We start from the raw sequence: 57,671 nt of genomic DNA on the forward strand, positions 1-57,671 counted from the left end.
TGCTGGAATTGGGTATTCGGTAGGATGGTAGAGACGCATACTTGCGTCTCGGCGTTAAACGGGGGCGCCAGACGCATTCAAACGGCGCGAATGAGGAGACGCAAAATATTGCGTCTCTACTCCCGTTCGTCAAAACAAGGAATTAGCTGAATTAAAAGGAGCGTTATTGTGCAAAAGGGAAAGCTGAGTGTGCGGTTGATAATAAGTGTGTTTTTGGTGCTGCTGGCGTGGCGGGTAGGGGGGCAGGAGGCCGATTCTTCGGACCACGACCACAGCCTGACCGAGCTGCTGAATGCCGGGCGGCCCACCGTGGCGCCGGGGTATTTTCAGTTTCCGATTGCGCCGGGCCAGCCCAATTTCCTGGCCGGGAGCATGGGTGAATTGCGCCCCAACCACTTCCACGGCGGCCTCGACATCAAGACCGGCGGCGGGGTGAACCAGCCCGTGTACGCCGCCGCCGATGGCTACGTGTCGCGCCTCAAGCAGTCGTCGTTCGGCTACGGCAACGTGCTCTACATCACGCACCCCAATGGGCTGACGACGGTGTATGGGCACCTGAACGAGTTCAAAGGCGCGTTTGCGGCAGAGCTACTGCATCGGCAGTATGATAAGCAGAGCTACGAACTGGAATGCTTCTTCGACAAAGACCGGTTTCCGGTGAAGAAGGGCGAACTGGTGGCCCTGAGCGGTAACACCGGCGGCTCGGCCGGCCCGCACCTGCACTGGGAAGTGCGCGATGCCCAGGACCGGCAGTACAACCCGCTGCAGTGGGGCGGCTTCCCCGAGATTCAGGACCACGTGGCGCCCACCTTGCAGGCCTTCGCGCTGGAGCCGCTGGGCATTGAGGCGCGGGTGAAAAATGTGTTTGCCAAGGCGCTGTTTGTGCCTAAGGTGCAGCCCGGGCCGGGCGTGGCCACCACCTGGGCCGATACCATCAGCGCCTTTGGCACGGTGGGGCTGCTCATTCAGGGCTTCGATAGGTTTGACAATGCCTGGAACAAGAATGGCATCCAACGCGTGGCGGTGAAGGTGAACGGGCAGCCGTTTTACCAGCACAACATCGACGCGATTCCCTTCCCGACGGGTACCCGGCAGGTGGGCAACTTCGTCGATTTCCTGTACCAGAACACCCAGGGCCGCACCCTGCAAAAGCTGTGGGTAGACGACGGCAACGACCTGCTGATGTACGCCACCACCAGCCCCGGCAAGGGCCGCCTGACCGTGGAGGCCGGCAAAATCTACAACGTCGACATCACCCTGGCCGACTCCTACAACAACCAGACGCCCCTGCACCTGGTGCTGCGCGGCGAACAGCCCGAATACTTCAAAACCCGCTCCGGCACGGTGAAGAAGTCGGCCCTGCGCTTCGAGGTGACGCGCAACCTGCTCAAAGCCGTGGCCGCCGACCCCGGCACGGATTCCGTGGGGGCCAACCTGGTGCTGCTGCGCGGCAACCGCCGCCTCGAAATCAAGCCGAGCTACACGCAGAACAGCGAAAACGTGTACCTCTACGACCTGCGCGCCGGCCTGCCCGACTCCCTGCGCTTCGGCACCATCACCAAGAAATTCGACCGGCAGGTAATGATTCCGGCCGGCAAGGAAACCAACTACGCCACGGCCAAACTCAACGTGCTGTTTGGCAAGGAAACGCTGTTTGGTAACATCTACCTGGGCACCAGCTACAAACCCGAGCCCACCGGCAGCGGCTTCTGGACGGTGGGCTCGCCGCTGCTACCGCTCTACCACACGGCCGTGCTCACCCTCAAGCCCGCCGCCCCGCCCGCCGACCCGCAGCGCACCGCCATCTACGCGGCCACGGCGGCTGGCGGCAAAGCCTACCTCGGCGGCAAGTGGGACGAGCAGGGCAACATTACGGCCACCATCCGCCAGTTTGGCTCCTACCGCATCCTCACCGATACCAAAGCGCCGGAAGGCAGCCTCGTGGGCCGCGCCGGCGGGCAACTGTCGTTTCGCGTCGGCGATGACATGTCGGGGCTGGCCAGCTACCGGCTGCTCGTGGGCGGCCAGTTTCGTCTGCTGCGCTTCGAGCACAAAAAGGCCCTGCTCTTCACCGTATCCACCGACACCCTCGGGCCGCGCCTGCACGGCCCCGCAGAGTTGCGCCTGACGGACCAGGCGGGGAATGAGCGGGTGATTCCGCTGAGCTTATAGCTATTGCAGGATGATAAAGGCGATGATAAATCAGCTTTTCGTCTTCCTATCCTATGGGATTGTCAGAGGTATAGGCATGCGGGCTAGAACACGGTTGTTCTTCTCGTTTTTCGTTTATCTCTCTTTTGTAATAGTTCTTTTTTTACTGTTTAAGCTACTTGCCATTTCTAGAGAAACCGGTGCCGTTTCTCTGATGCTCTCCTTGGGAGTGTATTTTTTTATTTACCGAATAATTAACGCCTATACCGATAGTACCTGGCAAATATTCAGCTATGTATGGCCCGCAAAAGTGCGGTACTGGTGGGCTCGCAGGGCTGGGGTTTGGCTGCTGATGCTCTCGATAATAGTCGGATTTGGATTTTCAGGCTACTTGTGGGCTAAATCCTTACCATAATTTCTCATCAACTGTTTTTTTATGCCTCTCGAACCCGGCCAACCCGCCCCCGATTTCACCGCCCAGGACCAGGACGGCAACACCGTCAGCCTGCACGCGCTGCGCGGCCAGAAAGTCGCCCTTTACTTTTACCCCAAAGACGATACCCCCGGCTGCACCGCCCAGGCCTGCAACCTGCGCGACCACCAGGAAGAGCTCAAAGCCCACAACATCCAGGTTATCGGCGTGAGCATTGATGGCGAGGCCGCGCACAAGAAATTCGCCCTCAAGTACGACCTGCCCTTCCCGCTGCTCGTCGATACCGACAAGACCATCGTGCAGGCCTATGGCGTGTGGCAGGAAAAGAAAAACTACGGCAAGACCTACATGGGCACCGTCCGCACCACTTTCCTGATTGACGAAAACGGCCTGATTGAAAAGATTATCAAGAAAGTCGACACCAAAGAGCACGCCGCCCAACTGCTGAAGTAGCCCTGATAAGTGGCAGTGCTTCGCCTCGGAACGGGGCGGTTAGCCCATCCCGCCATTTACTACCTTTACCCACCGAACCCAACTATTCCCACATGGCCGATACCACCACCACCAAAACCGTTGAGCAGCCCGAGAAATCGAACGAAGAGCTGAAGGAAATTGCCACCCAAGTGCGCCGCGACATCGTGCGCATGGTGCACGCCGTGAACTCGGGCCACCCCGGCGGCTCGCTCGGCTGCACCGATTTGTTTGTGGCCCTCTTCTTCAAGGTGATGAAGCACCACCCCGAGCCCTTCGACATGGACGGCAAGGACCAGGATATTTTCTTCCTGTCCAACGGCCACATTTCGGCCACTTGGTACTCGGTGCTGGCTCGCTCTGGCTACTTCCCCATCAGCGAGCTAAGCACGTTCCGCAAACTCAACTCGCGCCTGCAGGGCCATCCCACCACCCACGAAGGTTTGCCGGGCATCCGGGTGGCCTCCGGCTCGCTGGGCCAGGGCCTGAGCGTGGCCTGCGGCGCGGCCCAGGCCAAAAAGATGAACGGCGACAAGCAGCGCGTGTTCGTGCTCATGGGCGACGGCGAGCTTGAGGAAGGCCAGAACTGGGAGGCCGCCCTCTACGCCAGCCACCACAAAATCGACAACCTGGTGGCCATCGTGGACCGCAACGGCCAGCAGATTGACGGCTCGACCGACGAAATCGGCGGCCTCGGCGATGTGGCCGAGAAGTTCAAAGCCTTCGGCTGGCACGTCATTGAAGGCGACGGCAACCACTTCGAAGCCCTCATCCCCCTCCTCGAAAACTGCGTGGCCGCCACCGGAAAGGCCAAGCCCGTCATGTTCGTAATGGACACGAAAATGGGCTTCGGCGTCGATTTCATGATGGATGGCCACAAGTGGCACGGCGTGGCTCCGAACGATGCCCAGCTGGCTACGGCGCTCGATGAGCTGAAAGTAGGCACCGAAGGCGACTACTAGGTCGCGGCTGTTGTTCATGCTGCCGCGCTTGCTCCGGGCCTTGTGTTTCCTGTTGCTGGCAGCCCCGCTGGGGCTGCCAGTACAGGACGCGCGTGCCCAAAACGCCCCGCCCGAAAAGCCCAAGGTCACCCGTATTCTGTTCCTGCTCGATGCCTCGGGCTCGATGATGGCGCCCTGGGAGGGCCAGCCCCGCTGGGAAGTGGCCAAGCGCATGCTCAGCAAAATGGTCGACTCGCTTAACGCCTATCCCAACCTGGAGCTGGGCCTGCGCGTGTACGGCCACCAGTTCCCGAATGCCGAGAAAAACTGCCAGGACTCGAAGCTGGAAGTGGCCTTCGCGCCCCGCAACGCCGCCGCTATCAAGAAGAAGCTGACCACGCTCAAGGCCCAGGGCAACACGCCCATCACGTACTCGCTGGAGCAGTCGGCCAACGATTTCCCCACCGATAAGCAGTCCCGCAACGTGCTGCTGCTGATAACCGACGGCCTCGAATCGTGCAACCGCGACCCCTGCGCGGCCTCCCTGGCCCTGCAGCGCAAGCACGTTTTCCTGAAGCCCTTCGTCATCGGCATCGGGGCCGAGCGCGACTTTGGCAAGCAGCTCGAATGCCTCGGCCAGTATTACAACGCCGCCGAGGTGAAGACCTTCCGCACGGTGATGAACGACGTCATCGCCAAAACACTGAGCAAAACCACCGTCAGCGTCAACCTCACCGACGCCAACGGCAAGCCCGTGGAAACGAACGTCAACATGACTTTCGTGAACAACGTGACCGAGCAGCCCGAGTACAACTACGTGCACTACCGCGACGCCCAGGGCAAGGCCGACGTGCTCGACATCGACGCCCTGCAGAGCTACGACCTCGTGATAAACACCGTGCCGCCCGTGCGCCAGGCCAACATTCCCATCGTCCCCGGTAAGGCCAACGTGCTCACCTACAAAACCCCGCAGGGCACCCTCTGGCTGCAAAACCCGCCGCTCACGCCCAATCCCTATGGCACCATCCGGGCCGTTGTGCGCAACCCTGCCGGGGCTACCATCACGGCCGGCACCTTCGGCACCCGCCAGAAGCTGCTGGCCGGCAACTACGAAGTCGAAGCCCTGACCCTGCCGCGCACCGTGCGCCGCCTCACCATCAAGCAGGGCCAGGAATACACCTTCACCTACGATGCCCCCGGCACCCTCAACATCACCTCCGACCTGAAAGGCTACGGCAGCATCTACCAGCTGAATGACGACGAGTCGCAAACCTGGATTTACGACCTGCCGCAGGGTGGCAGCAGCAAAATCAACCTTCCCATGCAGCCCGGCGCTTACCGCTTGGTATTCCGCACCGGTACCAGCAATGGCAGCAAATACACGGACGTGCGCAACTTCAGCATCCGCAGCGGGCAGACAACTTCAGTAGCCATTTTTGGAAAGTAGCTATGGAAGTAAGAGTTGAAAGCAAGAGCTTCTTATACGATGTGCTACTGCCTAAGCTGGAACCGGCTTCTTGGGTATTAGCCATTTGGGGGTTTATAGCAAGTTGGAATCAGCTGGCAGGCGGAGATGTTTTTTTGATTATTGGGTTAGCTAATCTTGCGCTCGTATACTATCTGAGTGCTTACAAACCCAGGAGTCTAACGAATACTCATGGACCAAACTTCGAGTCTGTTGCTAGTCAGCAGCAAATTTTGAATACATCGCAGGATACCTCTTTTCTGCTAGACACTCTTGCACCCAAGCTTATTGGGATAAGTGGTGCAGTTGTCCTTATCGGAACATTATTTAAACTTCTGTTTTGGAGTGGTAGCGCCATCATGCTAACTGTTGGCACTGCAACCATGGTGCTGGTCGTTTTGCTGATGGCATTGAATCAGCGCTTGAATAGGCGGGCAGTTGTGTTGGCGGCAATTGGAATTATAATGCTTACTGTTTCATCTGAAACTCTGATGCGCCAATTGCACCGCGACGACCCGCAACTAGTAGAATTGATGGTTTACCAGATACACCATCCTCATGACCGCGCCGCCGCAGATGCGGTCCGAATCCATATAAACCGAAAACGCATTCAGCGTTAAACTCATTGCAACGTCAAGCCGCTCACGGCTCCAAATCAATTCCCAATGAAAGACTTCCCCTACACCGAATCGAAAGATACCCGCAGCGGCTTCGGCGCTGGCCTGGCCGAGTTGGGCGCCAGCAACCCCAATGTAGTAGCCCTCTGCGCCGACCTCACCGGCTCGCTCAAGATGGACGCCTTCAAAAAGGCCTTCCCCGAGCGGTTCTTCCAGGTCGGCATTGCCGAGGCCAACATGATGGGCGTAGCCGCCGGCATGACCATTGGCGGCAAAATCCCCTTCACGGGCACCTTTGCCAACTTCAGCACCGGCCGCGTCTACGACCAGATTCGCCAGAGCATTGCTTACTCGGGCAAAAACGTGAAAATCTGCGCCTCCCACGCCGGCCTCACGCTGGGCGAAGACGGCGCCACCCATCAGATTCTGGAAGACCTCGGCATGATGAAAATGCTGCCCGGCATGACCGTCATCAACCCCTGCGACTACAACCAGACCAAAGCCGCCACCATCGCCATTGCCGACCACGAAGGCCCCGTGTACCTGCGCTTCGGTCGCCCCGTAGTGCCCAATTTCACGCCCGCCGACCAGAAATTTGAAATCGGCAAAGCCTGGACCCTGAACGAAGGCACCGACGTGAGCATCTTTGCCACCGGCCACCTCGTGTGGAAGGCCGTGTTGGCCGGCAAGCTCCTGGCCGAGAAAGGCATCAACGCCGAAATCATCAACATCCACACCATCAAGCCGCTCGACGCCGAAGCCATCCTCGCCTCGGCCCGCAAAACAGGCTGCGTGGTAACGGCCGAAGAACACCAGATGAACGGCGGCCTCGGCGACAGTATCGCCCAGCTGCTGGCCCGCGAAGAGCCCCTGCCCCTGGAAATGGTGGCCGTGCACGACAGCTTCGGCGAAAGCGGCACCCCCGACCAGCTGATGGAGAAATACCACCTCAACGAAGCCGCCATCGTGGAAGCCGTGGAAGCGGTGATGAAGCGGAGGAAGTAGGTATCGACTGGCCATCAAAATGCCCCGCAACAGCACTGCTATTGCGGGGCATTTGCATTTTTGCCGGGCTGTGAAAATTGATTTTATTTGTGCTTCCCGATTATCAAAAAATGCACGCTGGTAAATGAAAAAGCTGATGCTAGCCGCCGGATTTGGTGGGGTAATTCTTTTTAACGCATCTACCTCGGCACTGGCCCAGGCCGGGCACGCCTCCGAGCTAAAATATGGCAAATACGGTTGCACGGCCAGCAAATACAGAGGCGGTTTTTACGAATACACGCCCCGGGGTTCATTCACAATTAATAAGAATGGTACCTACACATATCAAGGCTTTGAAAAGCCGAGTGCAGGAAAATTCAGCGTTGACAAAACCGGAAATCTGCTGTTTTCGGGCGGCTATTTAGATAAGGGCAAGGCCGAAAAAATAGACCGGCCTAATAAGTTTTTTCTGGTCTTTCCGACCAATCCGGATAATCGGTGGACTTGTTCCTGCACCGATAAATGATGTCAGGTCATTCATAAAATGCCCGTTGAACCATAGTGCAGAATAGGTGCTGTGAGTGCCAAAAGCTCGATTTGTAGCAGGCTGACAGGGTACGCGTTGCGAACAAGTTGGCCGGCGGCTGGTAATTTATCCGGGTTCGGGTTAAACATTGCCGCCCCTGCGCCATCCAACAGGCCATTTCCGCAAGTATCGCGCGTTTGGAAGACCACGAAATTCTCCTCAAGTTCCAGGACCCCGCCAGCCGCAACCTGGCGTTCAACCAGCTCGTGCGCAAGTACCAGAGCAAGGTGTACTGGCACGTGCGCAAGATGGTGGTGGACCACGACGACGCCGACGACCTCACCCAGGACGTGTTTGTGAAGGTGTGGAAACACCTCTCAACCTTCCGGCAGGATGCCCAGCTTTTCACCTGGATTTACCGCATTGCCACCAACGAGTGCCTGAATTTCCTGAGCAGCAAGCGCCGTAAGTTCCTGTTGCCGCTTACGGACGTAGGGGCCGAGCTGGCCGCCAAAATCGAAGCCGACCCCGCCATTGCCGGCGATGAAATTGAGCTAAAGCTCCAAAAAGCCATTCTGCGCCTGCCCGATAAGCAGCGCCTCGTCTTCAACCTGCGCTACTACGACGAGATGCCCTACGAGCAAATGGCCGAAGTAACGGGCACCAGCGTGGGCGCGTTGAAAGCCAGTTACCACCACGCCGTGAAGAAAGTGGAAGAGTACGTGACCCGCACCACCGACGACTAACCCCGCCCCGCACAATTTTTTACTGGCGGAATTAAACGCTGCCCCCGCCTTTTCATCCAACCATCATGAAAACTGCTTTTAAGCTCGACGCGCACCCTCGGCGGCCCCGCCCGCTGCTGAGTGAGCCGCCCGCGGGCTACTTCGATAAACTGCCGACCCAAATAATGGCCCGGCTGCCCCAGGCCGATGCCCGTGAAACTGCGCTGGGCTGGGGCTGGCTCAGCTTCCTGTCGCCGGCGCTGCGTACCGGCTTGGCCTCGGTGGCCGTGCTGGGCGGGTTTGCTGCCTCGTTTTATATGAGCGGCAGTGCGCCGCTGGTGCCTGCCACAGCCGCCACCGCCTCGCTCGATGCCGTGCCGCGTACCGAGCTGGTGGGCTACCTGCTCACGAGCGGGGCCCGCGTCGAAAACTCCGACCTGGCCGTGCTCACCGCCGCCCATCCGGCTATCACCAAGGGCTTCCTGCACGCCTCAGAAGAGGAGCTGAACGACGCGCTGGACGCGCAACCTTCCGACGAATCAACGTACCTCTAATTTCTGTATTCCTACCTTGCTATCATGTCCGTTTTATCATCCATGTTTCGTTTGCTGAGCCTTGCGGCTTTGCTGCTGGTGCTGGCACCTGCCGCGCACGCCCAGGGCGGGCTGGGCGGTGGAGGCCGCAAAGGCCAGCGCCTCGGCCAGCTCGAAAACGCCAAAATTGCCTTCATCACTACCCGCGTTTCGCTCACCCAGGACCAGGCCCAGAAGTTCTGGCCGCTCTACAATGAATTCTCCGACCGCCGCCGCGAACTCAACCGCAGCGGCCGCCTGCTGCGCCGCGACATCACCGAAGGCATGACCGACCAGCAAATCCGCGACAACCTCACGCAGTCCTTCGCCCTGCGTCAGCAGGAGCTGAACCTGGAGAAGGAGTATTTTGATAAGTTTCAGAAAGTCATTTCCCTACGCCAGGTCGCCCAGCTGTTTCAGGCCGAGCGTGACTTCACCAAGGAGGTTATCAAGCGCGTAGCTGGAACTGGTGCACAATCCGCTATTGACACCAACTGAGTCTGTTTCTTGCTGAGCTATGCCGAGAGGCCGCTGTCCCCGCAGCGGCCTCTTTATTTTTGCAGGATAATCGAAAGCATAGTCTTAGCTGTTTGTGCTCAATTGTGCATCGTTGCCAAAATCCGATAAATCCGTCAAATCCGTGGTCCTTACCCCCCGCCAACTATTTCTGCGCCACCAAGCCCAAACCTCCGATTTTCCGCTGCTGCTGGAAATTGAGCGGGCCGAAGGCGTGTACATGTACGGCCCCGATGGCCGCCGCTACCTCGACCTGATTTCGGGCATCGGCGTGAGCAACGTGGGCCACCGCCACCCGCGCGTGCTGGCCGGCATTCAGGCCCAGCTCGATAAGTACCTGCACCTGATGGTGTACGGCGAGCTGGTGCAGGCCGTGCCCGCGCAGCTGGCCGAGGCCATCCACCAGACCTTGCCCGCGCAGCTTGATTCGGTGTTTTTCACCAACTCCGGCACTGAGGCAATTGAGGGCGCGCTGAAGCTAGCCAAGCGCCACACCGGCCGCACCGAGCTCATTTCCTGCCTCAACGCCTACCACGGCTCCACGCACGGCGCGCTGTCCATCACGGGCTCCGAGGGCTTCAAAAACAGCTTCCGCCCGCTGCTGCCCGACGTGCGCCACATCCGCCACAACGAGCTGGCCGACCTTGCACTCATCACCGAGCGCACGGCCGCCGTGGTCATCGAAACCGTGCAGGGCGAGGCCGGCGTGCGCGTGCCCAGCCCCGGTTACCTGCCCGCCCTGCGCGCCCGCTGCTCCGAAGTAGGCGCGCTGCTTATTCTTGACGAAATTCAGTGCGGCTACGGGCGCACCGGCACCATGTGGGCCTTCGAGCAGTTCGGCATCGAGCCCGACATTCTGGTGTGTGCCAAGGGCATGGGCGGCGGCATGCCCATCGGCGCCTTCATTTCGAGCACCGAAATAATGTCGGGCTTCAAGACCAACCCCATTCTAGGACACTGCACCACTTTCGGCGGGCACCCGGTGAGCTGCGCGGCGGCCCTGGCTACGCTGCAGGTGATGCAGGATGAGCGGCTGGCGGAAGGCGTGGCCGCCAAAGCGGAGCGGTTTCGGGCGCAACTGCGGCACCCGGCCATCCGGGCGGTACGTGGCCGTGGCCTGATGATGGCCGTAGAATTTGACTCTTTCGCTGTGCTCAAACCCATCATCGACCACGCCCTGGAGCGCGAAGGCATTCTCACCGACTGGTTCCTGTTCTGCGACAACTCCCTGCGCCTAGCCCCACCGCTCACCATCAGCGAGGCCGAGATTGACGAAGCCTGCGCCGCGCTGCTGCGGGCTATCGAGCACATTACCCGTGGGGGTGGGGGGATATCCGACAGGGCCGGTCAGACTAATTAAGCACCAGCAGCCGGCACGTAGCATCAAAAAACGGCCCTTTGGCAATCCAACTTCGGATTGCCAAAGGGCCGCTGCTGTTTCGGGGCACCCAATGAAAAGATTATTCCAATACCACGTTGGGCCGCGGCAACTCGTTGTAGTTCAGGAATGAGGTGCTTTCTTCCTTGATGCGGTCCTTGGGCAGGCCGTCTTTCACGCCCTGCGAAATCTTGCGCACCAGCACGCCCACAATGGCTTTGCGGAAGCCCAGCTTCTCGGCCATCATGATGCAGAAGTCCATCTCGGTTTCGTCTACGATGCCGTCAGCCAGCATCATGTCCACGAGGTCGAAAATCTGGTCGAACCGCTCCGAGTCGGTGGTGGGCAGGTCATTGCTGCTGCCTTTCGAGCCCGACACCAGCGCCTGCACTTCAGAGCTGCTGATGCCGTTCTTCTTGCCCACCGCAAGGATGAAATTCATCTCCCGGGCGTCGATGTGGCCGTCGGCTTTAGCCAGCGCCGCGAGGTTCAACAGGTGGCTTTTGATTTTTTTAGCCTGCTCATTTTCGAAAAAACCGAACATAAACGTGGGAATTAAGAAGTGGGAGATGATTTTAGGTGCGAAACCGCGATTTTCGGGGTAAGATACACGAAAAATCGACTTTTTGTTAGCAAATTATTATTCTGCTAAGAGAAATACAAACGTTTCCATTAACGGCAATTTCTTGGCCTGGGTTGAGGGTTTGCATTCATTTCGCCAACTTTGCGAGGTTTGGACGCCATTTGCGCGCTCCGTCGCATTATTGATAGGCAAGATGAAGAGAATAGCGGTTTTTACGAGTGGAGGCGATTCGCCGGGCATGAATGCTGCCATCCGGGCGGTGGTACGGACGGCCACCTACCACGGCATTGAGGTTTACGGCATTATGCGGGGCTACAGTGGCATGATTAAGGGCGAGTTTGTGCGCCTCGATTCGGCTTCCGTATCCAATACGGTGCAGAAGGGGGGCACCATTCTGAAATCGGCACGCAGCCAGAAGTTCATGACCAAGGAAGGCCGCCAGCAGGCCTTCGACCAACTGGTAAACAACGGCATTGAAGGCCTCGTGGCCATTGGCGGCAACGGCACCTTCACCGGAGCCATGATTTTTGAAGAAGAGTTCGGCATCCCAACGGTGGGCGCGCCGGGTACGATTGACAACGACCTCTACGGCACGGACTACACCATTGGCTACGACACGGCCGTGAACACGGCCCTGGAGTGCATCGACAAAATCCGGGACACGGCCGACTCGCACGACCGCTGCTTCTTCGTGGAGGTGATGGGCCGCGACTCGGGCTACATCGCCATTCCGTGCGCCATTGGGGGAGGGGCCGAAATCGTAATGATTCCGGAAACGCAAATGAGTGTGGATGTGGTGATTGATACCCTGCAATCGGGCTGGCAGCGTTCCAAAACCTCGTTCATTGTCATCGTGGCCGAGGGCGAGGAAGAGGGCAACGCCACCAATACGGCCGCCCGCGTGAAGGAGGCCATTCCGCAACTCGACACCCGCGTCACGGTTATCGGCCACATTCAGCGCGGCGGCTCGCCCACGGCGGCCGACCGCCTGCTGGGCTCCCAAATCGGCATCGCCGCCGTAGAAGGCCTTATGAACGGCATGCGCAACGTAATGGCCGGCATCGTGGATAAGAAGCTGGTGTACACGCCATTTACCGATACCATCAACAAGAAGAAACTCATCAACCAGAGCTTCATGCGGATGGTGGAGATTCTGAGCGTGTAGCTTTTAGGGTAAGAGGGTGTGGGGGTAGGCGGGCAAGAGTTAGAACCAGTATTTAACTCTTACCCGCCTTCCCCCACACCCTCTTACCCTAACTCCACCCACTGATAGGCCGGGTCGCGGCGCAGCCAGGTCATTTGGCGCTTGGCGTAGCGGCGGGTGTTGCGCTGAAGCAGGCGCACGGCTTCGGCCCAGTCGTATTCGCCATCCAGAAAGCCGAAAATTTCCTGGTAGCCCACAGTTTGCAAGGCGTGGTGGTGGCGGTAGGGCAGAACGGATTTGACTTCATCGAGCAGGCCAGCTTCCAGCATGTGCTCCACGCGGAGGTTGATGCGCTGGTACAATGCTTCCCGCTCGCGGGTGAGGGCCACTTTCACGTTGCGGAACAATGGGTTTTCGGGCGGCGGGCCTTCGGTGTGGAAGCTGGAAAACGGCCGGCCGGTGGCGCGGGTAATTTCCAGGGCGCGCACCACGCGCTGGGGGTTTTGCTGGTCGATGCGGCCGTGGGCCACGGGGTCGGTTTCGGCCAACTCGGCCACGAGGTGGGGGAGGCCGTGGGCGGCCAGCTCGGCGTGGAGCCGGGCCCGGACTTCGGGCGGCACGCTGGGCAGCTCGTCCAGCCCATCGGTTACGGCCTGCACGTAGAGGCCCGAGCCGCCGGTGAGAATAATCAGCGGGTGCTTCTGGAATAACTCGGTGAGGACGGCCAGGCAATCGGTAGCGAAGCGGCCGGCGCTATAATCCTCCGTGATGCTGTGGCTATCGATGAAATGGTGGGGTACGCCCTGCATCTCGGCGGGCGTAGGCTTGGCGGTGCCAATGCTGAGCTCGCGGAAAAACTGGCGCGAGTCGGCCGAGACAATTTCGGTGTGGAATTGCTGCGCCAACTGCACGCACAGGGCCGTTTTGCCCACGGCCGTAGGACCGGCGATGGTGAGCAGCACGGGGCGCGGGTCGGCGGCGGTGGGGGCCAGCTGGGCGAGAATTTCGGGAGGAAGTGCGGACACGGCGGAAATAATGCGCGGCCAAAACCGGCAGCGCGGGCCACAAAGTTCGCGCCGCCCGCGCTATTGCAGCCCCACGATGCGGAATTCGACGCGGCGGTTGAGGCGACGAGTCGCTTCCTGGTCGTTGCTGGCAATGGGCTCGGCCCCGCCCAGGCCCAGGCCGGTGATGCGACTGCCGGCCACGCCGTGGTCGGCCAGGTAGGCCTTCACGGCAGCCACACGTTGCTGGCTGAGCACCACGTTTTTTTCGGGCGGGCCCACGTTGTCGGTGTGGCCGCGCAGCTCGATGGTTAGGCCGGGGTTATCAATCATCAGGCGCACCAGCTTGTTGAGGGCGGCGGCCGACGAGGGCAGCATGGCGGCTTTGCCCTGCTCAAACTGCACGTTAGCGAGCTGCTGGGTGGCCCCCACGGCCAGCGGCCGAAGCAATATGTCACGCACCAGCGGGCCGGGCGCGGCAGCCCAGGTGCTATCGGTAGAGAAGTAGCCGGGGTGCTGGGCATGGTATTGATAAGCAATGCCCGGCTTCGAGGCATAAGTGAAATTGCCCCGCACCGACAGCAACACCGCCGTGCCCACCTCATCGTGGTCGAGGCGCAGCTGGGCCTGCGGCAGGGGCAGTGAGGTGGTGGCGTCGAGCACGCGGCCTTCCCAGGTGGCGGTGGTGGGCGTGGGGGGCGGCGAGGGCGGGGCCGGTTGTACTACCCCAAATAGGTTGCAGCCGGCCAGGTCGGTGTAGGTGCCGCCGCGCACGCGGGTGGCCTTGCGGCGGGCCAAATCGACCTGATAAAGTCCGTGCGGGCCAGCCAGATACATGCGGCGGCGGCCAGCAGCATCGTTCTGCATCAGCAGGTCGCTGTAGCCGCCGCGCACGGGCAAGCCGTCGAGCGGAATGCGCTCGGGGGCGGGCTGTTTGGTGTTCAGGTTTATTTTCAATAAGGAGCCGTCGGTGCTGTACACCATGTACATCGTGTTGGCATCGTCGAGGCAAAAATTGCCGTGCGTGCCCGCGCCGTCAAATCCGATAATGGGGTAATACGGGGCTTTGCGGATGGGGTCGGTGGCCCACACCACGCTCACGCGGCCCTCGTGGGGGCTCACGCGCACCAGCAGGTTGGCGTCGGAAGTCATGAAATACAGGTCGCCGTGGTCGTCGGTGGCGGCGGATATCCAGACGTTTTCGGGGCCTTGGGCGGGGAGCTGCCAGTCGGTGTAGGCCCCGCGCCGGGCGGCGGGGTCGTAGCGGTACACGCGCTCGGGGGCATTAGTGGGGGCTTTTGTGACGGAATACAGACAATTGTCGAACCCCTTGGCCAGGGCGTAGGACTGGAAGGGCAGCACCCGGCGGTGGGCGCGGGGCTTGGCCGTGGGGTCAGAATTTGAAAACTCGTAGATGGTGCGGCAGTCGTCTTCCCACTGCCCGTCGTGGTAGCGCAGGGCCGCAATGCCATACATTTTGCCATCGCAAATCTGGTCGGCGTAGCGGCGGCTGGGCCAGGGCGCGTTGGTGAAGGCGAAGGACTCTACCAGCTGCCGGCCCTCGGTAAGGTAGCGGCCGTCTTGCTCAGTGCCGGCCCGGTATTCTACCCGAAACTCGTAGCCGCCGCGCCAGAGCTGCCGGCCCAGCACATGCGTGCGCGGGGCTGGGGCGGGCGGGGCGTAGGTGTATTCGTAATCAATCTCATCAGTCGGACCGTTGCTGTGCTGGTCGAGGCGCAGCACCTGCACGCGGGGCAGCCGCTGGATGCGCTGGTACACCGAATCGGGCCGACCCGCGCCCAGCAAGCGCAGGTCGCGCCGGTCATCGGGCAGGGGCTGCTGGCTGACTTTCACCATCGCGACGATGGCGGGCGCGCCGGCCGTGAACGTGGCCACCGGCCCGCCCGCTGTCCGGGGCGGCACCCAGCCCGGCGCATACGCCAGCTGGTAGCGGGCTTGCGCGTCGGTGTACTGGATGGCCGGTGGCGTGGACTGCGCACTCAGCCCCAGCCGACAAACCAACAAGACCAGCGTCAGAAAAATCCTCATAGGCCGGAGCAACGGGAAACAATGGTAAGCAGCCACAAAACAATAATTTCGGCGTGTAGTGCCATCCATTGGGCCGGCAAGATAACGCTGATGGTTGCCTTACAGGTGTAAAACTGCCGTCAGGGCCGCGCAAATGAATCAGTGGTTGCATTCGCTGGCGCACTATTCAAGCAGAAGTCAGGCTACGCAAATAAGCCCGCAAACAGCTTCACGAGTACCTGTTCTTCGTGCTGCCAGCTGAGCTGGGGGGCAGCGCGGCGGCAGTTTTCGGCCAGGTGCTGGTAGCGGGCGGGCTCGTCGCGCAGCAGGCGGTTGAGGGCGGCGGCCAGGGTGGCGGGGGCCAGGTCGGTCACCAGCTCGGCCACGTCGAACTGGTCGTTGAGGGCGCGGTATTCGGGGAAGTCGATGAGCACCTGCGGGATGCCGGCATGCACGTAATCGAAGAATTTGTTGGCCAGTGAGTAGTAATAGCTCAGGCCGATATTCTCCAGCAGCATGATGCCCACGGCGGCGTGCCGCGTTACTTCGCGCAGCGCTTCGGGCAGCACGAAGCCCCGGAATTCAACCTTGCCGGAAGCCAGTAAACCCAGCCGCTCCGCCCGCTCGCGCAGCGCCGCCGAGAGGTCGCCTTCGCCGCAAATCACCAGCCGGCCTGCTACCTGCGGCATGGCATCAATCAGGCCTTCCAGGCCCCGGCCCATATTCAACGCGCCCTGATAAAGGATATACCCGGAGGCTGGGGCAGCGGTGGGGGGCAGCAGCATCTCGTCGGTGCGCAAGCGGCTCACGTTGCGCACCACCGCAAAGGGCCGGCCGTAGCGCTGCTCAAACACCTGCGCCAGGGCTGGGCCCACGGTGTAGGCCAGCCGGGCGCGCGGCACAATAAAGCCTTCTACCCAGCGCCAGATGCGCTGCACCGCCGGCCGGGCCACCACCTCGGGCACTTCCGTGAAAAGCTCGTGGGCATCGTACACAAAGGGCTGCCCGCCGAGCCTGGCGCGCAGCCACACGGGCAGGGCGGTGTCGAGGTCGCAGGCGCACCAGGCGGCGGCGCGCTGGCCCAGCAGGTAGATGAACAGCCGCAGGTTGTACTCCAGGTAAAACAGCTTGCCCTTCTGAAACCAGCCGCGCAGCCGGTGCTGCTGGTAGGGCTGCGCGGTGAGCGGGGGCGACGTGGGCCGCTGCCAGCCCACCAGCTGCACCCGGTAGCCGGCGGCAGCCAGGCTCCCGCAGATGCGCTGCATCCGCTGGTCGAAGCACAAATCGGTGGTGACGGTGAAAAGCAGCGGCTTGGATGGGAGCGGCAATGGCAGGGAGCGAGGGAGGCCGTGCGGGGAGGGCCGGGAGTCATTATATTTTGCCAAATTTACACCGCCGCCTCGCAGCGCGCTGGCTTATCTTAGCCGGAAATATCAACTGGTAGTTCGTGTCGTTTATGGCTCCTTTCTCGGCTACTTCCACTGCCCGCCCCGTGGCGCCGCCCCTGGCCGCGCTGCTCGACCAGCTTGGCCAGGTGTACATGCTGGCCGATTTGAAGGGTTCCATTGTTGAGGTCAACGAGGCCCTGCTGGCCCTCACCGGCTACACCCGGGACAAGGTGCTGGGCCAGCATTGCTACCAGCTGTTTGCCCCGCCCGCCGAGCGCGAGGCACGGCGGCGCGAGTTTCTGGAAATTATTGAACATCAGAATGTGGCGCCCAGCTACGAGCGGTCGATTATTACGCGAACGGGCCAGCTGCGCTACCTGAACTGGCAGGCCGGTTTCACGCACGATGCTGCCGGGAGTGTCACGGGCCTGTGGATGGCCGGGCAGGAAATCGCCAGCAATAGTGTGGTAAGCCCGGCCCTGGCCGGCGACAGCACTCACCTCCAGGACTTTCTCGACAACGCACAGGACCTGGTGCAGCACCTCGGGGCCGACAACGGCTTCTTGTTTGTGAACAAGGCCTGGAAGGAAAAGCTGGGCTATACCGATGCCGAGCTGGCCACCCGCACCCTCGCCGACGTGGTGCACCCCTACTACAAGGCCAAGCTGCTCTACCAGCTGCGCAACCTCTACGACGGCGAGCCGGTGAACAAGGTCGAAACTGTGTTTTTGACCAGCCAGGGCAAGCCCGTGCACCTCATAGGGAGCATGAACGTGGTGCGCGAGGAGGGCCAGCCGGTGAGCAGCCGCGCCATTCTGCACGACATCACGGACCGCATCAAGGCCGAGCGGCTCCAGAAAGTCTACTACAGCATCGCCAACCTGGCCATCTCGGCCAAGGACTTGCCCAGCCTCTACGGGGCCATTCACCGCGAGCTGAGCAAGATTATTGAGACGAGTAACCTGTTCATCGCGCTTTGCGACGATGCCCGCACGCAGCTGCAGTTCGTGTACCACGTCGACCAGCACCCGCAGGCCCGGCCGCAGGGCACGCGGCCGTTTTCGGCGGGCGTGTCGGAGTACATCATTGCCGGCGGGCAGCCGCGCTACCTCACCCACACCGACTACCAGCAGCTGGTGCGCAGCGGGGCCGTCACGGCTTTCGGGCAGGCCCCAGAGGTGATGCTGGCCTCGCCGCTCAGCATCGGCGACCGCATCATCGGGGTGCTGGCGGTGCAGGACTACAGCCGCGCCGACGCCTACACGCCCGGCGACCTCGACGTGCTGCACTTCATCTCGAACCAGGTGGCGCTGGCTATCGAACGCAAGCGCAACGAGGAGCAGATTGGCAAGCAAACGGCCCGCCTCAACGCCATTTTCGAGAGCGGCTCGCACGTGATGTGGACCGTGGACACCCGCGCCAACCTCATGAACTTCAACCGCAACTACGCGGCCCTGTTCCTGCGGCGCAACGGCACCTACCCGGTACGCGGCCTCAACCTGTGGAAGGCCGACCTGGCCAACATGCCCGCCCACGAGCGCGACACCTTTGTGGAGCATTACGACGCGGCCGCCAAAGGCCAGGCCCAGCGCTTCGAGATGCGCCTGCGCGATTCCCGCGGCCACGACGTGTGGACCGATATTTACCTGAACCCGATTTACCTGGGCGATGGCTCGTTTGAGGAGATTTCGGCCATTGCCCACGACATCACCGAGCAAAAGCGCGCCCAACTGGCCCTGGAAGGGCAGGAGGAGAAGTTTCGCTCCATCTTTGAGTCGTTTCAGGACATCTATTATCGCACCGATGAGGAAAGCATCCTCACCATCGTCAGTCCTTCGGTGCGCGATGTGCTGGGCTACGAGCCCGAGGAAGTAATAGGCCGGCCAATTGTAGAGTTTTACGTGGAACCCGGCGACCGGCCTCGGGCCACCGAGGAGGTGGAGCGCAGCGGCGGCCTGCGCAACTTTGAAACCCAGCTCTGGCACAAGGACGGCTACCCGGTGAGCGTGCTAGTGAATGCGCGCATCGTGGGCGGCGGCGATGCCGGAACCCAGGGCATTGCCCGCGACGTGACCGAAATCAAGCAGATGCAGGACGACCTGCGCCTGGCCAAGGACGATGCTGAAGCCGCCCTGGAGGCCAAAACGCAGTTCCTGGCCAACATGAGCCACGAGCTGCGCACACCCATGAACGGCATCATCGGCATGATTGACCTGCTCGACCAGACCGTAGAAACCGACGAGCAGCTCGACTACGTGGACACGCTGCGCAAGAGCTCCGACGCCCTGCTCACCATCCTGAACGACATCCTGGATTTGTCAAAAATCCAAGCCGGCAAGCTCCAGATTCACGAAACGCCCATCGAGCTGCAGGCCGTGATGGAGCGCATCCGTGCCCTGTTCATCTACCGGGCCGAGCAGAAGCACATCCGCTTCACCTACCACATCACGCCCCACACGCCGCGCTACGTGATAACCGACGAGGTGCGCCTGCTCCAAATTCTGAGCAACTTGGTGGCCAACGCCATCAAGTTCACTAACGAAGGCACCGTGGGCATTGTGGTGAGCAGCGTGAGCACCGACGGCGAGCTGCACACCCTGCGCTTCGCGGTGCAGGACTCGGGCATCGGCATTTCGAGCGACAACGCCAGCTTGCTCTTCACCAATTTCACCCAGCTCGACACCACGCCCAGCAAGGCCTACGGCGGTACGGGTCTGGGCCTGAGCATCAGCCGGCAGCTGGCCGAGCTGCTGGGCGGTGAAATCGGCGTGCTTTCCGATGAAGGCGAAGGCTCGGTGTTCTGGTTCACCATCAGCGCCCGTGAGGCCCAGCACGTCGACCTGCCCGCGATGGCCCCACTGCGCGAGGCGGCGTTTCAGCCCTTCGAAGCGGCCCCGAAGGTCCTTCTGGTCGATGACAATGCCATCAACCAGAAGGTGGGGCAGCGCCTGCTCACCAAGCTGGGCTGCGATGTGACCATTGCCGGTGGCGGCCCCGAAGCCATTGCCCTGGTGAGCAAGCCGGGGGTCAGCTACAACATTATTTTCATGGACATCCAGATGCCGGACATGGACGGGGTGGCCGCCACCGCCGAAATCCGGCGCTTGCTGGGCAGCGCCTGCCCGCCCGTGGTGGCCATGACGGCCTATTCCATGCAGGAAGACGCGGGCCGCTTCATGAGCCAGGGCCTCGACGACTACGTGGGCAAGCCCGTGAAAAGCCGCCACCTCTACGAAGTTCTCCATCGCTGGCTCCGGCCGCGCAGCACTCCCGCCGCGTCTCCTGCCGCGGCCGCCGGGGCCAATGGCACTGCCCCGGCCACGCCGTCTGCGCCAACCCCGGCCGAAACGCACGAACCCACGCTCGATGTGAACATCATGCATCAGCTGATAGAGCTGGGCGGGGCCGAATTCACGTCTGACCTCTACAAGGAATTTGAGCAGGAGGCCGGCGACTTGCTGCGCGAGGCGGCCCCCGTGGTGGCCGACGCCAACTTCCGCGAACTGCTGCCCATGCTGCACCAGCTCAAGGGCACGGCTGCTACACTGGGCGGGGTGGCGCTGGCCGCGCAGGCCCGGCACCTTGAGCACCAGTTCAAAGAAGGCCGGTTGGATGAAGGTTCCGTGGGTTTTCAACTTCTGGAACATTACTTTGCGCAGTTCGTTGCCGAATACCCCGGCGCAGTGGAGCGCGCCGCTGACCCTTCGGCCGCTTGAGTGCGGCAAATTTCCTACTGCTCTACCCTATGAATCCAACCCAAACCTCTTCGCCAATGTCCGCCGACCCTTCAACCAAAACCATTCTGATTGCCGAAGACAGCTCGGTAATTCTCAATCTTACCCGCAAAATCCTGGAATTGCAGAAGTATAAAATCGTGCTGGCTAAAAACGGCGGCGAGGTGCTGAAGCAATTGGAAAGCAACCCAGTGGATTGCGTGCTGATGGACATCAACATCCCCGTGAAAGACGGCATGCAGTGCACCCGCGAAATCCGCGCCCACGCCGACCCCAAAATCAACAAGCTGCCCATCATCGCCATCACCGGCAACGCTAACAACTACTCGATGGACCAGTTCCGCGAGGCTGGCGTGACCGACTACCTGCCCAAGCCGCTCGATTTCGACGCCCTGGTGCGCGTAGTAAAGCAGTACGTGGGCTAAAAACAATGAGTGAATGAGCGAATGGGTGAATGAGTGAATGCACCGTTCATTCACTCATTCACCCATTCGCTCATTCACTCATTGTCCATGACCGTAACGTTCTTAGGTACGGGCACGTCTTCGGGCGTGCCGATGATTGGCTGCACCTGCCTGGTGTGCCGCTCGCTCGACCACCGCGACCACCGCCTGCGCGTGTCCGTACACCTGGCAGTGGACGGCCGCAGCTTCGTGGTCGATTCCGGCCCCGATTTTCGCCAGCAGATGCTGCGCGCCCGCGTCACCCACCTCGACGCCCTGCTCTTCACCCACGAGCACAAAGACCACACCGCCGGCCTCGACGACATCCGGGCCTTCAATTTCCGGCAGCAGACCGACATGCCGGTTTTTGCCGAGCCCCGCGTGCTCCAGCAGCTCCGCCAGGAGTTCGCCTACATTTTTGCTGAGCACAAGTACCCCGGCGTGCCCCGCGTGGTGCTGCACCCCATCGAGCGGGACGACGTGCCGTTTGACGTGCTGGGCGTGCCCGTGTTGCCGCTCCGGGCCATGCACCACCGCCTGCCGGTGCTGGGCTTTCGCATCGGCGGCTTCTGCTACCTCACCGATGCCAACCACCTCGGCCCCGAAACCCGCGCTCAGCTCCGCGACGCCGACGTCATCGTGCTCAACGCCCTGCGCCGCGAGGAGCACATCTCGCACTTCACCCTGGCCCAGGCCGTGGCCGTGCTCGAAGAAGCCGCGCCCAAACGCGCCTACCTCACCCACATCAGCCACCAGCTGGGCCTGCACCGCGAGGTTGAGGCCGAACTGCCCAGCTGGATTCGGCTGGCGTATGACGGGCTGAAGGTGGAGGTGTAGGATGTTGGGTTATCCTTCTATAGTCGAGGAGTTTTATTCTCCCATGTCTCCGGCTGAACTGATTAGTCGCTTGCAGGCTATAACTGCGCCTAAATTCACTTGGAGAGACCTTTTCAAAAGCAGGCCAGCAAAGCTTTTTCGAGGAGAGATAGATAATGAGTCATTTGCTATTCGCCGAATCATCAATTACAAAAATTCTATGCTGCCGCAAATTGCGGGTCATATTGCCCTGGATTCTAGCGGAGTAGGGAGCTTATTACGGCTTGAACATAAACAATCTACTTCCACAATAATATTCGCAGTTATCTGGTTAGGCTTTGTTGCGGTGCAATTATGGAACGCAATTGCGGATAGCATCAACTATAATTATATCAATTCGAGTTTGGCTCCGCTTACTGGCATGTTTGTGTTCGGATTCGCCTTCTTCACTATTCCATTCTGGTTAGAAGTTCGAAAATCACGAACACTGTTGATGGAGTTACTGGTACTACGGAAAGAAACCGTCGATTAGCTTCATCATCTGCTTTGCTTCGACATCCATGCACACCAACTACTATTTCCTGCGCCAGTTGGCCCCCGCGCTCACCGAGCGGCTGCGGGGCTACCGTGTGGCCGTGTGCTTCACGCAGGAAAAGGACGAGCTGGTCATCGGCCTCACCAACGGCACGGCCGAATTCTGGCTGAAAGCACAGCTGGGGGCCAATTTTCCGGCTCTGGCGCTGCCCGAAACTTTCCAGCGCGCCCGCGCCAATTCTGTGGATTTATTCCCGGATATGCTGGGCCAGCAGGTTGAAACCGTGGTTGCCTGGCCCCAGGACCGGGTGCTACAAGTGAATTTCCGCAGCGGTGCCCGCCTCGTGTTCAAGCTCTACGGCCCGCGCCCAAACGCTATTTTCCGCACATCGCCCGATGGAAAAGCTGGGCTTTTCCATCAAAAGCTGCTGGCCGATGCCGACCTGCGCCCACAAGCCGCTTCAACTTCAGCCGAAACCCCAGCCTCGTCCGAATCTGCGCAATCTGTCAAATCCGTTAAATCTGCGGTCCAGAAACTTGCCCCGCCGCTGGCCGACCTGCCCCTGCGGTACCTGCGCCAGCATGGCTACGACGAAGCCACGCCCGAAGCCAAAACCCGCCAGCTAAACCAAGTGCTGGCTCAGCTCGAAAAGCCGGCCCACTACTACCTCATCCAACTCGACGGCCGCACGCGCCTGAGCCTGCTGCCGATGGGAGAGGTGCTCGAAACCTTCGCCGGCGACGACCCCGTGACCGCCCTGCGCCGCTTCGTGCCCATGGCCCTGGGGCGCCGCGCCCTCGAAATGGAAACCAAGCAGCTGCGCCAGCTGCTGGAGCGTCGCGCCGACGAAGCCGGAACCGCCGCCGCTCATGCCCGCCAGCGCCTCCACGCTCTGGCCCACGAAGCCGGTTACCGCCACACCGCCGACCTCATCATGGCGCATCTGCACGAGATTCCGGCCGGGGCTACCCAAATCGAGGTACTGGATTTCTACACCAACCAGCCCAAAACCATCAAGCTGAAGCGCACCGAAAAGCCCCAGCTCACCGCCGAAAACCTCTATCGCAAAGGCAAAAACCAGCAAATCGAAGAACGCCAGCTCAGTGAGCGCATTGCCCGCCGCGAAGCCGAAGCCCTCACGGCCCTGGAGCGCCTCGAAGAAATGGACACCCTGCCCGCCCTGGCCGAACTGCGCGGCCTGCGCACCTGGCGCAAGCAGCATGGCCTCGACCCTACGCCCACGGCCGCCAAAGTAGCTACGGAACTGCCCTTCAAGGTTTTTGAGGACCGGGGCTTCACCATCCTGGTGGGCCGCAACGCGGTGAATAACGACCTGCTCACCCAGAAATACGCGCACAAAGACGACCTCTGGCTGCACGCCAAGGACGTGACGGGCTCACACGTTGTTATTCGGCACAAGGCGGGCCAGACCATCCCGGAGCCCGTGGTAGAGCACGCTGCCATGCTGGCCGGCTGGTACTCGCGCCGCCAGCACGACACGCTGTGTCCGGTCACGGTCACGCCCAAGAAATACGTGCGCAAGCCCAAGGGCGCCCTGCCCGGTCAGGTGGTAGTGGAGCGCGAGCGGGTGGTGCTGGTGAAGCCCGGCAACCCGTTTGAGCGGGAGTAGCAGCAGTACGGCGCTGCTACAACGAAAAATCCCGCTGCAAGCAATTGCAGCGGGATTTTTGTTTGCGTGCGCGCGGGGAGATTCGAACTCCCACACCCGAAGGCACCACCCCCTCAAGATGGCGTGTCTACCAGTTTCACCACGTGCGCAAATAGAGCAACTAAACCGGGTATTCGGCCGGAGCCGGCGTCGCTGAGGTGGCGAAGCGGGTGCAAAGATAGCCGAAGGATTTGGGCCGTACAATCTTTTATCACCCTTTTTCATCAAGCGTCCACCATTGAACTGGTTATCTTGTGGTTTCGTAATAGCATTAGGGTGCTTTTCGTCCTTTTTTTAGAAAATACGCCATGAATACCTCCCCATTGCCCACCAAAAATTCCTTTTTCGGCCGGATGGCCGAGAGCATTACCAAGTTTTCGGGCTCTACGGCGGCCTTTGTGAGTGCGGCGGGCATTGTGCTGGTCTGGGGCGTTACGGGGCCGCTGTTTCATTATTCCGAAACCTGGCAGCTGGTCATCAACACGGGCACCACCATCATCACCTTTCTGATGGTATTTCTCATTCAGCGAGCGCAAAACAAGGATTCGCTGGTGCTGCACCTCAAGCTGAACGAACTGATTGCGGCCCAACAAGGGGCCAGCAACCGCCTCATCAATGCCCAGGATTTCTCGGAAGAAGAAATCAAGACCCTGCATGACTTCTATTGCCTGCTGGCCGAGCTGGCTAAAAAGGATAACGACCTGGGCAAAACTCATTCGATAGAAGAAGCCGAAGACAATCACAGCGAAAAGCTGGCCGCGCACGTTGATTAGCGGCTTGAACCGAATAAAAAAGGCTGCCGCATCATCTGCGGCAGCCTTTTTTGGCGATTTATCCTAAACCGACTATTCGGCGCGGGTGAGGGGCGAGTCGACTACGTGCTCCGAGACGAACCATACCTGCATTTCGTTGGTGCGCATGAGGTCGCTCACGATGAGGTCGTTGGTGCCGTCGTCGCCGCTGTCATCGGCTTTCTTGGCGTAGTCGTGGCAGTTTTTGAGGATGGACTGGTGGGCGCTCAGCAGGCGCGAGACCTGGATGGGGGCCTCCTCGCGGTCGCGCGGGATGCGGGGCAGGCTGGTGAGCTCGGCCACGTCGTGGGCCATGGCTACGGCCACGCCGCCCAGAATCTGGATGCGCTCGGCAATGGTGTCGACCAGGGTGGCTTGCTCCTCGTAGTGCTTGTCGTAGAGCAAGTGCAGCTGGTAGAAAGTAGGGCCTACCACCTGCCAGTGGTGCTTTTTGTACATGTCGCGCAGCGTGATGGTGTCGGCCAGGAGCTGGTTGAGCATGGTCACGCTTTTCTGGCGGGTGGCTTCGTCGAGGCCGATGGGCAGGCGCTGGCTCACGGTGCCGTAGCGCTGGGTGGGCGCGGGGGCGTGGTTCTGCTGGTTGAGAATGGGCTGAATATCGACGGCGGCGTTGGTGCCGGCGCCTTTGCCGGTGCTGGCAGTGGCCGCTTTGGCGGAGGCTTTTGGGGCAGGTGCTTTTTTGGGCGCAGCTTTGGGCGCAGCAGTTTTGGCGGGAGCAGCCATAATGATAAAAACGAGTGAGGTGAGAGAGGAAGCCGAAATATTCCGGCAGCGAAAATTCTATTTCTGCGTACGTAAAGCACCCTGCCGGGTTCAGGCCGCATTCTTAAATTCCCCTTTATGACCGAGCCAAAAACGACAACTCAGCCGCCCCATGATGTGCACCCCGAAGACCATCTCACCAGCTCGGCCATGCTGCAGGATGTGGTGATTGGCTTATCCGATGGCCTGACGGTGCCCTTTGCCCTGGCGGCGGGGCTAAGCGGAGCCGTATCCTCGTCGGGCCTGGTCATTACGGCGGGGCTGGCCGAGATTGTGGCCGGCAGCATTGCCATGGGCCTGGGCGGCTACCTGGCCGGCCGCACCGAGGTAGAGCACTACGCCTCGGAGCTGGGCCGCGAGCACCGCGAGGTGCAGGAAGTGCCCGACAAGGAGCGCGCCGAAGTCGACGAGCTGCTGGCCGACATGGGCCTCTCGGAAGCCACTCGCCGCCAGGCCGTGGCTGAGCTCACCGCCGACCCCGAACAGTGGGTGAAATTCATGATGAAGTACGAACTGGGCCTGGAGGAGCCCGACCCCAAACAGGCCCCCAAAAGCGCCGCCACCATCAGCGTGGCCTACGCCGTAGGCGGGCTGATTCCACTCAGTGCCTATTTCGTCACCGATTCGCCGCAGCAGGGGCTGGCGTGGTCGGCGGCCATCACGCTGGTGTGCCTGTTCATATTTGGCTACTTTAAGAGTCGCATGACCGGGCAGCCGCCTGTGGCCGGTGCCGTGAAAATGGCCGTGGTGGGCGCGCTGGCTGCCGCAGCGGCCTTCGGCATTGCGCGGCTGGTGGGTGGGGCCTAAACATCATTATCCAATATTTCCATGAAATTCAAGCTCCCCGAAACCCCCGCCGTTGTCGTTACCAGCAAGTCATTTCGTCTGGCCGATGTGGACCCGGCCGACATCACGCCCTTCAAGCACCAGCCCGACGACAAGCAGGAGGCCAGCCCGCGCCTGCTCAAGCTGCGCCAGCGCCTGAGCGAGCTGCAGGAGCTGCTCTACGCCGAGCACTCGCGCAACCTGCTCATCGTGCTGCAGGCCATGGACACGGGCGGCAAGGACGGGGCCATCCAGAACCTGCTCACGGGGGTGAACCCAGCTGGCGTGCAGGTGGCCACTTTCAAAGCCCCCACGTCGGAGGAGCTGAAGCATGATTTCCTGTGGCGCGTTCACGCCCAGACGCCCAAAAAAGGCCACATCGGCGTGTTCAACCGCTCGCACTACGAAGACGTGCTCATCACCCGCGTGCACGGGATGATTGACGAAAAAACCTGCGAGCAGCATTATGCCGACATCAACAACTTCGAACAGCTGCTGCTGAACAACGGCACGCGCATCCTCAAGTTCTTCCTGCACATTAGCAAGGAGGAGCAAGCCCGGCGTCTGCAGGCCCGCCTCGACGACCCCACCAAAAACTGGAAATTCGACCCCAACGACCTCAAAGAGCGCGCCTACTGGGACGATTACCAGGCTGCCTACCAGGAGGCCCTGCGCCGGTGCTCGCCGCCCGATGCGCCATGGTTCGTCATCCCCGCCAACCACAAATGGGGCCGCGACCTGGCCATCACCGAAATTGTAGTGGCCGCCCTGGAGGACATGAACCCCCAGCCGCCACAGCCCGATTTCGATGTGAAGGCGCAGGTGATTAAATAAAGCCGACAGTCATTGCAAGGCCGCAGGCCGTGGCAATCCGTCCTGTAAAAGCCAGACATTTTCTTTTGCCAAAAAGCCCCAACACTAAGTAAGTATTGGGGCTTTTTGGTGTTGAAAAGATTTGTTACATCTCAGGGCTGGTCGCTAAGAGAGGACGGATTGCCACGGCCTGCGGCCTCGCAATGACAGGCGAACCTAAACCACCACGGCGCTGGTGGCCTCGGCCTCCTTGCGCTCGCCAATCTGCTGGCGCCACATGGCGTAGTAGAGGCCTTTTTGGGCCAGCAGTTCAGCGTGGCCGCCCTGCTCGGCGATGTGGCCGCGCTCGAGCACGAAGATGCGGTCGGCGTGCAGGATGGTGCTCAGGCGATGGGCAATGAGGATGGTCATGTGCTGGCGCGAGCCCGACAGCTCCCGCACCGTCTTGCCAATTTCTTCTTCGGTAAGTGAGTCAAGGGCCGACGTGGCTTCGTCGAACACCATGAGCGTGGGCTTGCGCAGCAGGGCGCGGGCAATGCTGAGGCGCTGCTTTTCACCGCCGCTCACCTTCACGCCGCCCTCGCCGATGACGGTGTCGAGGCCGAGCGGGGCGCGGGCCAGCAGCGTATCGGCCGCGGCCTGGCGCAGGGCCAGCAGGCATTCTTCGTCGGTGGCATTGGGGGCAACGAAGCGCAGGTTTTCGCGGATGGTACCGGCGAAGAGCTGCGTATCCTGCGTCACGAAGCCGATTTGCTCGCGCAGTTCATCGAGGTCAATTTCCGAGCCGGGGATTCCGTTGTAGCGAATCTCGCCCGCCAGGGGCGGGTAGAGGCCCACCAGCAGCTTCACCAGCGTGGTTTTGCCCGAGCCCGAGGGCCCCACGAAGGCGATGGTTTCGCCGAGCTTCACGCCAAAGGAAATATTGGTGAGCGCCTGGCCCTTGGCCGTGAGGTGCTGGAAGCTGACGTGGTCGAAGGCCAAGTTGTCGATGTGGGCCACCGACTTGGGGTGGGCCGGTTTCACGTCCTTCGGCGTGTCGAGAATCGTCTGGAAGTTGCCCAGCGAAATCTCCGTTTCGCGATACACCCCAATGATGGCGCCAAGTTCCTGCAACGGCCCGAAGATGGAGAACGAGTAGATAAAGAACGAGAAAAACTGCCCCAGGCTGATGTGGCGCTGCACCAGCAAGTAAAGCAGCAGCAGCACAATCACGTTGCGCAGTAAATTCACGAAGGTGCCCTGCACAAAGCTCAGCGAACGTAGGTAGCGCACCTTGCGCAGCTCCAGCTTCAGAATTTTGCTGGTGGTGCCGTTCAGACGCTCGGTTTCCTGTTGGGCCAAGCCCAGGCTTTTGATGAGCTCGATGTTGCGCAGGCTCTCGGTGGTGGAACCCGCCAGGGCAGTCGTCTCGGCCACAATAGTTTTTTGAATGACCTTGATGCGCTTGCTCAGGATGTAGCTCAGAATGCCCAGCAGCGGAATGGTGAGAAAGTACCCCAGCGCAATGGGCCAGTACACCGTGATGGCGTACCACATGACGAACACAATGCCCACCAGCGCCGTGAACAGCACGTTCACGAAGCTCTGAATGAGTTTTTCCACGTCAATACGTACTTTCTGGAGCTTGCCCAGCGTCTCGCCCGAGCGCTGGTCCTCAAACACTTGGTAGGGCAGCTCCAGCGAGTGGCGCAGGCCGTCGGAATACATCTTCGCCCCCAGCCGCTGGGTAATGACGTTGACGTAATAATCCTGGAAGTTTTTGGCAATGCGCGACACCATGGCCGCGCCCAGCATCAGCCCGATGTAGGGCAGCGCCTCGCGCAGAAACGGCCCAAACGGCACCAGATGCACCGCGCCCAAATCGCCGCCCTTGGGCGCAAAATGGTCGATGAGCTTGCGGAAGAAATACGGGTCGAGCAGCGAAAACACTTGGTTGATGGCGGCCAGCCCGAGGGCCAGCACCAGCAGCGGCCAGTAGTTGCGCAGGTAGCTATAAAGGATTTTCATGAAGAGGAGAGGGGAACACACAAATAGCCCGGCCGGGCCGGCCAGAAGGCAAGCAACCCGGCCGGGCGGCAATGGTTTGGGATTGAGGCAAGGCCAAGTCTGTCATTCCGACGCCGGAAGAATCTGAGGACCGCACATTGCCGGGCTTACTTAGATTCCTCCGGCGTCGGAATGACAGACCCATTAGCCGGTTCAGACGGTGCGGGCCTCGGTGCGGCTGCGCAGCATCAGCACCACCACTAGCAGCACCAGCGCCACAATGGCCGGCACGCCCTTGGCTAGTCCGCCGGGAATTTTGGTGGCGTGCATGTACACCGCCCCCAGCATGATAATGATGAGGCCCATGGCCGCCGGGCGCACCGTGCGCGGCACCAGCAGCCCAATGCCGCCCAGCACCTCGGCCCCCCCGATGAGGACGGCAAACCAGCCCGGCAGGCCCAGGCCTTCAAACATTTTCATGGTGCCGGGCAGGTCCATCAGTTTGTGGCCGCCCGAGAAAATGAACATGGCGGCCAGCAGGGCCTGCAAAATCCAGGCAATGACGTTACGTACAGAAGGGCTCATCGTGAAGCGAGAAAAAGGTGAAAAAGAAGTTGACAAAAGGTTTTTTGGCGGCCACTGCTTCATGCCGCGCCCGCCGCGCGGCCAATGTCGGCACAATGCCGCGATTTTGGTAAGCCGTGCGGAGACAGGAAGGAGTTTTCATGCGCTGCAATTGTATTAAAATAAATATATGTTTAACTTTATTTTCGCTGGGTCGCCCGCTTTTGCGCAGCGCACCGGGCCGCAGTCGGATAATTGAATTTATCCCGATAAGAGTTTAAGTAGTTATACATAGTGAAAACCGTATTTATAGCTTAGCATCTTTTTAGATTTCCGGCGAAATTTGTATCAACATTATCGGATAGGTCGCCGCGTGGTATCGAAATATCCTGTCTGTGCGCGTCGGAGTACCACTTAAATGCTGTTGGTTATGCACGTTATATACCACGAACTGTTGCCGGAGAGCTACCTGCTCATCCTGGCGCCCGGCCGGCAGGCCAAATCGGAAGCGGTGCTGGCGCGCTGGCTGCGCCGGGCGCAGCGCAGCGGCAAGCATTCGGTATGGGTCGATTGCGGCATGTTGGAATCGTTGTCGGCCGAAGCTGCCCGGCTGCTGTGGAACTCGCACTTTCAGCTTCAGGAGCAGCACGCGCAACTGGTGCTGGTGCACGTGCCCGAGCGCGTGAAACGCGAGTTGCTGGAACAGGAACTGGGCCCCGCGCCCTGCATGGTGCCCACGCTGCTGGACGCCGCCCGCCAGGCCAACTGGCACGACTGGAGCCTGGAAGCCTGAGAAGCCGTTACGGCACCGCGGCGTAGAGACGCGACACTTCGCGTCTCATTGTTGAGCGGCAACTGTGATAAACGATGCCAACGCCGAGACGCGAAGTGTCGCGTCTCTACGCTTTTCTGACGCCTCAAAAAGATAAGCCGTTAGTCTTCGGGCGTGGCCACGGTGCTGGGGTTGCTGCCGGCCAGCAGGAACTCGCGTAGGCGGTTGATGTGCTTTTTTATGTCGCCCAGCTTCTCTTGCTGCTGCGCACTGTAGGCAGCTGTGCCGCGCGTGGCCATGCCGGTGAGCAGGTTTTTGCGCTCTTCCATCATGCGCAGGGCAACCCAGAGGGTTTCTTCGAGGTGCTGCTGGGAATTGTGCAGCAGGCTGTCGGCGGTGTAGGCGTGCCCCGTGTGGCAGCGGTAGCGCAGCACGTTGCCCTCGTTCACTTCCCAGAGGTTGCCGCCACAGTCGGGGCAGGTGAGGGGCACCAAGTGGGCGATGCGCTCAACGGAGTTGGTATCGCCCACCACTCTTTCGGCAATGGCGGCTTCCTGCCGGAGGTCGTCGGGGATGAGGGGCTGGGGCGGGGGCGCGGGGCTGTGGGTGATTTCGGCGAGCAGGGCCGCCATCTGGTGCAGGGGCACCACGTAGTCCACGTCTACGTTTTGCAGGGCCGTTTCGGGCATGCTGGGGAATTCGGCTTCGCCGGGGTCCTGCACGATGGTCACGCCGCCGCAGCGCTTGATAAATTCCAGGCCGGCGGTGCCGTCGTACAGCATCCCTGTGAGCACCACGCCCACGGTGCGCGCGCCATAGGCCACGGCCGCCGAACGAAACAGGGTATCGGCGGCGGGGCGGTAGTGGTTTTCGCGCGGGCCTTTGGTCACCAGCAGGTGGGGCACGCTGCCGTCCTTGGCCAGCAGGTGGCGGTCGGGCGGGGCCAGGTAGAGGGTGCTGGCCTTTAGAGGCTCGCCGTCGGCAGGCAGGCGGCACGGCAGGGCGGTGTGGCGGGCCAGCCGGTCCACGAGGTGCTGGCCGTCAAAATCGGGGGCGAAGTGCTGAACTACCAGGATGGCGGCGGGAATGGCAGCCGGGAGGTGGGCCACAAATTCGACCAGGGCGGGCATGCCGCCGGCCGAAGCGCCCACCACAATAAGATAAGTCGGAGCTGCCATGAGGAGTGGGGAAAATAGAATTTACTACGGCAAAAGCCTGAGCGTGGCGAAGGCCCGGGGGTTTTTACGGTAAATTTGTTTTGGCCCAGCTCCAAAGGGAGCAGGGGCTTTCACGCCCGCTGTTTTATGAATCCCACCCCTTCGGCATCCGCGCCCGACGAACCCGGCATCCACATCACCCCGCCCGGCGAAATGCCCCGAGACGGCGACGAGCCCATTGCCGGCGCCCTGGCCCGGCACCCCGAACACGCAACCGAAAAGTTTCCTCTGGTGGCACTGGGCGGCTCGGCGGGGTCGTTGGCAGCGTTTGAAGGTTTTTTTCGGGCCATGCCGGCCGATAGCGGGATGGCCTTTATGGTGGTGACGCACCTGCTGCCCGACCAGCCCTCGGAGCTGGCGCAGGTGCTCCAGCACTTCACCAAAATGCCGGTGTGTGAGGCCAGCGATGGCCAGCGGGTGCGCCCCAACCAGGTGTACGTGATTCCGCCCGGCCGCGACATGAGCATTCTGCACGGCATGCTGCTGCTGTTTGCGCCCACGCAGCCGGCGGGCTACCGGCTGCCCATAGACTTCTTTTTCCAGAGCCTGGCCAAGGACGCGCGCGACCGGGCGGTGTGCATCATCTGCTCGGGGCTGGGTTCGGATGGCACGCTGGGCCTGAAAATGGTGATGGAAAACTTTGGGATGGTGATGGTGCAGGCCCCCGAAACGGCCGAATTCGACTCGATGCCGCGCTCGGCGCTGGCCACCGAGTTTGTGGATTTTGTGCTGCCCGCTGAGCAACTGCCGGCCAGGCTGCTGGATTACGTGCGCCACCCCGACACCCGCCCCCGTCGCGAGGAAGCAGACAGCAGCAGCCGCCCGGCCCACGCCCTGCAAAAGATTTTTCACCTCATCCGGGCCAAAACCGGGCACGACTTCAGCTTTTACAAGCGCAACACGGTGTTTCGGCGCATCGACCGGCGCATGAACTCGCACCAGATTCGGGCGTTTACCCAGTACGTACGCTACCTCCAGCAGAACCCGGCCGAGGTGGATGCCCTGTTCAGGGAGCTGCTCATCGGCGTGACCAAGTTTTTCCGCGACCGCGAGGCGTTTGAACAGCTGAAGGCGCGCCTGCTGCCACTGCTGCGCAGCAAGTCTGCCGACAGCACCGTGCGGGTGTGGGCACCCGGCTGCTCTACGGGCGAGGAGGCCTATAGCCTGGCCATCACTCTGCTCGAAGGCTTGGGCGAAATGATGCCGACCAGCTACCTCAAGCTCCAGATTTTTGCCACCGACATCAACCCCGACGCCATCGACTTTGCCCGCGTGGGGCTGTACCCCGAAAACGTGACGGCCGACGTGAGCCCCGAGCGGCTGCGGCGCTTCTTCACCAAAACCGAGGACGGCTACCGCATCAAAAAGGAAGTGCGCGACGTGGTGGTGTTTGCCGTGCACGACCTGAACAAGGACGCGCCCTTCACCAAACTCGACCTGCTGGTGTGCCGCAACCTGCTCATCTACCTCAGCGCCGAGCTCCAGAAAAACCTCATTCCCATCTTCCATTACGCCCTGAACGCGGGCGGGCTGTTGTTTCTGGGGCCGAGCGAAAACCTCGCCGGCTTCCAAGACCTGTTTATGCCGCTGGACGTGAAGTGGAAAATCTCGCGCCGCTCCGATGTGCCGTCGTCGCTCACACGGCTGGCCAACTTTCCTTTTGCGCTGGCCCGGCAGCATGCCCAGGCCGCGCCCGTTTCTACCACTGGTCCCATGACTTCCAACAACGCCCGCAAAGAAGCGCCGTTTGCCGCACTGGTCCAGCGCGTGCTGCTGCGCCAATACACCCCGCCCGCCGTGGTCATCAACCCCAAGGGCGAAATCCTGTACGTGAACGGCCGCACCGGCCGCTACCTGGAGCCCGCCCCCGGCCTGGGGGCCATGAATGTGTTCGATATGGCCCGCGAAGAGCTCAACTACGAGCTGAGCGAGGCCGTGCACCGGGCCGTGGCTACCCGGCAGGACGTGGTGGCCGAGGGCGTGAAGCTGCGCCTCGACGCCGGCGTACAGCTGCTGCGCCTTACGGTGAAGGTGCTGGAAGAAGGCGAGCCCCTGGCCGGCCTGCTGCTGGTAGTGTTTGAGGAGCAGCCCACGCCCCGCCGGCTGCGCCTGGGCAAGGCCACCCTGGCCCCCGACCACGACGCCCAGGTACAAACCCTGGAAAAGGAGCTGCACTACACCAAGCACCGCCTCCAGACCACCATCGAGGAGATGGAAAGCAGCGTGGAAGAGCTCAAGAGCACCAACGAGGAGCTCCAGAGTGCCAACGAGGAACTGCAAAGCACCAACGAGGAGGCCATGACCAACAAGGAGGAAATGCAGAGCCTGAACGAGGAACTCATGACCCTCAACCTGCAGTACCTCACCAAAACCGAGGAGCTGAGCCAGGCCGCCAACGATATGAAAAACCTGCTCGATGCCACGGAAATAGCCACCATTTTCCTGGACAACGACATGGTGATAAAGCGCTTCACGCCGGCTGTGCACCGCATTGTGAACCTGCTGCCCAGCGACGTGGGCCGCCCCATTCTGCACTTTGCCACCACCCTGCGCCACGAAAACCTGGCCCAGGACGTGCGCCAGGTGCTCAACAAGTTGGTGACCGTGGAGGCCAACATCCAGACCACCCAGGGCCAGTGGTACGTGATGCGCATCCTGCCCTACCGCACCCTCGACAACTACATCAGCGGGGCCGTTATCACCTTCACCGACATCACTGCCCTTAAAATCCTGGAGGCCCAGCTGCAGGAAAGCGCCCGCTTTGCCGAAAGCATTGCCGAAACCCTGCGCGAACCCCTGCTCGTGCTCGATGCCGGGCAGCGGGTGCTGGCCATCAGCGAGGCCTTTGCCACGCTGTTTGGGCTAGACCGCGCGCGCAGCCTGGGCCAGCTGCTGCGCGAGCTGGACGGCGGGGCCTGGCAGCAGCCCGCCCTGCGCGAACGCCTCGAAACTACCCTGCGCCACCCGGACCAGCCCTTCGCCGATTTTCCCTACACGGCCACGTTTCCGGGGGCCGGCCCGCGCACGCTGCGCCTGTTTGGGCGGGCCATCACCAGCGGCGGGGCCCGCACCGGCCGCCTGCTGCTGGGCGTGGAAGTAGTGGGGGCGTAGCGGGCGGATAATGCGGAGGACAAATTAATATTATTGTTTGTCTATATTGGCGGCATGCAAGCCGTGCCCGTCCTTTCCGTACCCGCTTATTCGCTGGCTTACCAGCAGGGCCTCCACATGGTGGTGCTGCGCTGGCTCAAGCCCTACACCGCGGCCGAGGCCCGCAAGTCGTACCAGGCCACGCTGGTGCTGGCCCTGCAGCACGGCTGCGCCCGCTGGCTGCTCGATGCCCGCGGCACCGGCCCGCTTAACCTGGAGGTGGCGGAGTGGCTCACCCATAAGTTTCTGCCGGCGGTGGCGGTCGGGCTGGCCCCGCACCCGCTGCGGCTGGCCGTCATCTGCCCGCCCGCCCGCTTCGAGCAGCTGCACACCGACCCCACGGTGGCCGCCGCCGTGAGCGAGGCCCTGGCCGATGAGCGCCCGTACCAGGCCGGCCTGTTCTACGACGAAGGGGCGGCCGTGGCATGGCTGATGAGCCAGCCGGGGTAGGCCGCCGCAAAGCGGGGTAGCAGCGAAATGGGCCTGCACGTCGGCAATCACCTTGGCGGGGGATGTCGGAATGGAACTCGTTGGGCATGCGACCAAGGGTTTTTGTTGGAGTGAAACAAGGGCGTCACTTGGCGGCCGGAGGGTAGGCGTTTCGGCGGAGCTGGCGGCCCGGCGCCGGCCTTGCGCCATAGCCTGCTTATCTTCACTGTATCCCACGCGTTTCTGCTCATGCTGCCCCCCGCCACACCCGCCCTGCCCCCCGCCGACCCGCACGCCGCGCTGCTGGAGCTGCGCGCCCGCGCCGAACAGCGCCGGCGGCTCGTCACGCAGGCCACCGAGCAGCAAACGCCCCAGGAAATGCAGCGCCTGGTGCAGGAACTACAGGTGTACCAGATAGAGCTGGAAATGCAGTACGAAGAGCTACTGCTGTCCCAGACCGAAGCCCAGGCGGCCCGCAGCCAGTACGTTGACCTCTACGACTACGCCCCGGTGGGCTACTTCACCCTCACCGAAGCCGGCCTCATCGAGCAGCTCAACTTTAGCGGGGCCCGGCTGCTGGGCGCCGTGCGGCAGCGGCTGGCGGGGCGGCGGTTTGCTCTGTTTGTGGCCCCGGCCCAGCGCCTGGCGTTTGGGCAGTTTCTGGCCCGCGTGTTTGGCACCGACAGCACCCAGAGCCTGGAGCTACCGCTGCAGCAGGAAAATGGCACCCCGTTTTTTGGCCAGCTCGAAGGCCTGCGGGTCGATACGCCCACCGGCCCGCAGTGCCGCCTGGCGGTGCTCGACACCAGCGCCCGCCAGCAGGCCACGGCGGCCCTGGCCGCCAGCGAGGCCCGCTTCCGCAAGCTCTTCACCGAAACCCACACGGCCGTGGTGCTGATGCAGGGCTACCAGGTGGTGGACTGCAACGCCGCCGCCCTGCGCCTGCTGGGCACCGCCGACCGGCGGCAGCTGGTGGGCCGGCCGGTCTGGGCCCACGCCCCCGAGCGGCAGCCCGACGGCCGCCGCACCATCGACCTGGTTCACGAAGCCATGGCCGATGCCCTACGCAACGGTTCAAAACGCTGCGAGGCCCAGATGCAGCGGCTCACGGGCGAGCTGGTGTGGGTGGAAGCCGTGCTTACGCCCATCGAGTTGGACGGGGCCACGCCGGTGGTGCACATTCTGTGGCGCGACATCACGGCCGCCCGGCAGGCCCGGCAGGAGCTTCAGCAGGGCAAGGAATTTATCGAAAGCCTGCTGGAGAACACCGTGGACAGCATCGTGGCCGTCGACCGCGACCAGCGCATCACGGCCTGGAATGCCCAGGCCGCCGCCTATTTCAGGCAGTCTGCCGCCCAGGTCCTGGGCCGCCCCCTGTTCGAGGTGCTGCCCCACCTCAACGACGAAGGCCGGGAACTGGTGCGCCGCGCCCTGGCCGGCGAGCGTATTAACCTGTTCAGCCGCGAATTCCAGCTGGGCCCTGGCCGCTACGATGCCCACATCGTGCCCCTGTACCACAGCGGCGAAAGCCAGCCCAGCGGCATGCTCACGGTGGTGCGCGACGTGACCGAGCGCGAGAGCCTGGCCGAGGAAGCCACCCAGCTGCGCCTGCGCCAGCAGCAGGAAGTGCTGGCCGCCATCCTGGCCACCCAGGAAACCGAGCGCAAGCGCATTGCCGAGGCCCTGCACAACGGTCTGGGCCAGCTCCTCTACGCCGCCAAGCTCAGCCTGGCGGGCCGGGCCGGGGTGGCGGGGGCACCCGACGGGGCGCTGAACCTGCTGCAGGAAGCCATCCGGGCCACGCGCACCATTTCCTTTGAGCTCACGCCCGGCGTGCTGGAGGATTTTGGCCTGCAAACCGCCCTGCAGGAGCTGGTGAAGCGCATTGCGCCGGCCGGCCTGCCCATCCGGCTGCACTTGTCCGGCCTGACCCAGCGCCTCAGCCCGCCGGTTGAGATTGGGGTGTACCGCACCGTGCAGGAGCTGCTGAACAACGTGATGAAGCACGCCCACGCCACCGAGGCCGTGGTGCACGTGGCCCACGAAAACGGCCGCCTCGAAGTGAGCGTGGAAGACAACGGCTGCGGTTTCGAGCCGGCCGTGCTGGTGGGGCAGCCGCTGGCCGGCATTGGCCTGGCCGGGGTGCGCAACCGCGTGGCCCTGCTGGGCGGCCGGCTGGCCATCCACTCGCGCCTGGGCCGGGGCACCATCGTCAGCTTCGAGCTGGACGTGTGAGCGAGGAGCCGGGAAGCGGCCTGATTATTGCGCAGCAGCCCGCCAGTTTCGCCCCCGTATTTTCGGGCCGTCCGGAACCTATGCGCGGCTTCCGCGCTTCTGCAAACAACCCCTGCCCATGACAAACACCTTACTCCGCAAGACCATGAAATCCTCCACGCTTACCCACCTGCTATTGGCTCCGCTGCTGGCCGCCACCGTGTTGGGCAGCTGCGGCAAAAAGACGGTGGAGCCCGAAGCGCCCACCAGCAGCTTCGCCATTCAGCTGGAGCCCGTGGTGGGCACGGCCGACCTGGAGCTCAACACCAAAACCTACACCAAGGCCGACGGCCAGGCCTTCACCGTGTCGAAGTTCCTGGTGATGCTCTCGAACGTGAAGCTCACCAAAGTCGACGGCTCCACCTACGCCGTGCCCGACGGCTATTACCTCTTCGACGCCAACGACCCCAAGTCGTACCAGATTCTGATTGACAAAGTGCCCGTGGGCGACTACACCGGCATCAGCTTCGCGGTGGGTGTGGACGACGCCCACAACAACGCCACCGCCAAGGGCGGGGCCCTGGTGCACACCAGTGAGATGTACTGGGAGTGGGGCGGCGAATACGTGTTTCTGACCATGACCGGCACCTCGCCCCAGGCCCCGGCCAGCAGCAGCCATTTCCTGACCTACGACATCAACGGCAGCAACTCCCTGCGGGTGGTGTCGCCTGCGTTCGACAAAGGCGTGGTGCTGCCCGTGGTGGCCGGCCACGTGCCCGCCATCCACATGAGCATGAACGTGCAGAGCTTATTCGAAAGCGCCACGCCGGCCAAAAACATCAACTTTGCCACCACCTACATCGTGGACACGAGCAGCCCCTGGAAAACCGTGATGGCCGACAACTACGCGGCCGGCATGTTCACGGTTGAGCACATTCACGCCAACTAAGCGCCGGTATGCGGAGGATTCCGAAGACGACATGGGCCTGGCTGGGAGCCGGCCTGCTGGCCCTGGCCAGCTGCAAGCACGACAGCGACACCGTGAGCACCGTGGACCCGGAAGGCCCCGTGGTGCCCCCCACGCCCTACAACCTGGTGGTGCCCGCCAACTTCCCGCCCCTGCCCGCCCAGCCCGCCGACAACCCCCTGACGGTGGAAGGCGTGGCGCTGGGCCGGCAGCTGTTCTACGAGAAAGGCCTGTCGGTGAACAGCACGATTTCCTGCGCCAGCTGCCACCGCCAGGAGCTGGCTTTCACCGACGGGCTGGCCCATGCCCAGGGCGTGAACGGCAGTGCCACGCCGCGCAGCTCCATGTCCTTGGCCAACCTGGCCTGGGAGCCCAAGCTCACCTGGGACGGCGCCGCCAGCAGCCTCGAAGCCCAGGCCCGCATTCCCATCGAAAACCCAGTGGAGATGCACCAGACGCTGGCCGCCGGCGTGGCCCGCCTGCAAGCCACCAGCACGTATCCGGCGTTGTTTCGCAAAGCGTTTGGCAGCAGCACCATCACCGAGGACAACACCCTCAAGGCCCTGGCCCAGTTCGAGCGCACCTTGGTTTCCAGCAACTCGCGCTACGATAAATTCCTGGCCGGCAATCGGGGCGCCCTCACCAGCTACGAGCAGCAGGGCCTAGTGCTGTTCGTGACGCACCCCGACGGGCCGGCCGGCATCCGGGGCGGCAACTGCAAGGACTGCCACGACGGCAGCCTGCAAACCGACAACGCCTTCCGCAACAACGGCCTCGACGCCACGCTCACCGACCTGGGCCTGGGCCTGCAAACCGGCCGCGCCACCGACAACGGCAAGTTCCGCGTGCCCTCGCTGCGCAACATTGCCCTCACGGCGCCCTATATGCACGACGGCCGCTTTCCCAACCTCGACAGCGTGCTGAGCCACTACAACGAGCACATTGCCACGGCCAGCCCCAACCTCGACCCGCTGATACTGAACGGCAGCAACAACAAGCTAGGTGCCGGCCACCCGCTGGGCCTGACCAAGGACGAGAAAGCCAAAATCGTGGCCTTCCTGCAAACCCTCACCGATACCACCTTCACCCACGACCGGCGCTTCGCCAAGCCGTAGCACGGGCCACGGGGCCAGGAAGCAGGGCCGGCGTGGCTGCGATAGTCGCGGCCGCGCCGGCTTTTTCGGTGCTGGATGGTGGGGCCGTGGTCCAGAATTGCCACAGGTTTAGGTTGCAATTTTGCAGCGAGCAGGCAGCTAAAGCGGGGCGATGGTGTCGTTGGCCGTACTTGATGAATGACTTTTAGGGATATGAAAGTTTTACTCACCGCCCTCGTGCGGTTTTTTAGTGCCCGTGCCGTTGGGGTGGGGCCAAAGCAGTTGTTAAGCAGGGTAATGTTGGTAGCCGGGCTGGCCGGCCCGCTGGCTGCGCAGGCGCAGACCGGCGGTAGTGTGAGCGGCAAGCTGCTCGATGCCGCCAACAACGAGCCGCTGCCCTTCGCCGGCGTGGTGCTGCTGCGGGCCACCGATTCCAGTTTCGTGGCCGGCGCGCAGACCTTAGAAACCGGCGCATTTGTTATCGAGAAGGTGCCGCTTGGCAATTATGTGCTGCGGGCCTCGGTGGTGGGCTACCGCACCGGGCAGCGCGCCGTGGCCCTCACCGCGGCCACGCCCGCGCTCCAGCTGGGGCCGCTGCGGCTGCGCGTGGCCGCCACCAAGCTGGCCGAAGTAGTAGTGAAAGGCCAGCGCGCCATCGTGACCGACAACCTCGACAAGAAGGTCATCGACGTGACCAAGGACCTGACCGCCACCGGCGGCACGGCCGTAGACGTGCTCCAGAACGTCCCCTCTGTGACGGTGGACCAGAGCGGCGCGGTGAGCTTGCGCGGCTCGACCAACGTGCGCATTTTTGTGGACGGCAAGCCCACCGGCGTCACGCTGGACCAGCTGCCGGCCAGCTCCATCCAGAACATTGAAGTGGTGACCAACCCCTCCTCGCGCTACGATGCGGAGGGCTCGGCCGGCATCATTAACATCGTGCTGAAAAAGGAGCGCCAGGACGGCTTGAACGGCCAGGCCAATGCCACCGCCGGCACCGGCGAGAAGTACAATACCTCGCTGAGCCTGAACTACCACAAGGGCAAGTTCAACGTGTTTGGCTCCTACGATTTCCGCGACGACCGGCGCACGGGCTACGGCTCGGTGCGCCAGCGTACCACCCGCCTCGACACCACCGTGGTGCTGAATCAGGACCGCACCGGCGTGTTTCAGGGCACCTCGCACGCCCTGCGTCTGGGCCTGGACTACGCCCTTACGCCCGACCAAACGCTGACCCTGACCGTGCAGCCGCGCTACAACAGCCAGGACAATCAGGAAACTATTCTTTCGACCCAGACCAATCTGATAACCAGCTTCGCGCCGCCGCTGGGCAACAGCAGCCGCTACGTCACCAACGCCGGCTTCGCCAAGCAGGCCGATTTCAGCCTCGACTACCGCCACCTCTGGCCTGCCCAAAAGGGCCGCGAGCTGACGGCCAATGCCATTTACACGCCTGTACTGTACAAGATTGGGGTGAACTCAGATGTAAACTATCGCGACAACACCAGCGGCTACCAGCAGTTCGATACTCAAAACGACCTTGCCTCGGCCCAGATTGACTACGTGATGCCGGTAGGGGACAAGGGCCGCTACGAGCTGGGGGCCAAAAGCATTTCGCGCCGCTCCGACAACGACTATCAGTACACCAGCCGGCCCGCGCTAGCCTTCGACCCCTCGAACCGCTTTATCTACCACGAGCTCATTCAGGCCGCCTATGGCACGTATGCCAACGCGGCCGGCGCGTTCAGCTACCAGTTTGGCCTGCGCCTGGAGCAGACCAATACTCGCGGCGACCAATCGACGGACGTGCCCAACGGCCACTTCACGCGCAGCTACCTGAGCCTGTTTCCCAGCGCCGTGCTGGCCTACGACGTGAGCAAGGAAAACCGCGTGCAGCTCAGCTACTCGCGCCGCGTGCAGCGCCCCAGCGCCGACGAGCTGAACCCCTTCACCGACCGCTCGGACCCACTGAACCTGCGCACCGGCAATCCGCTGCTGTTCCCGGAGTTCGTCCATTCGCTGGAGCTGGGCAACCAACGTTTTTTTGGGGCCAGCAGCTCGGTGAGCGCCACGGCGTTTTATCGGCTCGAAGAAAACACGATTACTAACATCCGCGACCCGTTTTTCCGCGACCCTGTCACCAACGCCCTCGTCACGAACACCACGCGCCTCAACGTGGGCCAGGAAACCAATTACGGCCTGGAGTTGGTGGCTTCGGCCCCGGTCACCAGCATCTGGAAGCTGAGCGCCAATGCCTCGGCGTTTCGGCGCATCATCAAGGGCTCGGTGCCGACGAACCTGGATTTTAACAACAGCAACGTCGTGTACACGGGCCGGCTCAACACCACGGTGTCGCCCACCAAAAAGCTCGATTTGCAGCTGTCGGCCAACTACCGTTCGCCGGTGGTATCGGCCCAGGGCCAGCGCCTTACGCAGTTCAACGCCGACTTTGCTGCCAAGCAAAGCGTGCTCAAAGACAAGGGCAGCATCTCGCTGCGGGTGTCCGATATCTTCAACACCCTGCAATTCAATTTCAACGCCTACGGCCCCGGTTTCGAGTCGCTGGCGCGCAACAAACGCGAGTCGCGTATTGTGTACCTGGGCTTCACCTACCGCTTCGGCAACGCGGGCGAAAGCCCCCGCAGCAAGCGCAAAGACGAGCCGGCCGACGACACCCGCGGTGGCGGCTTCGATTAAGCAGCCGAAGACGCAAGTAGGCCAAACGGAACCTTCGGCGTTAAATTTGCCGTTCGGCTGCCGCCACCGGCGCGGCGGGTGTTCCATTGCCGCTTCTTTCCGTTTCCTTTATGTTTTCAAAAATTCCCGCCTTCCTGCCGGCTGCCTTGTGCACCGCCACCCTGCTGCTGAGCAGCTGCGAAGGCCAGAAGCCTGCTGCCGCCACCGCCGCGCCGGCTGCCAAGCCTGCCGCCACGTCCGTGGCCGAGGCCCGCTACGAATGCCCGATGGGCTGCGCCGGCAGCCAAAGCAGCAAGCCCGGCAAGTGCCCCACCTGCGAGATGGAACTGGTGAAGAAATCGTAGCCAAAAGCCGTCAGCACCAGAATTCTGCAGCATTGCGCTGAAATTCTGTGACGGCCTGCGGCAGGTGCGCTGGTAATTTTACTGCGTCGCCCCATGTTTGGTAGCGGGCGCATTCCCTTTACTTCAGTGGTTAATTCCATGTCAACGCTTCGTTTCAAAACCACCATCAACTGCGGCGGCTGCATCAAGGCCGTCACGCCCGCGCTCAACCAGGAAGTGGGGGCCAATAACTGGCAGGTCGACACCGCCAACGCCGACAAAATCCTCACCGTGAACTCGCCTACGGCCACCGCCGCCCAGGTAGTGAAAGCCGTGCAGGACGCCGGGTTCGAAATTCAGCCGCTGGCGGCGTAACCTATTAAGTCAAAAGCCAATAAAAAAGGCGGTTCCACACTGGAACCGCCTTTTTTATTGGCTTTCAGCGCTGTCTCAGCTACTGTACTACCACCTTTTGGCTGGTAAGTTGGTCGCCGATTTGCAGCTTCACTAGGTAAGCCCCGGCGGGTAGGGTGCCGAGGGCCAGCTGCTGGGGGCCGGCCTGCTCGGCGCTGGCCAGGGCGCGCACGCGCTGGCCCAGGGCATTGTAGACGGCCAGCGAAACGGGCTGCCGGCCAACTGGCACGGTGTAGGCAATGATAGACGTGGCCGAGGCTGGGTTGGGGTACACCTGAAAATTGAATCCACTGGCGACCGCGCTGCGGCTGGCCAGCACGCCCGTGCCCAGCTGCAACGTCAGGAACTGGTTGCCCGGGATGGCCGAAAAATCCGGGTTGCTGCCCAAGGTGGTGGTGCGACCGGTAATCTGGGGAATCACATCGGAGAAGAAAACGCCGTCGCCGTCGGTGTAGGCCGCTACCAGCTCAATGTTTGTGCCCGTCGTGATGGGGACCGTCGCAGTGCCCAGGTCGGTTAATGGGATTTCTAGCTCAAACCCCGAATTGGTGGTATTGGCGGTGAGGGTGGCGGTGTTATTGTAAGCGAATTTGCTGCCTCCCAAATCCATCGCAGTGGTGCACGTCACCTGCCCGCCGGCCTTGGTGCCGGCCGCAATGAACGTATCGGTGCCGGGCGTGACGGTAGTGCCGGTCACGTAAGAAACCCGACTGAAATAGACATCGTTGGCGGTGGTTGAAGTCGGGCCCACCGATACCCGAAAGCCATAGTCCGTCGGGTTGTCCATGGTGGGGTGGTGCTTGAGCGGCGACTGTGGGTCGCTGCCGCCGGGCAGGGCCGTGCCGGCCGGTGCGCCCGGCCGGGCGGGCGTATTCAGGTACAACATGAGGGAACGGTACCCGCCCGATGGCGTGGTGGTAGCCGACTCGGCCGAGCCTACCAACATGATGTTCAGCGTAGTGGCCGTGTAGCCCACGTAAAGGGCCGAGAGGCCCCGGTCGGCTTCGAGGTGGTTGCCGGTATAGGTGGCGGCCAATTGGTACTTGCCCATGCCGGTACCAATTTCAGCAGCCGTGGCCCTGCCGTCTACTACGAACTGGGCCCTGGCCGTGAGGGAGGCGATGGTGAAGACACCAATCGCGGCGAGCATAGAAAACTGTCTCATGAGGTGGGAGGTAAAAGGTTAAAATCATGTATAAATATATGTGAAAACAAATCTTTAAAAATGAATTTTTAATTAAGATATGCATAAATATCATTGCATATTACAAAAAAGCCATTTGTCACAAACGAAAAAAGAGCGGCTCCATAGGGAGCCGCTCTTTTGAGCGAGATTCAGGAGAAGACTATTGCACGCCGACTTTTGGGCTGGTGAGCTAGTCGCCGATTTGGAGCTTTACGACGGAAACCCCGGTGGAGGCAATGGTTGAATCTGGCCGAAGCTGGGTTGAAACGAACTTGGGAATCAAAGAGGCTATGGCGCTACGGCTGGTCAGCACGCCCGTGCCCAGCGCGAAGGCTACCAATTGCGTGTTGGCAATAGTCGAGAGGTACGGGGCGGGGCCGTACCATCGCGCGTGTAAAAGGGGCATGCTGCTAGGCGGTAAAACGGGTTTGGGAATGCAACGATGGAAAACAGTGGGAGATGTAGGCGGCTACAACTGCACGTAGTGTCGCATCGCAACCTGGTCGCCATGAGTGATTTTCAGGAAGTAAGTGCCGGGCGCAATGCCAGTTGCGTCGGTCGCCAGCTGATGGGTGCCCCGCGTGAGGCGCTGGGCCGGGGCCAGGGTGCGCACCAGCTGCCCCGTGAGGGCGTAGAGCGAGAGCTGCACGGTTTCGTCGCGGTCGAGCACTAGGGCTACGGTGCGGGCTCCGCTGGCTGGGTTCGGGAATAGCTGGGCCGAGAAGCCAGGGGCGGCAGTGGCGGTGGCAGAAGAAGTTACGGATGACGATACGAATTCTACGTCATCAAGGCTAGCGGTTTCGCCGGCGTGGGCGTTGGAGCGCAGCCCGATTTCGCATTGCCCATTGCTCACCACGATGCCGCTGACCTGCACCCGCGTCCAGGTGCTGGTCGTGGGCAGGGTGGTGGCCAGCTCGGTGCCGCCGAAACCGTTGGCGTAGAGCTGGCACTGGGTCTGGCCGCCGCTGCTCTGGGCCCAGGCGCGCAGCGTGTAGGTACCGTTGGGCACGTTGGCGAGTAGCTGGTAGGTGCGCACCTGGTAGGCGGTGGCCTTTTGGTGGCTCAGCTGGTAGGCGCTGGCGTAGCCATAGGACTGCGTCAGGTCGGCGTCGGCATCAGCGGTGGAGGCGGTGCTCCAGCCCAGCGGCGTTTGGGTGGCGGCGGTGTATTCGAAGCCGGGGTTGTAGACCAAGCCGGGGCTGGGCGGGTTGTTGAGGAAAGCATTGATGGCCACGGTGGGCTGGCCGTTGCTGTTCCAGATGCCCAGGCCGTAGTTCATCCAATTATAAGCCTGCGGCTCCCAGTAGAGCACCCCAAGGCCCTTGTTGTTGGCCACCGAGCGGGTTTTGGCCATCAAATCCAGCAGCATTTGCTGGGCGGGGATGGGCACGTTGGCGGCAATGCCGGTTTCCACCACCATCACCTCCTTGCCGGGGTAGCGGGCCACCATGTCGTTCATGTTACTGAGACACTGGGCCGTGAGCGTGGGCCAGTTGGCAGCCGTGGGGTAGAGCGACATGCCAATGACGTCGTACCGGGCGCCGTTGGTCCGCAGCCCATCGAACAGGTAGCGGAACAGGCTATTATTAAAACCGTTGGAAACGTGCACAATGACCTTGCTGGTCGGGTTCACGGCTTTCACGGCCGCGTAGCCTTGGTCGACCAGGCTGGCGAAATTGGCCATGTTGGTGGAAGCGCGGCCTTCGGGCCAGAGCATGCCGTCGTTGGTTTCGTTGCCCACCTGCACCCATTCGGGCACAATGTTGTTGTCCTTCAGCGAGTCGAGAACGTCGTAGGTGTGGTTATACACGTCGGTTTGCAGCTGGGCCAGGGTGTGGCCCACCCAGGCGGCAGGCTTGGTTTGCTGGCCGGGGTCGGCCCAGGAGTCGCTATAATGGAAGTCAATCATGAGCCGGAAGCCCAGGTTGTGCGCCCGAATGGCCTTGGCGATGACGTCGTTTTTGCCGTTCCAGCCGCCGGCCGGGTTCACCCACACCCGCAGCCGGATGGTGTTCATGTCGTGGTCGTGCAGCAGCTGGAACAGGTCCTGCTGCACGCCGGCTTCGTTGTAGAAGCGGTAGTTGGAAGCCTCCATCTGGGTCACCCAGCTCACATCGGCCCCTTTGGCAAAGGGCGTGGGGGTTTGGGCCCCGGCGTAGCGCGGCAGGCCGAAGACGGCCCCCATTATCAACAGCAGTAGTAAACTTCTCATCATGTGGGCGGGGGAAGGCAAAGGCAAAGGATGCATTGGCTAGCGGGGATTTTACGGGATTTAACAGAGAAAGTATTCGGCCAAAGGGTTGTATGCCATGGGAAAAGCAGCGTTGAGTAGTAAAGCCCGCTATTGCAGCGAAATCGACTCAATGTCCACGCTTGCCGGGCTGCCGGCCACAGTGGTAGCTTCCCAGGTCAGGTGCAGCACCTCAGCTTCCGTGATTTTCAGGCTGCCCGCGCCGGGAGCCTGGTATTGCAGGGGCAGGAAGCCGGGGTAGGGCCGGGGCATCAGCAGTAGCGCGGCCGGCCGGAAGGCGCTAAGCGGCAGGCGAATTTCCCGAGCTTCCGGGCCCAGCGCCAGCGGGGCGGCGTAGGCCACGGCATCTTTCGTGGTCAGGGTAAGGCTCACCTTCGCATCGGGCTGGCTGCTGCGCGCCCGCACCACTACGGTGGTGAAGCTCGCCAAATCAGCAGCGCGGCCCGCCAGCTTGTCGCCGAAAAACGCCCGCAGGCTGGCGGCCGGGCCGGTGGCAGCAGGCTGGTTGGGGCGGGCTGGGCCTTGCACGAGGCGCAGGGCTAGGGTGCCGTCGGGCAGGGTCACGTAGTCGGTCCAGGTCATGGGGGCCAGGCCGTGGGCCTCGATGCGCTCCTGGTCGCGGCTGGCCTGGAAAAGGGGCAGCGGCGCGCCGGCCGCCACGATGGGCACTTCGTAGTGCTCGGGGTGGGCAAAGTCCCAGTCGCGTGGCTGCCCGCTGAAACCACCGGGAAAGGTGAGTGTTTGCGCGCCCTTCTTCAGCACCAGCCAGTAGCGGAGCTGGCCGGGATAGAGCAGCTCGGCGGGCACGGTGGCTTCCAGCGTGGCATAGCTGCGGGTGCTCATGGGCAGGGTGCGCGTTTGGCCGTAGTAGTGTTGCGCCACCAAAAACACGCTATCCGTGGGCATGAGGCCGCTGATGGTGGCGCTGATGCGCAGCGGCTGGCCCGCCGTGGCCTGAGCCGGCGCGGCGTGGCGTACCTGCGGGCCTAAGGCAGTTGGTTTCGGCGCCACGAATTCGCCCAGCTGGATGTGCTGAAAGGCAGTTTGGGCCGTGAAGGCCGCCGTGGATTTGCCAGCGGCGGCCAGCAGGTACACGCCGGGGCGCACGGTGGTGCGGCCGTCGGCAGCCTGACTTTGCATGGTGTTGCCTTCATTCAAGCCTCTGATGGAAAAGCTGCGGCCCAGGTCGCTCAGCGACACCTGTAGCGGCTGGTCGTTCCACAAAATCTGCGTTACCGGCTTGCTCAGCGAGGCTTTCTCGAATGGGTCGCGGATGGCCACGGCGTCGGGCATTACTTCCAGCCGCCACACGCCGGAGGCCAGCTTATCCAGAAAATAAGCGCCGGTGCCGCCGTAGCTCACGGCCGGGGAGGAACCCACGCCCGCCAAGTGCTGCAGCCGGGCCGACTGCCGGGGTGCGGTGCGGGTGTTAGCGGTATAATAAAACTCCTCGGGCGAGTTCATCTCGCTCAGCCCTAGTCGGTAGCTGACATGGAAATTGCTGAACACCGAGTCCTGCGGATAGCGCCCAAACGACTGCCCACGCCCTACGCTCCGAAACGCCTTGCCCGCAATAAGCAGGCTTATTGCCTTAGCCGGCGTGTAGACCAGGTTCAGGTAGTGGGTCTGATACTCCGTGTTGGCGTAGGCAATGGCCAGCGGGTCGTAGGCAAATTGCGTGGCCCACTGAAAGCCGGCCTCGCGGAAGCTGCGGGCCATAAACGGGTACATCACCGGCTGAATAATATCGGCCGACTCAAACTCGTACACCATCTTTGCCTTGTTCAGGAAGCGGGCATCCTGGCGGTACGGAATTGGGTACTGGTCCACGTAGGGCAGAAAGTTGCCGCGCAGCGTGTGGTTGCTCACCAGCCCCTGCGGGTACCACTGGAAGGTCAAGCCGTCAACTTTGGCGTTGAGGATGGCCTGGTACACGTCGGGGTTTTCCGACACGTTGTAGAACACCGGCTTGCGGCAGCCCGTGGCCCGAATAGCGGCGGCCATGCGGTCGGCAAAGCTGGTGACCTGGGCCTCGGGCTGGTGATATTTCGGCTCGTTGCATACTTCAAAAGCCAGAATGTCGGGGTCTTCGCGGTTGAGGCTTTTGGTGTAGGGGTTGCGGTGGTTGAGGAACTGCGTGAGGTAGCGCTCCTGCGCCGCGATGGCGCGCGGGTTGGTGTAGGCCTGGGTTTTGGAATAGATGCTGGAAAAACCGGTACCACTGTCTTTCTCGGGGTAGCCGTTGTTCCAGTAGGCAATGGGCGTGAGAATGAGCTTAATACCGCGCTGCTTCAGCTCATGTACCAGGAAATCGAACAGGCGCAGGTGTTCGTTTTCGAGCAGGTTGCCAGTAGTGTCGGTGATTTCCACGTCCCAGACGTGCACCCGAAACGCATCTACGCCCAGCCGCGCGAGGTGGTACACGTCCTGCCGAATGGCCTGCTCCAGGTTCACGCCCAACTTCTGGTGCGCCCGGTAGGAGTAGGCGAAAGGCGCGGTGTAGTTCACCCCGAACAGGGCCACTTCCTGCTGGGTTTTCTGCCAGCGCAGCACGCCTTTCTTATCCACAAAAACGTCGCCCGAATTCTCTTTGGCGGCCTTCTGCGCGCAAACCGGGGAAGCGATGAGCACCTGACAAAAGAAACCGAGGAACAGCAGAAATGAATACCGGAAGGACATAGTTGAAAGCGAGAAAGCAATACGAATACGGATGAAAGGACTGGCCGCCAAAATCAGGCTATCGTTTATCTAAATTATGGTTGTGAATTGCCGCGTACCGGCGCAGTTTGTTGTCACAGCCAGCATTATTAAAGTATTTTGAACGTTAATTTAAGACAAACGATTGCGCAAATGTAACTCTTCTGCCGTACTTTTCGGGCTCCGAATGTGATGGATTGGCCATCTGGCCTGAAGTTGCGTAGTGTTGTTGCGCCATTTGCGGCTGCTTTTCGCCCGGTTATTTTCCTCTGATTTTCTATGCCCACTCCGCTCATCCAGGCCGTTCAGGCTGATTTTCAACAACGCTTTGGCTATACGCCGCTGCTGGTGCGCGCGCCGGGCCGCGTCAACCTCATCGGCGAGCACACCGACTACAACGCCGGCTTCGTGCTGCCCGCCGCCGTGGATAAGGAGATGAGCTTCGCCGTGGGCCTGAACGGGGGCGAGAAAATTCGCCTCGTAGCCTTTGATTTAGGTGAGGAGTTTGAGCTGGCCAACGCCGCCGAAATCAGTCCCAGCGACGTGCATTGGGCCAATTACCTGCTGGGCGTGGCGGCCCAGTTCCAGCTGCGCGGCCACGCCGTGCCGGGCTTCGACTGCGTGTTTGCCGGCACCGTGCCCATGGGCGCGGGCATGTCGTCGTCGGCCGCGGTGGAGTGCGGCCTGGCCTTCGCGCTCAACCATTTCCTGGGTACCAACCTCGACAAGATGGAGCTGACCCGCATTGCGCAGCTGGCCGAGCACACCTACGCCGGCGTGCAGTGCGGCATCATGGACCAGTTTGCCAGCACGTTTGGGCGGCCCGGCCACGTCGTGCGCCTCGACTGCCGCTCGCTTGATTACGAATACTTCCCCTTTGATACCTCGGCCTGCCGCATCGTGCTCTGCAACTCGGGCGTGAAGCACAGCCTGGCCAGCTCGGCCTACAACACCCGCCGCCAGGAGTGCGAGCGCGGCGTGGCGGTGCTCCAGCAGCATTACCCCCACATCGCGGCCCTGCGCGATGCCACACTGGCCCAGCTCGAAGCCCACCGCGACGAGCTCGGCCCCACGGTGTTCCGCCGTTGCGCCTACGTGGTGCAGGAAAACACCCGCGTAGTAGACGCCTGCCGCCATCTCGAAGCCGGCGACCTCACCGCCTTCGGCAAAGAGATGTACGCCAGCCACACAGGCCTGCGCGACGACTACGAAGTAAGCTGCGTCGAACTCGACGTGCTGGTGGAAGCCGCAAAAGCTGCGCCCGGCGTGTTCGGCGCGCGCATGATGGGCGGCGGTTTCGGCGGCTGTACCATCAACCTAGTGGCACCTGATAAGGTGGAAGATTTCATTGCCAGCGTGAGTGCAGCTTATCAGGAGAAGTTTGGGCTGACGCTGGAAACCTACCAGACCACGATTGTGGGTGGAGTAGGGGCGGTGGCCGTTTAACTTCTCAACAACCAAACAACGACTGTCTTGCTTCGCTGCACGCTGCATGACGGCCTTTATATAGCTTCAAATCAGCCCATGCCCGCTTCTTTCGATTCCACCGAGCACCCGCACCGCCGTTTCAATGCCCTTTCGGGCGAGTGGGTGCTGGTGTCGCCGCACCGCTCCAAGCGCCCCTGGCAGGGCCAGCAGGAGGAAACCGAGCAGGACCAGCGCCCCGCCTACGACCCCACCTGCTACCTCTGCCCCGGCAACGTGCGCGTGGGCGGCGAGGTGAACCCCAAGTACACGGACACCTTCGTTTTCAACAACGACTTCGGCGCCCTTACTGCCGACGTGCCCACCGGTGGCATCAACGAAGGCGGCCTGCTGCGGGCCGAGGCTGAGTCGGGTGTTTGCCGCGTCATCTGCTTCTCGCCGCGCCACGATTTGACTTTGCCGCAGATGGAAACGTTCGCCATTCGCAAGGTGGTGGACCTTTGGGTGGAAGAATTCACAACGCTCGGGGCGCGGCCGGATATCAACTACGTGCAGATTTTCGAGAACAAGGGCCCGATGATGGGCTGCTCGAACCCGCACCCGCACGGCCAGATTTGGGCGCAGCGCACCGTGCCCGGCGAGCCCGCCAAGGAAACGGTACAGCAGCTGGCCTACTTCCAGGAGCACGGCCGCACCCTGCTGAGCGACTACCTGAAAATCGAGCTGGAGAAAAAGGAGCGGGTTGTCATCGAAAACGAGCATTTCGTGGTGCTGGTGCCCTTCTGGGCCGTGTGGCCGTTCGAAACCATCGTCATTGCCCGCCGCCCGGTGCAGGACGTGACCCAGCTCACCAGCGACGAGCGCGACGCGCTGGCCGACATTCTGCGCCGCCTCACCATTCGCTACGACAACCTATTCAGCATCTCTTTCCCTTATTCGGCCGGCCTGCACCAGCGGCCCACCGATGGCCAGGAGCACCCCGAATGGCATCTGCACATGCATTTTTACCCGCCGCTGCTGCGCTCGGCCACGGTGCGCAAGTTCATGGTGGGCTACGAGATGCTGGGCGACCCGCAGCGCGACATCACGCCCGAATTCAGCGCCGGGCGGCTGCGCGAGCAGTCGGAAGTGCACTACAAAGCTGCGCAGTAGCCGGGCCAGCAGCAGAAATAATAAATGCAGCCAACGTTCCGCGTTTCACTGATGTTATAGGCGCACAGGGTTACATTTAGCCCCGTACTCACTTTTTTCGTTTCCGCTTTGGCTCAAAAACGCGCCTCTATCTCGGACATTGCCAAGGAGCTGAACCTTGCCGTTTCTACTGTTTCGCGGGCGCTGAGCGGCCATTCGCGCATCAGCGAAGCCACCCGCAAGCGCGTGTGGAAACTGGCCGAACAGCTCAATTACCAGCCCAATGCCCTGGCTGCCGCTCTGCGCAAGGGCCGTAGCAATACGCTGGGCGTTATCGTGCCGCACATCGACGGGCACTTCTTTTCGCAGGTGATGAAGGGCGCGGAGGCCGTGGCCAACCGCGCCGGCTTCAACGTGCTGCTGTGCCAGTCGAACGAGGACTACGGCCAGGAGCAGAAGAACGTGGACACGATGATTAACGCGCAGGTCGACGGCATCATGGTGTCGGTGGCCCGTACCACGCACGACTACAAGCACTTCGACAAGATTAAGAAGCGCGACATTCCGCTGGTGTTCTTCGACCGCATTCTGGACAGCCCGGAGGTGAACGCCGTGGAACTCGATGATTTTCAGGGCGGCTACCAGTCTACCAAGCACCTGCTGGAGCAGGGCTGCCGTCGCATTGCCCACTTCGGCGGGCCGCAGCACCTCAACATCTACATCAACCGCTTCGGCGGCTACCGGCAGGCCTTGCAGGAATACGGCATTCCGGTGGAGGACGAGCTGGTGCTGTTCAGCGAGATGTGGGAGGCCGACGGCCGCGCCGGCATGGAGCAGCTCCTGGCCCTGCCCAACCCGCCCGAGGCCGTGTTCTCGGCCAGCGACTTTTCCATTGTGGGGGCCATGCGGGTGCTCAAGGAGCGCAAGTTGCGCATCCCCGAAGACATTGCGCTGTCGGGTTTTAGCAACGAAAGCTTCTGTTCGCTCACCGAGCCCAACCTGAGCTCGGTGGACCAGTGCTGCGAGGAAATGGGCCTGGCCGCCATGCGCCTGCTTCTGGAAATGGTGCAGGAGCACGAACAGGCCCCCCGCAAAATCGTGATTCAGCCCCGGCTGATAAAGCGGGAGTCGTCGCTCTGGCACCAGCAGCCCTAATAAATGCCGCGCCCGGCCCCGTGAACGACTACCTGCTGTTCGTCGATACCGAAACCACGGGCATTCCGCGCGACTGGACGCAGCCATACACCAGCCGCGACAACTGGCCGCACATCGTGCAGCTGGCCTGGGTGGTGTGTACACCCGACGGCCAGGAAGTGAAGGCCGAAAACCACTACATCCGCCCCAACGACTACGACATGAGCCCGGAGTCGGGCAAAATTCATGGCCTCACGCCAGAGTTTTTGCAGGCCAACGGCCGCTCGCGGCACGCCGTGATGCAGCGCCTGCACCGCGACCTGCTGCACTATAAGCCCCGGGTAATAGCCCATTTCATGCAGCTCGATTTCCACATGCTGGGCGTGGGTTTCCACCGGGCCGGTCTGAAAAACCCCTTGCCGGACCTGCCCCAGTTCTGCACCATGCGGGCCACGGGGCCGCTGCTGCGCCACCGCACGCAGGGGTTTTTGCGGCTCGGCGAGCTGCACCAGCGCCTGTTTCAGGAACCTCTGCTGCGCGAGCACGACGCCCTTGTGGACGCCCGCGCTACGGCCCGCTGTTTCTTCCAAATGCGGGAGCAAAGCGTCATTACCGACGAAATTATTGCCCGGCAGGTGCCCATCGGGCTGCCCACGCCGCAGGCCCGGCTGGCGCGGCGGCGGCGTAAGCTCCGCATCGGCGTGGTTCCGTGGCTGCTGCTGGCCGCTGTGGCGCTGGTGCTGCTGGCGGTGTTTGTACTGATGTGACTTTCTCTTCTTGATTCTCCAAGCTGCCCTGCCCCATGAGCGAAAAACTCGATTTCCTCCGCACCGTGAAGCCTTTCGACCGGCTGCCCGAAGACGTGCTGGCCGAAGTGGCCGAGGGCCTGGAAGAAGTGCGCCACCCCCGCGAGGGCGTCATCTACTACCAGGATGAGACGAAGCTGCGCGGGCTCGACATCATCGTAGAAGGCGAGTACGAAACGTTTTTCTACGACAGCCAGCAGAACCGGCGCGTGGTGGAGCTCACCCGGCGCGGCGAGTGCTACGGGGGTATTTCGCTGCTGCTCAATAAGAAAAAATCGTTGCGCACAGTGGTAGCCAAGCGCAATACCCGCGTGTACTTCCTGCACCGGCGCGAGTTTCTGGCGCTCTGCCAAGGCTACGAGAGCTTCTTCCACTTCTTCACCACGCGCTACGGACAGCGCATGCTCAACGAGGAGTACGCCCATTTTGTGCGGCCCGCAACCAGCGCCGGCTCCAGCTACCTGGCTTCCGACCAGTTGTTTTCGCGCCGCATCGAGACGCTGGAGCTGCGCCCGCTCGACGTGTGCGCCGCCTACACGCCCATCCACGAAGTGGCCCGGCGCATGGCCGCCGCCCGCACCAGCTGCTACTTCATCACCAACGCCGACGTGGACGGCCACATCATCGGCTACGTGACCGACATCACGCTGCGCGACAAGGTGGTGGCCGCCTGCGCCGATGCCAGTCTGCCCGTCGAAACCATTGTGGATGCGCCGGTGGTGAGCATCAGCTCGCGGGCGTTTGTGTATGAGGCTATTCTGTTGATGTTCAGAACCAAGACGCGGTACTTGCTGGTCGAAACCGATGGCGAGTACGTGGGCTTCCTGAGCCGCAACAAGCTACTGACCGACGACCAGGCGCAATCGCCGTTCATATTCATTCAGTCAGTGAAGCAGGCCCAGGCCGTGCCCGAGCTGAAGCGCCGCTGGGAGCAGGTGCCCGAAATGGTGTACCAGCTCCTGAACCGCGGCGTGAAGCCCGAAATTGTGAACCAGGTTATCACCACCGTCTCGGATGCCATTGCACTGAAACTGATTGAGGGGGCCATTGCCGAGCTGGGGCCACCGCCGGCCAGGTTCGTGTACATGGTGCTGGGCAGCGAGGGCCGCAAGGAGCAAACCCTGCTCACGGACCAGGACAACGCCATTATCTACGAAGACAAGGCCAACGAGCAGCGCGAGCTGGTGCGCGCTTACTTCCTGAAATTCGCCGAAATGGTGAGCGACCAGCTCAACGAAATCGGGTTCAGCTACTGCGAGGGCGGCTTCATGGCCAAAAACCCGAAGTGGACGCACTCGCTCTCGCACTGGAAGCGCAACTACGTGGAATGGATGACCCAATCGAACCCCGAAACGGGCATGCAGTTCGCCGCCTCCTTCGACTGCCGCTACCTCTACGGCGACCCTGCCATCATGGACGAGCTGCACGATTTCCTGGCCGTGGAGCTGCAGAAGCCGGTGGAGCGCTTCTTCCGCCACATGGCCGTGAACGCGCTGCAATACGAGCCGCCGCTCACGTTTTTCAACAACATACGCACTTTCGCCCACGGCGCGCACCAGGTTTTCAACCTCAAGAAAACCATGTCGCCCATCGTCGATTTGGTGCGGATGTATGCCCTCAAGCACCGCATTTTCGCCACCAACACCGGCGAGCGGCTGGAGGCCCTCAAGGTGCTGGGCGTGTTCACCGAACGCGAGGCCCACGAGCTGCTCCAATCCTACTACTACCTGATGGGCGTGCGCCTGAAAAAGCAGGCCGCCCAGATTATCAACGACAACGTGACGCCGGATAACTACCTCGACCCCAAAATGCTGACCAAGGTGGAGCAGGTAACGCTGAAGGAGATTTTCAAGGTCATCGCCGATTTTCAGTTGAAGATTAAGGTAGGGTTCACGAAGTCGCTGGGGTAGGGAAGGGCGTAATTTGTAATTCTGCTGCTATTCCTTCGTCCCAATGAAACCCACTCAATTCGCCAACGGCTACCTGCTCATCCTTGGGCTGCTTCCAGCCTGCCAGACTACCAGGCCGGCCGTTACTACCGCCGCAACCACTCCCGCTGTGCAAACTCCCATCTGGCAATCCGACGCCTACAGCCTCTACCGCGACCGGGTGGTGCAAGGGCCGCACGAGGCCCGCGCCCTCTCGGCCACCGAGTTGGTGTCGAACTACGTGAGCCCCGCCAATGACCGGCAGAACCCGCGCATCGAGTTCAAGTTCAGTATCAACGGCAAGGATAATGAAATGGCTCCCGGCCTCAACCACCTGCTGGTGGCCGTGCCCCGGCCGGGCGGCGGGCCCATTGAGACGCCGCCTATCGTGTTTGGACAGCGCTACGCGGACGCTACGCCGGCCCCCGCCGATGCCTACCTGGCCCCCAATACCCCGGTGCGCATCCGGCTGGATTTGCGGCCGGTGCTGGCAGCGTTTAAGAAACAGGGCTTCTACACCACGTTCAAAGGCGAAAAGATTTATCAGCAGGATTTCAAGCACGTGAGCGTGGCCGGGAGCACCGCGCCGCTGAGCTGGGATTTCGACAACCTGACCAACATGCCGGCGCTGCAAATGCAGGACCCGGACGGCGACGGTATCTACGAAGCCACGTTGACCTTGAACCAGCCCACCGCCGCCAAAACCACCGCCGCAAGCTGGAAAAAAAGCATCAACACCGACGACTTTCCGCAATACGCTTCCGATTACCCGCTGGCCGATGCCCTCTACAACCTGGCCCTGGAGGAAGCCCGTCGGGCCGTGGAGCCCGATAGCACCTTCCGCACCGGCAAGGAGTGGGCCGGCGTCTGGACCCGCGACGTGAGCTACAGCATCATTCTCGCACAGGCTTCTTTGCAGCCGAAAGTGGCCATGAACAGCCTCCTGCGCAAGGTGAGCCCCAACGGGCGCATCATTCAGGATACCGGCACGGGCGGGGCCTACCCGTGCTCGACCGACCGTGTTATCTGGGCCACGGCGGCCTGGGAGGTGTACCAGGCCACCGGCGACGAGGCCTGGCTGCGCCGGGGGTACCCCATCATCCGGCAAAGCCTGGCCGACGACGTGCAGAACGCCTACGACCCCGCCACCGGCTTGGTGCGTGGCGAGTCGTCGTTTCTGGACTGGCGCGAGCAGACCTACCCGCGCTGGATGCAGCCCGTGGACATCTACCAGAGCGAAAACTTGGGCACCAACGCCGTGCACTACCAGGCCAACGTGGTGCTGGCGCGCATGGCCGCCCGCCTCGGCGACCCCGGCACCGCCGCGCAGCACCAGCGCCAGGCCGCCGGCATCAAAGCTGCCATCAACGAGCATCTGTGGCAGGCCGACAAGGGCTACTACGGCCAGTTTCTGTACGGCCGCACCGCCCTCACGCTTTCGCCCAAGGCCGAGGCGCTGGGGGAGGCGCTGTGCGTGCTGTTCGGCGTGGCCGAGGGCGAGCGGGCGCAGCAGGTGGTGAGCAAAGCGCCCACCGTGCCCTTCGGCGCCCCGTGCATTTACCCGCAGATTCCGGGCATCCCGCCGTATCATAACGATGCCGTGTGGCCCTTCGTGCAGAGCTTTTGGGGGCTGGCCGCCGCGCAGGTCGGCAACGAGGCGTCGCTGACGGAGAGCATGGCCGCCATCTACCGGCCTGCGGCGCTGTTTCTCACCAACAAGGAGAACTTTGTGGCCCGCACCGGCGACTACGCCGGCACCCAAATCAACTCCAGCAACATGCTCTGGAGTCTGTCTGGCAGCCTGAGTCTGGTTTATAAGGTGCTATTTGGGCTTCGGTATGAGGATGAGCGCCTGGTGTTCCGCCCCTTCGTGCCGCAGGCGTTTCAGGGGGCGCGGCGGCTCACTGGTTTCAAGTACCGGAAGGCGGTGCTCGATGTGGAGATGACTGGC

General features: G+C 61.9%; 49 protein-coding genes and 1 tRNA gene (2 of these 50 only partly in view). 36 read left to right on the top strand and 14 right to left on the bottom strand.

Translation table 11 applies throughout. The features are described 5' to 3' along the window. From I7X13_RS07330 to I7X13_RS07385, 12 genes are all read left to right on the top strand, one after another. A protein-coding gene (locus I7X13_RS07330) for a fumarylacetoacetate hydrolase family protein (RefSeq protein WP_198066691.1) crosses the window boundary here: on the top strand, positions 1-23 show its final stretch. The gene continues 592 nt to the left of window position 1, outside the view; 23 of the gene's 615 nt are visible here — the last part of the coding sequence; its start codon lies off the left edge, out of view; its stop codon occupies positions 21-23. A gap of 166 nt (positions 24-189) precedes the next feature. Next, entirely contained in the window at positions 190-2,172 is a 1,983-nt protein-coding gene (locus I7X13_RS07335; protein WP_213019038.1) for a M23 family metallopeptidase, read from the top strand. A 415-nt stretch (positions 2,173-2,587) separates the two neighbouring features. Continuing rightward, the gene (gene bcp, locus I7X13_RS07340) at positions 2,588-3,037 is read left to right on the top strand and encodes a thioredoxin-dependent thiol peroxidase (protein WP_198066689.1); all 450 of its coding nucleotides are present in this window, start codon (positions 2,588-2,590) and stop codon (positions 3,035-3,037) included. Between the two features lie 92 nt (positions 3,038-3,129). Further along, positions 3,130-4,017: a transketolase gene (locus I7X13_RS07345; RefSeq protein ID WP_198066688.1), complete on the top strand. Its 888-nt coding sequence runs from the start codon at positions 3,130-3,132 to the stop codon at positions 4,015-4,017. A 16-nt stretch (positions 4,018-4,033) separates the two neighbouring features. Further along, positions 4,034-5,443: a vWA domain-containing protein gene (locus tag I7X13_RS07350; protein ID WP_198074968.1), complete on the top strand. Its 1,410-nt coding sequence runs from the start codon at positions 4,034-4,036 to the stop codon at positions 5,441-5,443. A gap of 2 nt (positions 5,444-5,445) precedes the next feature. Beyond that, the gene (locus I7X13_RS07355; protein ID WP_198074969.1) at positions 5,446-6,081 is read left to right on the top strand and encodes a GldL-related protein; all 636 of its coding nucleotides are present in this window, start codon (positions 5,446-5,448) and stop codon (positions 6,079-6,081) included. A gap of 45 nt (positions 6,082-6,126) precedes the next feature. Further along, complete coding sequence (locus tag I7X13_RS07360) at positions 6,127-7,083, top strand: transketolase family protein (RefSeq protein ID WP_198074970.1); 957 nt, start codon at positions 6,127-6,129, stop codon at positions 7,081-7,083. 124 nt (positions 7,084-7,207) lie between these two features. Continuing rightward, positions 7,208-7,588: a hypothetical protein gene (locus I7X13_RS07365; RefSeq protein ID WP_198074971.1), complete on the top strand. Its 381-nt coding sequence runs from the start codon at positions 7,208-7,210 to the stop codon at positions 7,586-7,588. Positions 7,589-7,785: 197 nt separating this feature from the next. After that, positions 7,786-8,334 carry an RNA polymerase sigma factor gene (locus I7X13_RS07370; protein WP_198074972.1) on the top strand — a complete coding sequence of 183 codons (549 nt, stop codon included), beginning with the start codon at positions 7,786-7,788 and terminating at the stop codon, positions 8,332-8,334. Positions 8,335-8,399: 65 nt separating this feature from the next. Next, positions 8,400-8,867 (top strand): hypothetical protein, encoded by a 468-nt coding sequence (locus I7X13_RS07375; RefSeq protein ID WP_198074973.1) that lies wholly within the window; start codon positions 8,400-8,402, stop codon positions 8,865-8,867. A gap of 24 nt (positions 8,868-8,891) precedes the next feature. Beyond that, complete coding sequence (locus tag I7X13_RS07380; protein WP_198074974.1) at positions 8,892-9,383, top strand: hypothetical protein; 492 nt, start codon at positions 8,892-8,894, stop codon at positions 9,381-9,383. Positions 9,384-9,525: 142 nt separating this feature from the next. Beyond that, positions 9,526-10,761, top strand: a complete 1,236-nt coding sequence (locus I7X13_RS07385) for an aspartate aminotransferase family protein (protein ID WP_198074975.1) — start codon at positions 9,526-9,528, stop codon at positions 10,759-10,761. 100 nt (positions 10,762-10,861) lie between these two features. On the opposite strand, the gene I7X13_RS07390 is transcribed toward I7X13_RS07385, so the two are convergent. Continuing rightward, positions 10,862-11,323, bottom strand: coding sequence for a tellurite resistance TerB family protein (locus tag I7X13_RS07390; RefSeq protein WP_198066679.1), 462 nt, complete (start codon positions 11,321-11,323; stop codon positions 10,862-10,864). A gap of 232 nt (positions 11,324-11,555) precedes the next feature. Here I7X13_RS07390 and pfkA point away from each other — a divergent pair, with 232 nt between their 5' ends. After that, positions 11,556-12,527 (top strand): 6-phosphofructokinase, encoded by a 972-nt coding sequence (pfkA, locus tag I7X13_RS07395; RefSeq protein ID WP_198066678.1) that lies wholly within the window; start codon positions 11,556-11,558, stop codon positions 12,525-12,527. Between the two features lie 83 nt (positions 12,528-12,610). Here the strand turns inward: pfkA and miaA are convergent, their stop codons facing one another. From miaA to I7X13_RS07410, 3 genes are all read right to left on the bottom strand, one after another. Next, positions 12,611-13,531, bottom strand: coding sequence for a tRNA (adenosine(37)-N6)-dimethylallyltransferase MiaA (gene miaA, locus I7X13_RS07400; protein WP_317191549.1), 921 nt, complete (start codon positions 13,529-13,531; stop codon positions 12,611-12,613). Positions 13,532-13,591: 60 nt separating this feature from the next. Continuing rightward, a complete protein-coding gene (locus I7X13_RS07405) occupies positions 13,592-15,559 on the bottom strand; it encodes an OmpA family protein (protein ID WP_198074976.1) in 1,968 nt (655 codons plus the stop codon). Positions 15,560-15,741: 182 nt separating this feature from the next. Further along, positions 15,742-16,866, bottom strand: coding sequence for a glycosyltransferase (locus tag I7X13_RS07410; RefSeq protein ID WP_198074977.1), 1,125 nt, complete (start codon positions 16,864-16,866; stop codon positions 15,742-15,744). A 128-nt stretch (positions 16,867-16,994) separates the two neighbouring features. Here I7X13_RS07410 and I7X13_RS07415 point away from each other — a divergent pair, with 128 nt between their 5' ends. The 5 genes from I7X13_RS07415 to I7X13_RS07435 all read left to right on the top strand — a co-directional run bounded on the left by I7X13_RS07415 (position 16,995) and on the right by I7X13_RS07435 (position 24,084). Then, the gene (locus tag I7X13_RS07415) at positions 16,995-20,642 is read left to right on the top strand and encodes a PAS domain S-box protein (protein ID WP_198074978.1); all 3,648 of its coding nucleotides are present in this window, start codon (positions 16,995-16,997) and stop codon (positions 20,640-20,642) included. Between the two features lie 56 nt (positions 20,643-20,698). Then, positions 20,699-21,085 carry a response regulator gene (locus I7X13_RS07420; protein WP_198067298.1) on the top strand — a complete coding sequence of 129 codons (387 nt, stop codon included), beginning with the start codon at positions 20,699-20,701 and terminating at the stop codon, positions 21,083-21,085. A gap of 87 nt (positions 21,086-21,172) precedes the next feature. Continuing rightward, positions 21,173-21,940, top strand: a complete 768-nt coding sequence (locus I7X13_RS07425) for an MBL fold metallo-hydrolase (protein WP_198074979.1) — start codon at positions 21,173-21,175, stop codon at positions 21,938-21,940. A gap of 43 nt (positions 21,941-21,983) precedes the next feature. Continuing rightward, complete coding sequence (locus I7X13_RS07430) at positions 21,984-22,451, top strand: hypothetical protein (RefSeq protein WP_198074980.1); 468 nt, start codon at positions 21,984-21,986, stop codon at positions 22,449-22,451. A gap of 28 nt (positions 22,452-22,479) precedes the next feature. Continuing rightward, on the top strand, positions 22,480-24,084 hold the full coding sequence (locus tag I7X13_RS07435) for an NFACT RNA binding domain-containing protein (RefSeq protein ID WP_198074981.1): 1,605 nt from the start codon (positions 22,480-22,482) through the stop codon (positions 24,082-24,084). A gap of 67 nt (positions 24,085-24,151) precedes the next feature. On the opposite strand, the gene I7X13_RS07440 is transcribed toward I7X13_RS07435, so the two are convergent. Continuing rightward, a tRNA-Leu gene (locus I7X13_RS07440) sits at positions 24,152-24,233 on the bottom strand. A 198-nt stretch (positions 24,234-24,431) separates the two neighbouring features. Between I7X13_RS07440 and I7X13_RS07445 the strand changes: the two genes are divergently transcribed. After that, the gene (locus I7X13_RS07445) at positions 24,432-24,896 is read left to right on the top strand and encodes a low affinity iron permease family protein (RefSeq protein WP_198066671.1); all 465 of its coding nucleotides are present in this window, start codon (positions 24,432-24,434) and stop codon (positions 24,894-24,896) included. Positions 24,897-24,968: 72 nt separating this feature from the next. Here the strand turns inward: I7X13_RS07445 and I7X13_RS07450 are convergent, their stop codons facing one another. Then, entirely contained in the window at positions 24,969-25,658 is a 690-nt protein-coding gene (locus tag I7X13_RS07450; protein ID WP_198074982.1) for a Dps family protein, read from the bottom strand. 117 nt (positions 25,659-25,775) lie between these two features. Here I7X13_RS07450 and I7X13_RS07455 point away from each other — a divergent pair, with 117 nt between their 5' ends. Both I7X13_RS07455 and I7X13_RS07460 read left to right on the top strand, forming a co-directional pair. Next, positions 25,776-26,504 carry a VIT1/CCC1 transporter family protein gene (locus tag I7X13_RS07455; protein WP_198074983.1) on the top strand — a complete coding sequence of 243 codons (729 nt, stop codon included), beginning with the start codon at positions 25,776-25,778 and terminating at the stop codon, positions 26,502-26,504. A gap of 21 nt (positions 26,505-26,525) precedes the next feature. Beyond that, positions 26,526-27,356 (top strand): polyphosphate kinase 2 family protein, encoded by an 831-nt coding sequence (locus I7X13_RS07460; protein WP_198074984.1) that lies wholly within the window; start codon positions 26,526-26,528, stop codon positions 27,354-27,356. A gap of 195 nt (positions 27,357-27,551) precedes the next feature. On the opposite strand, the gene I7X13_RS07465 is transcribed toward I7X13_RS07460, so the two are convergent. From I7X13_RS07465 to I7X13_RS07475, 3 genes are all read right to left on the bottom strand, one after another. Then, entirely contained in the window at positions 27,552-29,342 is a 1,791-nt protein-coding gene (locus I7X13_RS07465; protein ID WP_198074985.1) for an ABC transporter ATP-binding protein, read from the bottom strand. Positions 29,343-29,534: 192 nt separating this feature from the next. Then, positions 29,535-29,906 (bottom strand): DoxX family protein, encoded by a 372-nt coding sequence (locus I7X13_RS07470; protein WP_198074986.1) that lies wholly within the window; start codon positions 29,904-29,906, stop codon positions 29,535-29,537. Then, positions 29,887-30,048, bottom strand: coding sequence for a hypothetical protein (locus tag I7X13_RS07475; protein WP_198074987.1), 162 nt, complete (start codon positions 30,046-30,048; stop codon positions 29,887-29,889). Before I7X13_RS07475 ends, I7X13_RS07470 begins: the two co-directional genes overlap by 20 nt. A gap of 267 nt (positions 30,049-30,315) precedes the next feature. On the opposite strand from I7X13_RS07475, the gene I7X13_RS07480 reads away from it, so the two are divergent. After that, entirely contained in the window at positions 30,316-30,678 is a 363-nt protein-coding gene (locus I7X13_RS07480) for an STAS domain-containing protein (RefSeq protein WP_198066664.1), read from the top strand. A gap of 140 nt (positions 30,679-30,818) precedes the next feature. Here I7X13_RS07480 and I7X13_RS07485 read toward each other — a convergent pair whose 3' ends face one another. Next, the gene (locus I7X13_RS07485; protein WP_198074988.1) at positions 30,819-31,835 is read right to left on the bottom strand and encodes a chemotaxis protein CheB; all 1,017 of its coding nucleotides are present in this window, start codon (positions 31,833-31,835) and stop codon (positions 30,819-30,821) included. Positions 31,836-31,961: 126 nt separating this feature from the next. Here I7X13_RS07485 and I7X13_RS07490 point away from each other — a divergent pair, with 126 nt between their 5' ends. The 8 genes from I7X13_RS07490 to I7X13_RS07525 all read left to right on the top strand — a co-directional run bounded on the left by I7X13_RS07490 (position 31,962) and on the right by I7X13_RS07525 (position 43,123). After that, complete coding sequence (locus I7X13_RS07490; protein ID WP_198074989.1) at positions 31,962-34,985, top strand: CheR family methyltransferase; 3,024 nt, start codon at positions 31,962-31,964, stop codon at positions 34,983-34,985. 63 nt (positions 34,986-35,048) lie between these two features. Continuing rightward, positions 35,049-35,474, top strand: coding sequence for a hypothetical protein (locus tag I7X13_RS07495; protein ID WP_198066661.1), 426 nt, complete (start codon positions 35,049-35,051; stop codon positions 35,472-35,474). 228 nt (positions 35,475-35,702) lie between these two features. Beyond that, the gene (locus tag I7X13_RS07500) at positions 35,703-37,688 is read left to right on the top strand and encodes a sensor histidine kinase (RefSeq protein WP_198074990.1); all 1,986 of its coding nucleotides are present in this window, start codon (positions 35,703-35,705) and stop codon (positions 37,686-37,688) included. 145 nt (positions 37,689-37,833) lie between these two features. Then, positions 37,834-38,616: an MbnP family protein gene (locus I7X13_RS07505; RefSeq protein ID WP_213019040.1), complete on the top strand. Its 783-nt coding sequence runs from the start codon at positions 37,834-37,836 to the stop codon at positions 38,614-38,616. Positions 38,617-38,624: 8 nt separating this feature from the next. Further along, positions 38,625-39,749 carry a cytochrome-c peroxidase gene (locus tag I7X13_RS07510; RefSeq protein ID WP_198074992.1) on the top strand — a complete coding sequence of 375 codons (1,125 nt, stop codon included), beginning with the start codon at positions 38,625-38,627 and terminating at the stop codon, positions 39,747-39,749. Positions 39,750-39,941: 192 nt separating this feature from the next. Further along, the gene (locus tag I7X13_RS07515) at positions 39,942-42,425 is read left to right on the top strand and encodes an outer membrane beta-barrel family protein (RefSeq protein WP_198074993.1); all 2,484 of its coding nucleotides are present in this window, start codon (positions 39,942-39,944) and stop codon (positions 42,423-42,425) included. Positions 42,426-42,535: 110 nt separating this feature from the next. After that, positions 42,536-42,769 (top strand): heavy metal-binding domain-containing protein, encoded by a 234-nt coding sequence (locus I7X13_RS07520; RefSeq protein ID WP_198066655.1) that lies wholly within the window; start codon positions 42,536-42,538, stop codon positions 42,767-42,769. 138 nt (positions 42,770-42,907) lie between these two features. Beyond that, complete coding sequence (locus tag I7X13_RS07525; RefSeq protein ID WP_198066654.1) at positions 42,908-43,123, top strand: heavy-metal-associated domain-containing protein; 216 nt, start codon at positions 42,908-42,910, stop codon at positions 43,121-43,123. A 79-nt stretch (positions 43,124-43,202) separates the two neighbouring features. On the opposite strand, the gene I7X13_RS07530 is transcribed toward I7X13_RS07525, so the two are convergent. The 4 genes from I7X13_RS07530 to I7X13_RS07545 form a co-directional block, all read right to left on the bottom strand. Next, the gene (locus I7X13_RS07530) at positions 43,203-44,327 is read right to left on the bottom strand and encodes a T9SS type A sorting domain-containing protein (RefSeq protein ID WP_198074994.1); all 1,125 of its coding nucleotides are present in this window, start codon (positions 44,325-44,327) and stop codon (positions 43,203-43,205) included. 211 nt (positions 44,328-44,538) lie between these two features. After that, positions 44,539-44,754: a hypothetical protein gene (locus tag I7X13_RS07535; protein WP_198066652.1), complete on the bottom strand. Its 216-nt coding sequence runs from the start codon at positions 44,752-44,754 to the stop codon at positions 44,539-44,541. A 63-nt stretch (positions 44,755-44,817) separates the two neighbouring features. After that, a complete protein-coding gene (locus tag I7X13_RS07540; protein WP_198074995.1) occupies positions 44,818-46,563 on the bottom strand; it encodes a glycosyl hydrolase 53 family protein in 1,746 nt (581 codons plus the stop codon). Between the two features lie 126 nt (positions 46,564-46,689). Continuing rightward, positions 46,690-49,230, bottom strand: coding sequence for a cellulase family glycosylhydrolase (locus tag I7X13_RS07545; protein WP_213019041.1), 2,541 nt, complete (start codon positions 49,228-49,230; stop codon positions 46,690-46,692). Between the two features lie 345 nt (positions 49,231-49,575). Here I7X13_RS07545 and galK point away from each other — a divergent pair, with 345 nt between their 5' ends. The 6 genes from galK to I7X13_RS07575 form a co-directional block, all read left to right on the top strand. Next, positions 49,576-50,742 (top strand): galactokinase, encoded by a 1,167-nt coding sequence (galK, locus tag I7X13_RS07550; RefSeq protein WP_198074997.1) that lies wholly within the window; start codon positions 49,576-49,578, stop codon positions 50,740-50,742. 78 nt (positions 50,743-50,820) lie between these two features. Further along, entirely contained in the window at positions 50,821-51,873 is a 1,053-nt protein-coding gene (locus I7X13_RS07555) for a UDP-glucose--hexose-1-phosphate uridylyltransferase (RefSeq protein WP_198074998.1), read from the top strand. 108 nt (positions 51,874-51,981) lie between these two features. Beyond that, positions 51,982-53,007: a LacI family DNA-binding transcriptional regulator gene (locus I7X13_RS07560; RefSeq protein ID WP_198066647.1), complete on the top strand. Its 1,026-nt coding sequence runs from the start codon at positions 51,982-51,984 to the stop codon at positions 53,005-53,007. Between the two features lie 20 nt (positions 53,008-53,027). Then, positions 53,028-53,753: a 3'-5' exonuclease gene (locus I7X13_RS07565; protein WP_198066646.1), complete on the top strand. Its 726-nt coding sequence runs from the start codon at positions 53,028-53,030 to the stop codon at positions 53,751-53,753. A 35-nt stretch (positions 53,754-53,788) separates the two neighbouring features. Then, positions 53,789-55,702: a DUF294 nucleotidyltransferase-like domain-containing protein gene (locus tag I7X13_RS07570; protein ID WP_198074999.1), complete on the top strand. Its 1,914-nt coding sequence runs from the start codon at positions 53,789-53,791 to the stop codon at positions 55,700-55,702. A gap of 43 nt (positions 55,703-55,745) precedes the next feature. Next, positions 55,746-57,671 carry the 5' portion of an MGH1-like glycoside hydrolase domain-containing protein gene (locus I7X13_RS07575; RefSeq protein WP_198075000.1) on the top strand. It continues 810 nt past the right edge of the window, so only the first 1,926 of its 2,736 coding nucleotides appear in the window; its start codon is at positions 55,746-55,748; its stop codon lies off the right edge, out of view.

The organism is Hymenobacter negativus (genome assembly GCF_016056375.1).
Classification (GTDB): domain Bacteria; phylum Bacteroidota; class Bacteroidia; order Cytophagales; family Hymenobacteraceae; genus Hymenobacter; species Hymenobacter negativus_A.

What these genes read in the sequence shown, in the direction of transcription:
- I7X13_RS07380 (WP_198074974.1), top strand. Translation starts at nt 8,892, where the DNA reads ATGTCCGTTTTATCATCCATGTTTCGTTTGCTGAGCCTTGCGGCTTTG.
- I7X13_RS07515 (WP_198074993.1), top strand. Translation starts at nt 39,942, where the DNA reads ATGAAAGTTTTACTCACCGCCCTCGTGCGGTTTTTTAGTGCCCGTGCC.
- I7X13_RS07365 (WP_198074971.1), top strand. Translation starts at nt 7,208, where the DNA reads ATGAAAAAGCTGATGCTAGCCGCCGGATTTGGTGGGGTAATTCTTTTT.
- I7X13_RS07460 (WP_198074984.1), top strand. Translation starts at nt 26,526, where the DNA reads ATGAAATTCAAGCTCCCCGAAACCCCCGCCGTTGTCGTTACCAGCAAG.
- I7X13_RS07555 (WP_198074998.1), top strand. Translation starts at nt 50,821, where the DNA reads ATGCCCGCTTCTTTCGATTCCACCGAGCACCCGCACCGCCGTTTCAAT.
- I7X13_RS07420 (WP_198067298.1), top strand. Translation starts at nt 20,699, where the DNA reads ATGTCCGCCGACCCTTCAACCAAAACCATTCTGATTGCCGAAGACAGC.
- I7X13_RS07530 (WP_198074994.1), bottom strand. Translation starts at nt 44,327, where the DNA reads ATGAGACAGTTTTCTATGCTCGCCGCGATTGGTGTCTTCACCATCGCC.
- I7X13_RS07540 (WP_198074995.1), bottom strand. Translation starts at nt 46,563, where the DNA reads ATGATGAGAAGTTTACTACTGCTGTTGATAATGGGGGCCGTCTTCGGC.
- I7X13_RS07490 (WP_198074989.1), top strand. Translation starts at nt 31,962, where the DNA reads ATGAATCCCACCCCTTCGGCATCCGCGCCCGACGAACCCGGCATCCAC.
- I7X13_RS07375 (WP_198074973.1), top strand. Translation starts at nt 8,400, where the DNA reads ATGAAAACTGCTTTTAAGCTCGACGCGCACCCTCGGCGGCCCCGCCCG.
- I7X13_RS07435 (WP_198074981.1), top strand. Translation starts at nt 22,480, where the DNA reads ATGCACACCAACTACTATTTCCTGCGCCAGTTGGCCCCCGCGCTCACC.
- I7X13_RS07445 (WP_198066671.1), top strand. Translation starts at nt 24,432, where the DNA reads ATGAATACCTCCCCATTGCCCACCAAAAATTCCTTTTTCGGCCGGATG.
- I7X13_RS07350 (WP_198074968.1), top strand. Translation starts at nt 4,034, where the DNA reads ATGCTGCCGCGCTTGCTCCGGGCCTTGTGTTTCCTGTTGCTGGCAGCC.
- I7X13_RS07520 (WP_198066655.1), top strand. Translation starts at nt 42,536, where the DNA reads ATGTTTTCAAAAATTCCCGCCTTCCTGCCGGCTGCCTTGTGCACCGCC.
- I7X13_RS07355 (WP_198074969.1), top strand. Translation starts at nt 5,446, where the DNA reads ATGGAAGTAAGAGTTGAAAGCAAGAGCTTCTTATACGATGTGCTACTG.
- bcp (WP_198066689.1), top strand. Translation starts at nt 2,588, where the DNA reads ATGCCTCTCGAACCCGGCCAACCCGCCCCCGATTTCACCGCCCAGGAC.
- I7X13_RS07430 (WP_198074980.1), top strand. Translation starts at nt 21,984, where the DNA reads ATGTCTCCGGCTGAACTGATTAGTCGCTTGCAGGCTATAACTGCGCCT.
- I7X13_RS07450 (WP_198074982.1), bottom strand. Translation starts at nt 25,658, where the DNA reads ATGGCTGCTCCCGCCAAAACTGCTGCGCCCAAAGCTGCGCCCAAAAAA.
- I7X13_RS07505 (WP_213019040.1), top strand. Translation starts at nt 37,834, where the DNA reads ATGAAATCCTCCACGCTTACCCACCTGCTATTGGCTCCGCTGCTGGCC.
- I7X13_RS07510 (WP_198074992.1), top strand. Translation starts at nt 38,625, where the DNA reads ATGCGGAGGATTCCGAAGACGACATGGGCCTGGCTGGGAGCCGGCCTG.
- I7X13_RS07455 (WP_198074983.1), top strand. Translation starts at nt 25,776, where the DNA reads ATGACCGAGCCAAAAACGACAACTCAGCCGCCCCATGATGTGCACCCC.
- I7X13_RS07390 (WP_198066679.1), bottom strand. Translation starts at nt 11,323, where the DNA reads ATGTTCGGTTTTTTCGAAAATGAGCAGGCTAAAAAAATCAAAAGCCAC.
- I7X13_RS07465 (WP_198074985.1), bottom strand. Translation starts at nt 29,342, where the DNA reads ATGAAAATCCTTTATAGCTACCTGCGCAACTACTGGCCGCTGCTGGTG.
- pfkA (WP_198066678.1), top strand. Translation starts at nt 11,556, where the DNA reads ATGAAGAGAATAGCGGTTTTTACGAGTGGAGGCGATTCGCCGGGCATG.
- I7X13_RS07360 (WP_198074970.1), top strand. Translation starts at nt 6,127, where the DNA reads ATGAAAGACTTCCCCTACACCGAATCGAAAGATACCCGCAGCGGCTTC.
- I7X13_RS07525 (WP_198066654.1), top strand. Translation starts at nt 42,908, where the DNA reads ATGTCAACGCTTCGTTTCAAAACCACCATCAACTGCGGCGGCTGCATC.
- I7X13_RS07485 (WP_198074988.1), bottom strand. Translation starts at nt 31,835, where the DNA reads ATGGCAGCTCCGACTTATCTTATTGTGGTGGGCGCTTCGGCCGGCGGC.
- I7X13_RS07500 (WP_198074990.1), top strand. Translation starts at nt 35,703, where the DNA reads ATGCTGCCCCCCGCCACACCCGCCCTGCCCCCCGCCGACCCGCACGCC.
- I7X13_RS07405 (WP_198074976.1), bottom strand. Translation starts at nt 15,559, where the DNA reads ATGAGGATTTTTCTGACGCTGGTCTTGTTGGTTTGTCGGCTGGGGCTG.
- I7X13_RS07345 (WP_198066688.1), top strand. Translation starts at nt 3,130, where the DNA reads ATGGCCGATACCACCACCACCAAAACCGTTGAGCAGCCCGAGAAATCG.
- I7X13_RS07480 (WP_198066664.1), top strand. Translation starts at nt 30,316, where the DNA reads ATGCACGTTATATACCACGAACTGTTGCCGGAGAGCTACCTGCTCATC.
- I7X13_RS07470 (WP_198074986.1), bottom strand. Translation starts at nt 29,906, where the DNA reads ATGAGCCCTTCTGTACGTAACGTCATTGCCTGGATTTTGCAGGCCCTG.
- I7X13_RS07475 (WP_198074987.1), bottom strand. Translation starts at nt 30,048, where the DNA reads ATGAAAACTCCTTCCTGTCTCCGCACGGCTTACCAAAATCGCGGCATT.
- I7X13_RS07570 (WP_198074999.1), top strand. Translation starts at nt 53,789, where the DNA reads ATGAGCGAAAAACTCGATTTCCTCCGCACCGTGAAGCCTTTCGACCGG.
- I7X13_RS07425 (WP_198074979.1), top strand. Translation starts at nt 21,173, where the DNA reads ATGACCGTAACGTTCTTAGGTACGGGCACGTCTTCGGGCGTGCCGATG.
- galK (WP_198074997.1), top strand. Translation starts at nt 49,576, where the DNA reads ATGCCCACTCCGCTCATCCAGGCCGTTCAGGCTGATTTTCAACAACGC.
- I7X13_RS07535 (WP_198066652.1), bottom strand. Translation starts at nt 44,754, where the DNA reads ATGCCCCTTTTACACGCGCGATGGTACGGCCCCGCCCCGTACCTCTCG.
- I7X13_RS07415 (WP_198074978.1), top strand. Translation starts at nt 16,995, where the DNA reads ATGGCTCCTTTCTCGGCTACTTCCACTGCCCGCCCCGTGGCGCCGCCC.